At 62.6% G+C, this 56206-nt stretch carries 54 protein-coding genes, 2 tRNA genes, 1 pseudogene and 1 riboswitch (2 of these 58 cut by a window edge); of the genes and pseudogenes, 19 read left to right on the forward strand and 38 right to left on the reverse strand.

The annotated features are described in order from the left end of the window. Positions 1–367, reverse strand: the 5' portion of a protein-coding gene (locus EKH55_RS14840) for a L,D-transpeptidase family protein (protein ID WP_069458958.1). It extends 182 nt beyond the left edge of the window; only the first 367 of its 549 coding nucleotides appear in the window; its start codon is at positions 365–367; the stop codon falls past the left edge of the window. A gap of 448 nt (positions 368–815) precedes the next feature. Between EKH55_RS14840 and EKH55_RS14850 the strand changes: the two genes are divergently transcribed. Continuing rightward, positions 816–1499: a response regulator transcription factor gene (locus EKH55_RS14850; RefSeq protein ID WP_069458729.1), complete on the forward strand. Its 684-nt coding sequence runs from the start codon at positions 816–818 to the stop codon at positions 1497–1499. 149 nt (positions 1500–1648) lie between these two features. Further along, the gene (locus EKH55_RS14855) at positions 1649–2104 is read left to right on the forward strand and encodes a cyclic nucleotide-binding domain-containing protein (RefSeq protein WP_069458730.1); all 456 of its coding nucleotides are present in this window, start codon (positions 1649–1651) and stop codon (positions 2102–2104) included. Positions 2105–2192: 88 nt separating this feature from the next. On the opposite strand, the gene EKH55_RS14860 is transcribed toward EKH55_RS14855, so the two are convergent. From EKH55_RS14860 to tesB, 6 genes are all read right to left on the reverse strand, one after another. Continuing rightward, complete coding sequence (locus EKH55_RS14860; RefSeq protein ID WP_069458731.1) at positions 2193–2999, reverse strand: exodeoxyribonuclease III; 807 nt, start codon at positions 2997–2999, stop codon at positions 2193–2195. A gap of 231 nt (positions 3000–3230) precedes the next feature. Further along, complete coding sequence (locus tag EKH55_RS14865; protein WP_151611700.1) at positions 3231–3893, reverse strand: outer membrane lipoprotein carrier protein LolA; 663 nt, start codon at positions 3891–3893, stop codon at positions 3231–3233. Between the two features lie 116 nt (positions 3894–4009). Beyond that, positions 4010–6661, reverse strand: a complete 2652-nt coding sequence (locus EKH55_RS14870) for an FtsK/SpoIIIE family DNA translocase (RefSeq protein WP_151611701.1) — start codon at positions 6659–6661, stop codon at positions 4010–4012. 329 nt (positions 6662–6990) lie between these two features. Beyond that, a complete protein-coding gene (locus EKH55_RS14875) occupies positions 6991–8358 on the reverse strand; it encodes an ammonium transporter (RefSeq protein ID WP_151611702.1) in 1368 nt (455 codons plus the stop codon). Between the two features lie 27 nt (positions 8359–8385). After that, positions 8386–8724, reverse strand: a complete 339-nt coding sequence (locus EKH55_RS14880) for a P-II family nitrogen regulator (protein WP_034852964.1) — start codon at positions 8722–8724, stop codon at positions 8386–8388. A gap of 239 nt (positions 8725–8963) precedes the next feature. Further along, complete coding sequence (gene tesB / locus EKH55_RS14885; protein WP_069458735.1) at positions 8964–9878, reverse strand: acyl-CoA thioesterase II; 915 nt, start codon at positions 9876–9878, stop codon at positions 8964–8966. Between the two features lie 85 nt (positions 9879–9963). On the opposite strand from tesB, the gene EKH55_RS14890 reads away from it, so the two are divergent. Beyond that, complete coding sequence (locus tag EKH55_RS14890; protein WP_151611703.1) at positions 9964–11178, forward strand: ubiquinone biosynthesis hydroxylase; 1215 nt, start codon at positions 9964–9966, stop codon at positions 11176–11178. Between the two features lie 198 nt (positions 11179–11376). Here the strand turns inward: EKH55_RS14890 and EKH55_RS14895 are convergent, their stop codons facing one another. The 4 genes from EKH55_RS14895 to EKH55_RS14910 all read right to left on the reverse strand — a co-directional run bounded on the left by EKH55_RS14895 (position 11377) and on the right by EKH55_RS14910 (position 13946). Further along, a complete protein-coding gene (locus tag EKH55_RS14895) occupies positions 11377–11565 on the reverse strand; it encodes a Trm112 family protein (protein WP_034852960.1) in 189 nt (62 codons plus the stop codon). 9 nt (positions 11566–11574) lie between these two features. Beyond that, on the reverse strand, positions 11575–12255 hold the full coding sequence (locus EKH55_RS14900; protein ID WP_151611704.1) for an LON peptidase substrate-binding domain-containing protein: 681 nt from the start codon (positions 12253–12255) through the stop codon (positions 11575–11577). A gap of 152 nt (positions 12256–12407) precedes the next feature. After that, positions 12408–13379, reverse strand: coding sequence for a thioredoxin (trxA, locus tag EKH55_RS14905; RefSeq protein WP_069458738.1), 972 nt, complete (start codon positions 13377–13379; stop codon positions 12408–12410). 57 nt (positions 13380–13436) lie between these two features. Beyond that, positions 13437–13946: a prolyl-tRNA synthetase associated domain-containing protein gene (locus EKH55_RS14910; protein WP_151611705.1), complete on the reverse strand. Its 510-nt coding sequence runs from the start codon at positions 13944–13946 to the stop codon at positions 13437–13439. 325 nt (positions 13947–14271) lie between these two features. Between EKH55_RS14910 and EKH55_RS14915 the strand changes: the two genes are divergently transcribed. Continuing rightward, positions 14272–14346, forward strand: a tRNA-Gly gene (locus EKH55_RS14915). 43 nt (positions 14347–14389) lie between these two features. Here EKH55_RS14915 and EKH55_RS14920 read toward each other — a convergent pair. The 3 genes and pseudogenes from EKH55_RS14920 to EKH55_RS14940 all read right to left on the reverse strand — a co-directional run. Further along, positions 14390–15115: pseudogene (locus EKH55_RS14920) on the reverse strand (integrase core domain-containing protein); the annotation flags it as partial. Positions 15116–15502: 387 nt separating this feature from the next. Further along, positions 15503–16621: a GSCFA domain-containing protein gene (locus EKH55_RS14930; RefSeq protein ID WP_151611707.1), complete on the reverse strand. Its 1119-nt coding sequence runs from the start codon at positions 16619–16621 to the stop codon at positions 15503–15505. A 319-nt stretch (positions 16622–16940) separates the two neighbouring features. Further along, positions 16941–17759, reverse strand: a complete 819-nt coding sequence (locus EKH55_RS14940) for a helix-turn-helix domain-containing protein (RefSeq protein ID WP_151611709.1) — start codon at positions 17757–17759, stop codon at positions 16941–16943. Positions 17760–17957: 198 nt separating this feature from the next. Here EKH55_RS14940 and EKH55_RS14945 point away from each other — a divergent pair, with 198 nt between their 5' ends. The 3 genes from EKH55_RS14945 (at position 17958) to EKH55_RS14955 (ending at position 21976) form a co-directional block, all read left to right on the forward strand. Further along, positions 17958–19418: an alanine/glycine:cation symporter family protein gene (locus EKH55_RS14945; RefSeq protein ID WP_151611710.1), complete on the forward strand. Its 1461-nt coding sequence runs from the start codon at positions 17958–17960 to the stop codon at positions 19416–19418. A gap of 132 nt (positions 19419–19550) precedes the next feature. Further along, positions 19551–20957: an aspartate ammonia-lyase gene (aspA, locus tag EKH55_RS14950; protein WP_151611711.1), complete on the forward strand. Its 1407-nt coding sequence runs from the start codon at positions 19551–19553 to the stop codon at positions 20955–20957. After that, entirely contained in the window at positions 20954–21976 is a 1023-nt protein-coding gene (locus EKH55_RS14955; protein ID WP_069458743.1) for a type I asparaginase, read from the forward strand. Before aspA ends, EKH55_RS14955 begins: the two co-directional genes overlap by 4 nt. A gap of 3 nt (positions 21977–21979) precedes the next feature. Here EKH55_RS14955 and EKH55_RS14960 read toward each other — a convergent pair whose 3' ends face one another. The 5 genes from EKH55_RS14960 to EKH55_RS14980 all read right to left on the reverse strand — a co-directional run bounded on the left by EKH55_RS14960 (position 21980) and on the right by EKH55_RS14980 (position 25769). Then, positions 21980–22996: an aldose epimerase family protein gene (locus tag EKH55_RS14960; RefSeq protein ID WP_151611712.1), complete on the reverse strand. Its 1017-nt coding sequence runs from the start codon at positions 22994–22996 to the stop codon at positions 21980–21982. Positions 22997–23162: 166 nt separating this feature from the next. Then, on the reverse strand, positions 23163–24086 hold the full coding sequence (gene metA, locus EKH55_RS14965; protein ID WP_069458745.1) for a homoserine O-acetyltransferase MetA: 924 nt from the start codon (positions 24084–24086) through the stop codon (positions 23163–23165). Positions 24087–24145: 59 nt separating this feature from the next. Then, positions 24146–24223: riboswitch (SAM riboswitch) on the reverse strand. Between the two features lie 181 nt (positions 24224–24404). Beyond that, complete coding sequence (locus EKH55_RS14970) at positions 24405–24785, reverse strand: RidA family protein (RefSeq protein WP_069458746.1); 381 nt, start codon at positions 24783–24785, stop codon at positions 24405–24407. A gap of 7 nt (positions 24786–24792) precedes the next feature. Continuing rightward, entirely contained in the window at positions 24793–25398 is a 606-nt protein-coding gene (gene leuD, locus EKH55_RS14975; protein ID WP_069458747.1) for a 3-isopropylmalate dehydratase small subunit, read from the reverse strand. Positions 25399–25523: 125 nt separating this feature from the next. After that, complete coding sequence (locus EKH55_RS14980) at positions 25524–25769, reverse strand: hypothetical protein (RefSeq protein ID WP_069458748.1); 246 nt, start codon at positions 25767–25769, stop codon at positions 25524–25526. A 115-nt stretch (positions 25770–25884) separates the two neighbouring features. On the opposite strand from EKH55_RS14980, the gene EKH55_RS14985 reads away from it, so the two are divergent. Together EKH55_RS14985 and EKH55_RS14990 are read left to right on the forward strand one after the other, a co-directional pair. Beyond that, complete coding sequence (locus tag EKH55_RS14985) at positions 25885–26790, forward strand: HpcH/HpaI aldolase/citrate lyase family protein (RefSeq protein ID WP_151611713.1); 906 nt, start codon at positions 25885–25887, stop codon at positions 26788–26790. After that, the gene (locus EKH55_RS14990) at positions 26787–26993 is read left to right on the forward strand and encodes a DUF1737 domain-containing protein (protein WP_069458750.1); all 207 of its coding nucleotides are present in this window, start codon (positions 26787–26789) and stop codon (positions 26991–26993) included. The genes EKH55_RS14985 and EKH55_RS14990 overlap by 4 nt, the downstream gene beginning before the upstream one ends. A 78-nt stretch (positions 26994–27071) precedes the next feature. Here the strand turns inward: EKH55_RS14990 and EKH55_RS14995 are convergent, their stop codons facing one another. Both EKH55_RS14995 and EKH55_RS15000 read right to left on the reverse strand, forming a co-directional pair. After that, a complete protein-coding gene (locus tag EKH55_RS14995; RefSeq protein ID WP_069458751.1) occupies positions 27072–27749 on the reverse strand; it encodes a redoxin family protein in 678 nt (225 codons plus the stop codon). A gap of 214 nt (positions 27750–27963) precedes the next feature. Then, positions 27964–28398 carry a metallopeptidase family protein gene (locus EKH55_RS15000; RefSeq protein ID WP_069458752.1) on the reverse strand — a complete coding sequence of 145 codons (435 nt, stop codon included), beginning with the start codon at positions 28396–28398 and terminating at the stop codon, positions 27964–27966. A gap of 168 nt (positions 28399–28566) precedes the next feature. Between EKH55_RS15000 and EKH55_RS29760 the strand changes: the two genes are divergently transcribed. From EKH55_RS29760 to bfr, 5 genes are all read left to right on the forward strand, one after another. After that, positions 28567–29520 carry an ImuA family protein gene (locus tag EKH55_RS29760; RefSeq protein WP_246231731.1) on the forward strand — a complete coding sequence of 318 codons (954 nt, stop codon included), beginning with the start codon at positions 28567–28569 and terminating at the stop codon, positions 29518–29520. A 40-nt stretch (positions 29521–29560) separates the two neighbouring features. Further along, entirely contained in the window at positions 29561–30976 is a 1416-nt protein-coding gene (locus EKH55_RS15005) for a Y-family DNA polymerase (RefSeq protein WP_345790222.1), read from the forward strand. Beyond that, on the forward strand, positions 30973–34341 hold the full coding sequence (locus EKH55_RS15010) for an error-prone DNA polymerase (RefSeq protein ID WP_151611714.1): 3369 nt from the start codon (positions 30973–30975) through the stop codon (positions 34339–34341). Before EKH55_RS15005 ends, EKH55_RS15010 begins: the two co-directional genes overlap by 4 nt. Positions 34342–34616: 275 nt before the next feature. Then, positions 34617–34928, forward strand: coding sequence for a (2Fe-2S)-binding protein (locus EKH55_RS15015; protein ID WP_151611715.1), 312 nt, complete (start codon positions 34617–34619; stop codon positions 34926–34928). Next, entirely contained in the window at positions 34894–35379 is a 486-nt protein-coding gene (bfr, locus tag EKH55_RS15020; RefSeq protein ID WP_151611716.1) for a bacterioferritin, read from the forward strand. The genes EKH55_RS15015 and bfr overlap by 35 nt, the downstream gene beginning before the upstream one ends. A gap of 60 nt (positions 35380–35439) precedes the next feature. On the opposite strand, the gene EKH55_RS15025 is transcribed toward bfr, so the two are convergent. The 14 genes from EKH55_RS15025 to rplU form a co-directional block, all read right to left on the reverse strand. Further along, the gene (locus EKH55_RS15025) at positions 35440–35967 is read right to left on the reverse strand and encodes an RNA pyrophosphohydrolase (RefSeq protein ID WP_069458757.1); all 528 of its coding nucleotides are present in this window, start codon (positions 35965–35967) and stop codon (positions 35440–35442) included. A 34-nt stretch (positions 35968–36001) separates the two neighbouring features. Continuing rightward, positions 36002–37207, reverse strand: a complete 1206-nt coding sequence (locus tag EKH55_RS15030; RefSeq protein WP_151611717.1) for a divergent polysaccharide deacetylase family protein — start codon at positions 37205–37207, stop codon at positions 36002–36004. Positions 37208–37508: 301 nt separating this feature from the next. Further along, positions 37509–38831 carry a S41 family peptidase gene (locus tag EKH55_RS15035; RefSeq protein WP_151611718.1) on the reverse strand — a complete coding sequence of 441 codons (1323 nt, stop codon included), beginning with the start codon at positions 38829–38831 and terminating at the stop codon, positions 37509–37511. Further along, positions 38821–40245, reverse strand: coding sequence for a murein hydrolase activator EnvC family protein (locus EKH55_RS15040; protein ID WP_151611719.1), 1425 nt, complete (start codon positions 40243–40245; stop codon positions 38821–38823). The genes EKH55_RS15035 and EKH55_RS15040 overlap by 11 nt, the downstream gene beginning before the upstream one ends. Before the next feature lie 279 nt (positions 40246–40524). After that, positions 40525–41007, reverse strand: coding sequence for a 23S rRNA (pseudouridine(1915)-N(3))-methyltransferase RlmH (gene rlmH / locus EKH55_RS15045; protein ID WP_069458963.1), 483 nt, complete (start codon positions 41005–41007; stop codon positions 40525–40527). Between the two features lie 151 nt (positions 41008–41158). Beyond that, positions 41159–41605 carry a ribosome silencing factor gene (rsfS, locus tag EKH55_RS15050; RefSeq protein WP_069458760.1) on the reverse strand — a complete coding sequence of 149 codons (447 nt, stop codon included), beginning with the start codon at positions 41603–41605 and terminating at the stop codon, positions 41159–41161. A 101-nt stretch (positions 41606–41706) separates the two neighbouring features. Continuing rightward, positions 41707–42273: a nicotinate-nucleotide adenylyltransferase gene (locus tag EKH55_RS15055; RefSeq protein ID WP_245314635.1), complete on the reverse strand. Its 567-nt coding sequence runs from the start codon at positions 42271–42273 to the stop codon at positions 41707–41709. A gap of 56 nt (positions 42274–42329) precedes the next feature. Beyond that, positions 42330–43613: a glutamate-5-semialdehyde dehydrogenase gene (locus EKH55_RS15060; protein ID WP_151611720.1), complete on the reverse strand. Its 1284-nt coding sequence runs from the start codon at positions 43611–43613 to the stop codon at positions 42330–42332. Next, positions 43606–44802: a glutamate 5-kinase gene (gene proB, locus EKH55_RS15065; RefSeq protein WP_151611721.1), complete on the reverse strand. Its 1197-nt coding sequence runs from the start codon at positions 44800–44802 to the stop codon at positions 43606–43608. The genes EKH55_RS15060 and proB overlap by 8 nt, the downstream gene beginning before the upstream one ends. Position 44803: 1 nt before the next feature. Further along, positions 44804–45814, reverse strand: a complete 1011-nt coding sequence (obgE, locus tag EKH55_RS15070; RefSeq protein ID WP_151611722.1) for a GTPase ObgE — start codon at positions 45812–45814, stop codon at positions 44804–44806. Positions 45815–45935: 121 nt separating this feature from the next. After that, positions 45936–46514, reverse strand: a complete 579-nt coding sequence (locus tag EKH55_RS15075) for a GNAT family N-acetyltransferase (protein ID WP_151611723.1) — start codon at positions 46512–46514, stop codon at positions 45936–45938. Further along, entirely contained in the window at positions 46511–47155 is a 645-nt protein-coding gene (locus EKH55_RS15080; protein WP_151611724.1) for a GNAT family N-acetyltransferase, read from the reverse strand. The genes EKH55_RS15075 and EKH55_RS15080 overlap by 4 nt, the downstream gene beginning before the upstream one ends. Before the next feature lie 132 nt (positions 47156–47287). Next, positions 47288–47557 carry a 50S ribosomal protein L27 gene (gene rpmA / locus EKH55_RS15085; RefSeq protein ID WP_034852900.1) on the reverse strand — a complete coding sequence of 90 codons (270 nt, stop codon included), beginning with the start codon at positions 47555–47557 and terminating at the stop codon, positions 47288–47290. Positions 47558–47589: 32 nt separating this feature from the next. Beyond that, the gene (rplU, locus tag EKH55_RS15090) at positions 47590–47967 is read right to left on the reverse strand and encodes a 50S ribosomal protein L21 (protein WP_151611725.1); all 378 of its coding nucleotides are present in this window, start codon (positions 47965–47967) and stop codon (positions 47590–47592) included. 322 nt (positions 47968–48289) lie between these two features. On the opposite strand from rplU, the gene EKH55_RS15095 reads away from it, so the two are divergent. The 3 genes from EKH55_RS15095 to EKH55_RS15105 all read left to right on the forward strand — a co-directional run bounded on the left by EKH55_RS15095 (position 48290) and on the right by EKH55_RS15105 (position 50903). Then, a tRNA-Ser gene (locus EKH55_RS15095) sits at positions 48290–48379 on the forward strand. 152 nt (positions 48380–48531) lie between these two features. After that, on the forward strand, positions 48532–50142 hold the full coding sequence (locus EKH55_RS15100; RefSeq protein ID WP_345790223.1) for a tyrosine-type recombinase/integrase: 1611 nt from the start codon (positions 48532–48534) through the stop codon (positions 50140–50142). A gap of 65 nt (positions 50143–50207) precedes the next feature. Next, complete coding sequence (locus EKH55_RS15105; protein ID WP_427915832.1) at positions 50208–50903, forward strand: DUF6946 family protein; 696 nt, start codon at positions 50208–50210, stop codon at positions 50901–50903. Between the two features lie 25 nt (positions 50904–50928). On the opposite strand, the gene EKH55_RS15110 is transcribed toward EKH55_RS15105, so the two are convergent. The 3 genes from EKH55_RS15110 to EKH55_RS15120 form a co-directional block, all read right to left on the reverse strand. Then, entirely contained in the window at positions 50929–52395 is a 1467-nt protein-coding gene (locus EKH55_RS15110) for an RNA-dependent RNA polymerase family protein (RefSeq protein ID WP_151611728.1), read from the reverse strand. 60 nt (positions 52396–52455) lie between these two features. After that, entirely contained in the window at positions 52456–52665 is a 210-nt protein-coding gene (locus EKH55_RS15115) for a helix-turn-helix transcriptional regulator (protein ID WP_151611729.1), read from the reverse strand. A 570-nt stretch (positions 52666–53235) separates the two neighbouring features. Continuing rightward, a complete protein-coding gene (locus EKH55_RS15120) occupies positions 53236–54303 on the reverse strand; it encodes a competence protein CoiA (protein ID WP_151611730.1) in 1068 nt (355 codons plus the stop codon). 144 nt (positions 54304–54447) lie between these two features. On the opposite strand from EKH55_RS15120, the gene EKH55_RS15125 reads away from it, so the two are divergent. Further along, entirely contained in the window at positions 54448–55527 is a 1080-nt protein-coding gene (locus EKH55_RS15125) for a hypothetical protein (RefSeq protein ID WP_151611731.1), read from the forward strand. Positions 55528–55660: 133 nt separating this feature from the next. Beyond that, on the forward strand, positions 55661–56206 hold the 5' portion of the coding sequence (locus EKH55_RS15130) for a site-specific integrase (protein ID WP_246231735.1). 333 nt of this gene lie beyond the right edge of the window; the window shows 546 of its 879 coding nt (coding positions 1–546); its start codon is at positions 55661–55663; its stop codon lies off the right edge, out of view.

The following is a 56206-nucleotide window of genomic DNA, read 5'->3' on the forward strand; positions in this document are numbered from 1 at the left end:
CATAGAGCCCATCGTCCCGCATCATCGCCTCGTGACTCGAGGAAAACGGAGCCCTGACCGGCCGGTTGTAGCAGGCATGCTTCGCAGCGTCGCACCAAAGCATGTCGCCTCGGGTCGACAACAGCGGCAGGCGCGTCGGCGGCAGGCGAACGCGATCCCGCCGTACATAGCCGCCGATCAGCCTCATCGACCCGCGCGGCGTCGCGCCATCGCCTTCGCGCTTGAGGGAGCTCACGCCGCTTCGTCCGATCGCCGCCTCGACGGTGCTGCCGCCGAATTGCACGAGCGCCCGCCTGCGGTCGCGCGGCGCCGCTCTCACGAGGATCACCGATTTTTCCGACCGCGCTTCCGACTTTTTCTTGCGCATCATCCTCACGGTTTATTGCCTACAGCGCCGCGCGTCTTATTAGACGCGCAAAGGTCGCTGTAGCACTTTGAACTGCTCCATGTCTTTGTCCTTTAATCGAGATCGCTTAAAGGAGACATGCAGTAGCGCCGCGCGTCTTATTAGACGCGCAAAGGTCGCTGTAGCACTTTGAACTGCTCCATGTCTTTGTCCTTTAATCGAGATCGCTTAAAGGAGACATGCAGTAGCGCCGCGCGTCTTATTGGACGCGCAAAGGTCGCTGTAGCACTTTGAACTGCTGCATGTCTTTGTCCTTAAATCGAGGTCGGTTAGAGGAGACATGCAGCAGCCGTGATACCGTCGCGACCAAAGGCATGATTGCATATATAAGGGCAGTGAGCGGCGTCGCGCTTTGCCAAGAGCGGTATTTGAGCTAGTTTCGAATCAGGAAGCAAACAGGAATTGCCCCATGGCGACCCGTACCATACTCCTTGTCGACGATGACAATGACCTGCGTGAGACGTTGATCGAGCAACTCTCCCTCTACGAGGAGTTCGAGCTTCTGCAGGAGGCAACCGCCGGCAAGGGCATACAGACGGCACGCTCCCGCCAGGTCGATCTGCTGATCATGGATGTCGGACTACCGGACATGGACGGACGCGAGGCCGTGAAGCTTTTGCGCAAGGGCGGCTTCAAGGCGCCGATCATCATGCTCACCGGCCACGACACCGATTCGGACACGATTCTCGGCCTCGAGGCCGGCGCCAACGACTATGTCACCAAGCCCTTCCGCTTCGCGGTGCTCTTGGCACGAATCCGCGCTCAGCTTCGTCAGCACGAGCAGAGCGAAGACGCCACTTTCAGCGTCGGCCCGTACACATTCAAGCCGAGTCAGAAGCTCTTGACCATGGAAAACGGCCAGAAAATCCGCCTGACCGAGAAGGAGGCGGCGATCATCCGCTATCTCTACCGCGCCGACCAGAAGGTGGTGACCCGCGACGTCCTGCTCGAGGAGGTCTGGGGCTACAATTCCGGCGTGACGACGCACACGCTGGAAACGCATGTCTACCGGCTGCGCCAGAAAATCGAGCGCGACCCTTCCAATGCGGAGATCTTGGTCACAGAGAACGGCGGTTACAAGATCGTTCCCTGAAGCGTCGCGTTTAATGGTATTCGTGCAACGCGCTTTGGTTCTTTGCTTTCATGCGCGTCGTTGTCCCAAAACCGCGGCACAGTTTTTGGCGACATGCATTGGGATCAGGACCGCAGTCCGCTTTTCCACCGAACTGGGAGTATCGTCGCTTGGGGCTGAATGACGACATCGCGCTTCTGTCCAACGTCTCGCTCTTTGCGGATATCGGCGAAGACAAGCTGCGGCTGATCGCCTTCGGCGCCGAGCGCCGCCGCGTCGCCAGGGGGCACGAACTGTTCCGCGAGGGGGCGCCGGCCGATTGCGCCTATGCGGTTGCATCCGGACGTTTTTCGCTGACTAAGGACGGCCCCGAAGGCAAGCCGCAGCCCATCGGCACCGCCGCTCGCGGCACGCTGCTTTCGGAGCTGGCACTGATATCCATGGTCGAGCGCAAGTTCACGGCGACAGCCGATGAGGATAGCGAGGTGATCCGCATCAACCGGCCGCTCTTCCGCCGCATGCTGGAGGAATATCCGGAAGTTACCGCCATGGTCGAGGCCCGCATCCGAGAGAATATCCAGGCGATGATCCGCCGCGTCGAGGCGCTCGCCGGACGTTTCGCCTGATGGCCCCTCGCCCGCATGCGGGCGAAGCAGAATGCAGCGTGCGCCTCCCCCGATGCGCGTCTGGAGTCAGGAGCGGGAGGCAAACCCCTCAAAAATCGAAATGTGCGATCACCGGAACGTGGTCCGACGGGCGGTCCCAGCCGCGCGCTTCCCGCAGGATGTCGACGCGAGCGAGCTGGCGCGCGAGGTCGGCGGACGACCAGATGTGATCGAGCCGGCGGCCGCGGTCGGCGGCGGACCAGTCTTTCGCCCGATAGCTCCACCAGGTGTAAAGCTTCTCCGGCGGCGGCGTGTGCTGGCGCATCAGGTCGATCCAGGCGCCGCCGGTCATCACCGCGGTCAGACCCTCTGTTTCGATGGGCGTATGGCTGACGATCTTCAGGAGCTGCTTGTGCGACCAGACGTCGTGCTCGAGCGGCGCTATGTTGAGGTCACCGACGAGGATCGACGAAATCCCCGCCTCGGCCTCGGCATGCAGGAGCCTCATCTCGTCCACGAAATCGAGCTTGTGGCCGAACTTGGGATTGATCGCCCGGTCCGGTTCGTCGCCGCCGGCCGGCACATAGAAATTGTGCAGCCGGATCTTCTTGCCGCCGACCTCGAAGACGACCGAGAGATGACGCGCATCGCCGACGCCGCAATAGTCGCGGCGGTCAGTCAACTCATGGAGCGGCAGGCGGGAAATGGTCGCAACGCCGTGATAGCCCTTCTGCCCGTGCATCTCGATATAGTCGTAGCCGAGGCGCTTCAGCGGGCCGGAGGGGAACTGCTCGTTCGGGCACTTGGTTTCCTGCAGGCAGAGGATGTCCGGCTGCCATTTCTCCAGAAAATGCGCCACCAGCGGCATTCGCAGGCGGACGGAGTTGATGTTCCACGTGGCGATGGAAAGGGCCATTCCTCGTTCCTTTGGAAATGTCGCCGGTGGGGGGTCGGTGTCCGGCAGCACGGGAGCGTTTTAAACAGCTTCGGCGCCTTCCGACAAGTCATGAAAAAAGGCCGCCCAAAGGCGGCCCGAAGAGTGAACTCGGCGCAGCAGACGGTGACAGTGCCGCGCGTCCTTCAGACGCGCAAAGGCCGCTGCGACTATTCGGACCCGCGAATCGAGTCCAATTTTCGCACCGATTCGTTAGCCGCCACCCTTGTTGCGCACCTCGTCATAGGGAATGCGGAAGACCTTGTCGTCCAGTTGCAGCCCGGTCCTGACATTGAATATCATCACGGACGTGTCCTTCCTCTGCGCGTCGGTGATCGTCCATTGCCTGAGATCATAGGTCCTCGGGTCGAACATCATCGTGATCGTCGAATCGCCGAAGACCGAACGGTCGCCTAGTACGATGGTGATGAGGTCGGACTCTTCGCGAACGGCGCGCACCATCCGGCTGCTGAGATCTATCCTCTCGCTGAGCAGGAGGTTCAGCGGCGTCTTCGACAGCGGATAGATGTCCCAGGTCTTGAGCTTCATGTTGCCGATGACGACCGATTTGCCATCAGCGATCACGCGCATCGGCGATGGCGCTTCATAATTGAAGCGGATACGTCCCGGACGGTGGATGTAGAACTTGCCGCCCGTCTGTTCGCCGCGCGGCCCGAACTGCACGAACTCGCCCGCCATCGTCTTCACCGACGAGAAATGATCGGCGATCTTCTGCGCGACGCTCGACGCCTGCGCCGAGGCGTGCGACGCGTCGAGCAATGTGCCGGCCGTTCCGGCGAATGCCGCAAGGCCGCAAACGAAGACGCGCCGCGAGATCGCCAGATTTCCGCCGTCGACGGTTTTTCTCTCTGTCATCGCAGTCTCCTTCATATCAGCGTCATGTGGAGCGCAAGTGGGGCCTCTTCAAGGCGTTGGCGGACCTGGGCACGCTACATGTTCAAATGATCGTGACCGGCGGGAGGAAGTCCGGGTCAGCGGCCGGAAATCTCCGCTTCCGTCGGCACCAGGATCTCCCGCTTGCCGGCGTGGTTCGCCGGACCGATGATCCCCTCCTGCTCCATCCTTTCGATCAGCGAGGCGGCCCGATTATAGCCTATGCCGAGCCGCCGCTGCACGTAGGACGTCGAGGCCTTGCCGTCGCGCAGCACGATCGCCACCGCTTGGTCGTAGGGGTCCTCGGAATCGGCGAGATTGGATGTTCCCGCCGGGCCGCCCTCGCCGTCCTCCTCGTCGTCCTCGGTGATCGCGTCGAGATATTGCGGCGTCCCTTGAGTCTTCAGATAGGCGACGACTTCCTCGACCTCCATGTCGGAAACGAAGGGCCCGTGCACGCGCTGGATGCGCCCGCCGCCGGCCATGTAGAGCATGTCGCCCTGCCCGAGCAGCTGCTCCGCCCCCTGCTCGCCGAGGATCGTACGGCTGTCGATCTTCGACGTCACCTGGAAGGAGATCCGGGTCGGGAAGTTCGCCTTGATCGTGCCCGTGATAACGTCGACCGAAGGGCGCTGCGTCGCCATGACAACATGAATGCCGGCCGCGCGCGCCATCTGGGCAAGCCGTTGCACGGCGCCCTCGATGTCCTTGCCGGCAACCATCATCAGATCGGCCATCTCGTCGATGATGACGACGATGTAGGGCATTGGCGAAAGGTCGAACTCTTCCGTTTCGTAGATCGCCTCGCCGGTCTGGCGGTCGAAGCCGGTCTGGACCGTGCGGGTGATTGCCTCGCCCCTGGCAAGCGCCTGCTCCACGCGACTATTGAAGCCGTCGACGTTGCGCACGCCGATCTTGGACATCTTCTTGTAGCGTTCCTCCATCTCGCGAACGGTCCATTTCAGCGCCACGACCGCCTTCTTCGGGTCGGTCACGACCGGCGAGAGCAGGTGCGGAATGCCGTCATAGACGGAGAGTTCCAGCATCTTCGGATCGATCATGATCAGCCGGCATTGCTCCGGGGTGAGCCGGTAGAGCAGCGACAGGATCATGGTATTGATCGCCACCGACTTGCCGGAACCGGTGGTGCCGGCGACGAGCAGATGCGGCATCTTGGCAAGGTCGGCGATGACCGGCTCGCCGCCGATGGTCTTGCCGAGCGCCATGGCGAGCTTGGTCTTGGTCGTTTCGAAGTCGCGCGAGCCGATCAGTTCGCGCAGATACACCATCTCGCGTCGCTGGTTCGGCAGTTCGATGCCGATCGCGTTGCGGCCCGGCACGACGGCGACGCGGGCGGCGATCGCGCTCATCGATCGGGCGATGTCATCGGCGAGGCCGATGACGCGCGATGACTTGATGCCGGGCGCGGGCTCGAGCTCGTAGAGCGTCACGACGGGGCCGGGGCGGACGTGGATGATCTCGCCCTTGACGCCGAAATCCTCGAGCACACCTTCGAGCATACGGGCATTCTGCTCGAGCGCGTCCGCCGAAAGCGAGACATCGCGCGCGACATTTTTCGGCTCCGCGAGAAAATGGATCGGCGGAAGCGCGAAATCGCCGTCGTCGTCGACGAAGGAGCGCTGCGCCTCGCGCTCGATGCGCTGGCCGCTCTTCGGCCGCGGTACCGGTGCGGCGACGCGTGATCCCGCCGGCGCGATCAAGGCCTTCGGCGGGGCGGCCTGCGGTGCCCAGTCGGCGGCGACATCTTCCTCGTCGTCCGGAAGAATACCGGCGGGGCGCCGTTCGTCGATGTCGAAGGGCGGATCGTCGTCGTCGATGACGATTGACGGCGGCCTTACGATGCGGCGCTCGGTGCGATCGAGCGACGGTTCGACGCGGTCGGCGGCCGCGACCGCCTTCGGCCGCACGGGCTCGTTCAGCGTGCCAAATTCATCGTCGTTGAAATCATAAGGGTCGTCCGGCCGTTTGGCGGAGCGGGAGCCACTCATGCCGAAGGCCCGGCGCAGACGCGCCTGTGCGGTGAAACGCATATGGGCGAGCGAGCCCATCAACAGGGTCAGCGGACCTTCGTCATCCTCGTCCTCGAGTTCGTCCCGTATCGTGCGCGCCTTGCTCGCCGCCGGCTCCGCCACGGGCTCCTCCTCGTCCTCTTCGCTGACTCCGATGAGGCCGGCGCTGTAGACGAGCGCACCGGCGGCCGGCGCGGAAAGGAGGCAGGCGAGCACGGTCGCGAAGGTGCCGGTCGGGAAGGCACCGGTGAAAAGTGCCGGAAAGCGCAGGATCATATCGCCGAACACGCCGCCGAGGCCGTTCGGCAAAGGCCAGGTGACCGGTGCCGGCACGCAGCTCAGCGCCGCGCTTGCCAGCACCGATCCGAGGAACCAGAAACCGAGCCGCTTCAGGGCTTTGTCGAAGGGCTTGTTGCCGATCAGGACGAGAGCCCAGGCCACGACCGGCAAAAGCGCCACGACGCTGGCCAGGCCGAAGAACTGCATGAAGATGTCCGCGAAAGCCGCGCCGCCATAGCCGAGCAGGTTGGTCGGCTCCGACGACGTGGCATAGGAAAAGCTCGGATCCGAAACATTCCAGGTCGAGAGTGCAGCAACCGCGAGCGCCAGCGCAAGGAAAAGCGCAAATCCCGCCAGCGACGCCAGCTGGCGCCAGAGGAAGGTGCTCAGCACAAACCGGTTTGAACGGCTGTCAAGCGTTGCGGTATTGCTTCTGCTCATGTTGCCTGCTGCCCGTTTCGATCTGCCGGAGCGCCACCCCGGGTCGGGGAACACCGTTCCGGTCGATGTTGATTCCGGAACATGCCGCCCGTCCTGCCGACATCGGCGCCGAATCGGAACGCTCCGGACACATTGCGTGCCATGGGAGCAACCTAAGCGGAGGTCGGTTAATGCGACATTAACCATGCGCGTGTGCGAACGAGATTGCGGTGGAGGACGTGCTGACCAGAAAAAAGCCCGGATCGCGAGGATCCGGGCCAAGGGCGATCCGCAGGAATGCGGACCGCGACGGGACTGTCGGCGGTGCCGTTGCCGGCGCCGCGATCCGCTTAGCTGACGTGGTAGGCGGCCTCGCCGTGAGAGGAGAGGTCGAGACCTTCGCGTTCCGCCTCGACCGTCACACGCAGACCGACGATCGCGTCGACCACCTTGTAGAGGATGGCGGAAACGATGCCGCACCAGACGATCGTGATGACGACGGCGGTAAGCTGGGTCATGAACTGGCCGCCCATGGAAACGCCCTCGGCATAGCCAATGCCGCCGAGCGACGAGGAGGCGAAGATACCGGTTGCCAGTGCGCCGAAGAAGCCGCCGACGCCGTGCACGCCGAAGACGTCCGCCGTATCGTCATAGCCGAACTTGTTCTTGATGACCGAGACGAAGAAATAGCAGAGCGGCGAGACGGCGAGGCCCATGATGATTGCGCCCATCGGCCCGGCAATGCCGGCGGCCGGGGTGATGGCGACGAGACCGGCGATCATGCCGGAAGCGGCGCCGAGCATGGAAGCCTTGCCGCGGGTCAGGGTTTCGACGACGCACCAGGACAGGACTGCCGCGGCGGTCGCGAGGAAGGTATTGACCGTCGCAAGCACTGCGCCGCCGGATGCCTCGAGGTTGGAGCCGGCATTGAAGCCGAACCAGCCGAACCACAGCATGGCCGCGCCGACGAGGGTCAGCGTCATCGAATGCGGTGCCATCATGTCACGGCCGTAGCCCGTGCGCTTGCCGACCATGATCGCACCGACGAGCCCGGCGATCCCGGCATTGATGTGCACGACGGTGCCGCCGGCAAAGTCGAGCGCGCCCATGTTGAACAGGAGACCATTGCCGTCCCAGACCATATGGGCGATCGGGAAATAGACGAAGGTCGCCCAAAGGACGGAGAAGAGGACCGCCGCCGAGAACTTGATGCGCTCGGCAAAGGCGCCGACGATGAGCGCTGGAGTGATCGCGGCGAAGGTCATCTGGAACAGCATGAAGATGTATTCCGGGATGACGACGCCGTCGGTGAACGTCGCAGCGGTGCTGTCGACCGTCACGCCTGCGAGGAAGAGCTTGGCAAAGCCGCCGAAATAGGCGCTCTCAGAACCTCCGAAGGCGAACGAGTAGCCGTAGATCACCCAGACGATCATCATCGCGGCGCCGACGACGGTGCACTGCATCAGCACGGAGAGCATGTTCTTTGCGCGCACGAGGCCGCCGTAGAAGAGCGCAAGGCCCGGGATCAGCATGAAGAGAACGAGCAGCGTCGAGATGAACATGAACGTGGTGTCGCCCTTGTCCGGAACCGGTGCGGCAGCGGCGGCCTCGGCGGCGGCGGGAGCCGCTTCCTGGGCGAAGGCAACGACCGGCGCGAGCAAGGCGGCAGCGGTTGCGCCCACGCGTCGAAGAGAGGTGGAAAGGTAATGTGAGGACATCGAATAATGCTCCCTGAACGGCGTGGCTTACAGCGCTTCTGAGTCGGTTTCGCCGGTGCGGATGCGCACGGCGTGGTCAATCGAATAGACGAAGATCTTGCCGTCGCCGATCTGACCCGTCTTGGCTGCCGAGGCGATCGCATCCACGGCCTTGTCGACGATCTCCGACGGAACCGCGATCTCGACCTTCAGCTTCGGCAGGAAGCTCACGGCATATTCGGTACCACGGTAAATTTCGGTATGCCCCTTCTGGCGGCCGTAACCCTTCACTTCGGTTACGGTCAAACCCTGGATGCCAACGGCAGTGAGGGCTTCGCGAACCTCATCGAGCTTGAACGGCTTGATAATGGCCATCACAATTTTCATCGGTTTCCCATCCTTGTCTGCCTCCGGTCGGAGGCCGTCTCTCCTTGCTGCTTAAGCGCTGAAGCGCCGGGCAACCGAAAGGCTACATTCAAGGGGCGTGCCAGATTCGAAGACGAAGGACGAATGGGCGGAAAAGACACGAAAAAACCGCATTTCGCGCGGCTTCGGCCGCTAAATGCTAAAAAAGACGCCAGTCATTTTGACTAATAAATGTGCAAAATCTCAAAATTGCATATTGTTTATTCAATTGCCTTTTTGCGAATCAATCCCTCTTGCGCCACGGAGGCGATCAACACGCCTGAGCGATCGAACAGGCTGCCGCGGGTCATGCCGCGCGCGCCATGCGCATTCGGGCTGTCCTGGGCGTAAAGCAGCCAATCGTCCATCTTGGAGGGACGGTGGAACCACATGGCGTGGTCGAGGCTTGCGACCTGCAGCGTGCGGTCGAACACGGACGTGCCGTGGGCATAGAGTGAGGTGTCGAGGAGCGTCATGTCGGAGAGATAGGCAAGGATCGCCGCCTGCAGATGGCGCTCGTCGGGCACGGCGCCCACCGCCTTCACCCAGACTCGCTGCGTCGGAAGCGCTCCGTCCTGCAGCGGTTCGTTCCTCGGCGTTTTCCGGCGCGAAAAATAGTCCTCCAGCGATACGGGCCGGATTTCGATCGGCCGCGGCCGCTCGAAGTAGCGGCGGATCGCCTCGGGCGCCTGAACGAGGTACTTCTCCTTCAGCTCCTTTTCACCCGGCAGGTCCTCCGGCATCGGCACGTCCGGCATCTTGAACTGATGCTCGAAACCGTCCTCGTCGTACTGGAAGGAGGCCGACATCGAGAAAATCGCCTTGCCGTGCTGGATCGCCACCACCCGCCGGGTCGCGAAGCTCGATCCGTCGCGGATGCGGTCGACCTCGTAGATGATCGGCACGGACGGATCGCCGGGCCGCATGAAATAGGCGTGCAGGGAATGGACATAACGCCGCTGGTCGACGGTGCGTTGGGCGGCGACCAGCGCCTGGCCGATCACCTGGCCGCCGAACACACGCTGCCAGCCAACCTGCGGGCTCAAGCCGCGAAACAGGTTTTCTTCCAGCTTCTCCAGATCGAGGATCTGAAGCAGCGCGTCCATGGGGGTGACGGTCTCGGCTGGGCGCGACATTTCGGCGGTCTCCGATGGTAGGAACAGCGATTGCATTGATCTATATAGGCGAGAGATGATGCTCAAGTGCGATGGGAGTGACGGGATGATCGACGTGTTGATTGCCGGAGGCGGCTATGTCGGCCTGTCGCTTGCCGTATCGTTGAAGAAGTCCGCGCCCCATCTCGACGTCCTGGTCGCCGATGGCGCGCCGGAAGGCGCCTGGGAAAAGGACGAGCGCGCTTCCGCGGTTGCGCTGGCCGCCGAGCGCATGCTCGACATTCTCGGCGTCTGGAGCGCAATCGCGCCCGAGGCCGAGCCGATCCTGAAGATGGTGATCACCGATTCGAAAGCGGCCGATCCGGTGCGCCCGGTCTTTCTGACCTTCGAAGGCGACGGCGGCGAAGGACGGCCCTTCGCCCATATGGTGCCGAACACGGCCCTGGTGGGGGCGCTGCGCGACGCCTGCGCGGATCTCGGCGTTGCGATCCGGCAATCGACGATGGTGGAAAGCTTCCAGTCGAGCGATCATGCGGTCGCGGTGACGCTCGGCGGTGGCGAGGAACTGGAGGCGCGGCTTCTGGTCGCCTGTGACGGCGTGCGCTCGAAGCTCCGGGAAGCGGCCGGCATCAAGGTCGTCGAGTTCGACTACGGTCAGTCGGGCATCGTCACCACCGTCGAGCACGAGCGCCCGCATAACGGCACCGCGGAGGAGCATTTCCTGCCGGCCGGTCCCTTCGCAACCCTCCCGCTCAAGAACAACCGATCGTCGCTCGTCTGGACTGAGCGCACGTTCGATGCCGAACGCCTGGTCAAGGGCGACGATTTCCTGTTCCAGGAGGAGCTGGAGCGGCGCTTCGGCCACAAGCTCGGTCACCTCAAGGTCGTCGGCGGCCGCCGGGCCTTTCCGCTCGGACTGACGCTCGCGCGCGAGTTCGTCGCGCCCCGCCTTGCGCTGGCGGGCGACGCCGCCCATGGCATTCACCCGATCTCCGGCCAGGGGCTCAATCTCGGCTTCAAGGATGTGGCGGCGCTTGCCGAAACCATCGTCGAGGCCGACCGCCTCGGGCTCGACATCGGCTCGCTCGCGGTGCTGGAGCGCTATCAGACCTGGCGGCGCTTCGACACGTTCCGCATGGGGGTCACCACGGACGTGCTGAACCGGCTGTTCTCCAACGACATCATACCGGTCAGGATCGCCCGCGATGTCGGCCTCGGCCTGGTCGATCGCCTGCCGCCGCTCAAGAATTTCTTCATCCGCCAGGCCGCCGGCACCGCCGGCCGCAGCGACCCGCGCCTGCTCGCCGGCGAGCCGATTTAGGAAAAACATGGGGGTGTGTCGCGGTCCGCCCCTCATCCGCCTGCCCGTCCTCCGCAGCAGCTGCGGAGGGTGGACCGGCACCTTCTCCCCGCAAGCGGGGAGAAGGGACAAGCGGCGCCCGCTCGGCCTCCGGTTAAACCCGGGGAGAGGGGCAAATTACAACCGACGATAGGGGAAATTCCAGCTGCAGAGCAGCCCTCAGCCCTCGATCTTGCGCGCCTCGGAAACCAGCATGATCGGCACGCCGTCGCGGATCGGATAGGCGAGGCGCGCCTTTTCCGAGACCAGTTCATTGGCTTCCGCGTCGTAGCTGAGGCGCCCTTTCGTCAGCGGACAGACAAGCAGTTCGAGCAGTTTCGGGTCGACCTTGCTGGCGTTGATGTCCATGGTTGCACGTTACTGCAGAATGTTGTCCGGATCGCCGAAATTGCGGGCAAGCACGATCTCGGTGATGGCGATCAGCGTCTCGGCGCGGGTCTTCAGGTCCGGAGCCTCGAGCAGCGCCTGCTTTTCCGCCGGCCCGTAGGGGGACATCATCGCCATGGAATTCACCAGGGTCCGGTTGCTCGCCCGCTCGACGCTTTCCCAGTCCGCTTCCAGCTTGTTGGCATCGAGATAGGCGCGGAAGGCGGCGAGAAGAGCCTCACGATCGACGAGCCCCTCGTCCTCCGGACCTTCGAGATCGGCGCCGAACGGACCTATGCGAAAGCGGCGATAGCCGCGGGCTCCAGCGACTTCGGCAAAGAGGCGAAAACGGCAGACGCCGGTGAGGGAAGTGATGTAGCGCCCGTCACCGGTCTCCGCGAAGGAGGTGATGCGGCCGATGCAGCCCACCTGGCAAAGGGCCGGAACCGGGCCCGACGCGATATCGCTGCGCCCCCCGGAAAAGGAGGGCTGGACGATGCCGATCAGCCGATCGCCGGCGAGAGCGTCGTCAAACATGGCGATATAGCGCGGTTCGAAAATATTGAGCGGAAGTTGTGCGCCTGGAAGCAGGAGCGCACCCGTCAGCGGAAATACCGGAATTATATCCGGCAAGTCCTGCGGACCGAGGTAACGCGCATTTCCGACATGCATTCTTCCGGACCCTGCAGATAACTGCCCGGCCGCGCCTCCTCGTGATTCCCGCGCGGTCCCCAGGCTCAACAAATGGTGCGCCCCTCGAAAATCTCAAGGGAAAAACGGGCATCGAAGGCGCAAAAACAGCTCAACGACGCCGCTGCTTCCATTCAGGAAAAGAGCAGCGCCGAAAGCTTGCGCCGGGCGGCGATCGTCGCCGGATCCTTCGGCCCCCATACCTCGAAGAAATTCAGGAGCTCGCGGCGAGCGGCGTCGTCCTCGAAGTCGCGATCCCGCTTCATGATCATCAGAAGGTGGTCGGCGGCCGCAGCTCTGTCGCCCTCGACGTTGCGGATCTTCGCGAGCTTCAGCCTTGCCGCGTGATCGTCCGGCTCGAGGGCAAGCCGGTGCTCCAGCGCCACGGGGTCGCCGAGCTTGCGCGCTTCCTCGATCTGGTCCAGCTTTTTCGACGCGGCGGAGACGGCAGCGGCCTTGGCGAGCTCTTCCGGCAATTGCGAAAGCGCCTGGCGCGCTTCGGCAAGCTGCCCAAGGGCAATCATGCACTCGATCATCCCGGCGATCGCCTCCGGGTTCTCCGGATCAGCCTGCAACACGGCACCATAGAGACCGGCGGCGTTCTGCGCATCGCCGGCATCGATCAGCGTCTTGGCTTCCGCAAGCAGGGCCTCGACTTCGGCCTTGGCGTCGTCCACGGCCGGGCCGGCGATCCGGTCGATGAATTGCTTGATCTGGCTCTCCGGCACGGCGCCCATGAAACCGTCGACCGGACGGCCGCCGACGAAGGCGATGACGGCCGGGATCGACTGAATGCCGAGCTGGCCGGCAATCGAGGGATGGTCGTCGATGTTCATCTTGACGAGTTTCACCCGGCCGGCGGCTTCCTTGACCACCTTCTCGATCACCGGGGTCAGTTGCTTGCACGGCCCGCACCAGGGCGCCCAGAAATCGACCAGGACCGGCTGCTGGCGCGACGCCTCGACAACGTCGCGGGCGAAGGTGGCGGTCGTCGTCTCCTTGATGAGGTCGCCCGCGCCGCTCGGCGCCGGCTGGCCACCGAACGAGGCCGAAGCCGTCATCTGGTTGCCGAAAGATCCTGCATAGGGATTGTCGCTACCGCCCATTCTTCTCTCCTTGCGGGCTTCGCCCGACGTCATGCGTTCCGCGCCAAAGATCGTATGTCAGGCCGACACTTTCAAGACAAGCGCTTCGTGGCCGGTCGCCTCCATGAAGCGCAACATGTCCTTCGACGCGATCGAGGTCGTCTGGTCGTTGGCGAGCGGATGGCAGTTGATCACATCGAACTCCATCAGCGCCTCGTCGAAAACGAACTTCACCCTGCCTTCCGTGTCGTTGATCGCACCAAACGCGGTTACCGCTCCGGGAATGACGCCCAGAAATTCCATCAGCTTCTCCGGCTTGCCGAAAGAGACCTTGCTTGCTGCGCCGATGGTCTGATGAATGGTCTTCAGGTCCACCGTCGCATTCTCCTCGACGGTCAGGAGGAAATAATTGTCCTTTTTGTCCTTGAGGAACAGGTTTTTTGTATGTCCCCCCGCAATTTCGTCGCGCAGCTCCACCGATTCGGCGACCGTGAAGACCGGCGCGTGCCGTTTGGTCGTATGCTTGATCCCAAGTTCGTCGAGAAAGCGGAACAGATCCTCCGCATTCTTCGGCTGTGCCTCGCTCATGGTTTCGCTCCCTTTCGACATTGCGTTTTCCCTTTCCTTACGGAGAAGGCCCGCCTTCCGCAATCTTGAGCGCGGCAGGTCCCATGCGCCGGAGCGTCATGCAGGCGGTTGCCGAGCGGTTCTTTCGCGAGTTGTGGGGAGCGCGGCCCTCAGGCGGGAAGGGAAAAGCGGCGCTCCCGGCGCTTCGCCGCGCGCCGAAAAAATCTTCGCATCGGCGTCATTTCCCTGTTGCATTTGAAAATGGCTTGGTCCATATACCGCCCGTCGCCGCGAGACGGGGCGGCAACCCACGGTCCACCGACTACCCCGGACCTGGGTCTGATGAGCGGGTGTAGCTCAGGGGTAGAGCACAACCTTGCCAAGGTTGGGGTCGAGGGTTCGAATCCCTTCGCCCGCTCCAGTTTTCTTCTGTCCAGCCCGAAGACATAGGTAACAGTCTGTCCCTAAGACAGGGGTGACAACCTCGTGCCGAACGGGTTGTCGATGGTTTGCAAGGTTCTCTGCTCCAGGTCGATATATCCCAGATTGTATTGCATGAAGCTGACGAGCCAAATTCCGTCCTCGACTTCCTTGATGCCAAGCCTCTGACCGGCCATGACGGTCGAGATGTTGATCTTCTTGCGATGCATGCAGATGCGGCCGCAGGCGGTGACGAGGACGTCGCGATCGTGGAAGGGATAGTCGAGCTCCGGCAGACCGTCATAGGCTCTTGAAGAAGGCGTGTAGAGCTCGGCCGGCATCCGCATGGCGAGCGCCTCGTGGGGGCGCTCTTCATTGAATTCGCTAAGGAAAGCATCGAATCGCGCCTGCTGCTGCAGGGCATTTATACCCGGCGGCCGCGTCGTCTCCCGCTTCAGGGTCAGATGCATGCGCTCGTGGCGCCCGTTCTGTTGCGGATGGCCGGGTTTGATCCGTTCGATGGCGATGCCAAGCCGCAGCCACCAGACCGACAGCTTCGACAAATTGTAGAGGCCGTTGGGCGAGGCGAAGGGCAGCCCGTTGTCGCTGCGGATGGCGAGCGGCAAGCCGCGTTCCTTGAAGAGGCGGACAAAGGCCTCGATGACCGGTTCCTCCCGGGTCGATTCAAGCGCTTCGCACAAGAGCAGGTAGCGCGATGCCTGGTCGCTGATCGTCAGGGGGTAGCAGTAGCGGCCATTGTCCAGCCCGAAGACATAGGTAACAGTCTGTCCCTAAGACAGGGGTGACAACCTCGTGCCGAACGGGTTGTCGATGGTTTGCAAGGTCCTCTGCTCCAGGTCGATATATCCCAGCTTGTATTGCATGAAGCTGACGAGCCAAATGCCCCCCGGATTCACGCCCCGCGTCGAGGGTGCCGGCACCCCTTCGGTAGATCGTACGCTTACAGCGCCGCGCGTCTTTTCAGACGCGCAAAGGTCGCTGTAGCTCTTTGATCTGCGCATCGAGCTTTCCGAAAATCGGGTACAAGTTTCGGGCCGATGCGCTAGAAAACGCTTGGCCCAACAGCGCGCTTCCGCTTCGCCTTTGTGGCGACGGTTGAGCAAACTCTGTTCCCCCTGAGCGCGGCATGCCCGTCTCTAGCGAGACTTGGCCACCCTCTTGCGCCCGAGGAGACGCCTGACGGCCGCGCCGAACCTCGAGGCAAATCTTGCCTGTGAAAATAACGCATGGTCGTCCAGAGTATTGGCCGACTGCAGTCGGGCGTGCTTCAGCATCTTCTCGGCTTGCTCGATCGTGAGGTCGGTGTCGCAAAAGGTCGCCTGGAACAAATGCATCACCGCAGGTACGATCATGCTCTGCAGGTGCCTGCCATCTTCGACGAAACGGTTCGGAAACGCCTCGTTCACGATCTCGTAGGCGGGGAAATAATAAAGGCGGTCCGCCCATTCATCGCCGCGCTCGCGGATCGTCTCGTCGACGGCGGCCCGAATAATCGCCTTGGATGCCGAGTTGGCCGTCAGGCAGGCGATCGGCCGGAATGTAGCAATTAGCGGAATTGGCGATACGGTGACGACGATCTTCGCCTGAGGCACGTGTTCGCCGATGAGCGTGACGATCTCCTGGATGCAGGCCTTGGTCTCGTCGAAGGTGCAAACACGGAACTTATGCCGGCTCGAATCGTAGTGCTTCATCGGAACGGCCCGCCAGAAAACGCCGCCGGTCAACTCGTCGTACCAGATTTCCGACAGGCCGAATGTCAGAATGAAGACGTCCGTCTTCAGGAACACGTCGCGGGTGCGCGTCCGGATTTCTTCCGTCAGATCAAATTCTTCGGCCTTGTAGCCGTGCCATAGATTGGTCGGCGGCGCTATGCCTTCGAGCGCCCAGCGAAACTGCTGGGTGATCGAGTGGACGTTGACCAGGCCCTCACCCATCGACGAAATGTAGATGTCGCGATCGCGGTTCTTGGATACGTCGAATCCCAGCTTCGCAAGATGCTTGCTGATGTTCTCGGCAAAGCACGACCCGAAGGCGGTAACATTCGTGGTGGGAGAGATGAACGGCTTGTCCGGCGTCCAGCCCTTCAAGAGGAATCGCGACGCGAAGCCGTCCTTCACGTGATCGGAGCCGTATGGATTGAAGTTGCTGGCACTGCCCCGGAAAAAGGACGAGCCCATCTTCTTGGGAACCTCTCCGGCCGGGACGACGGAGATCGTCTCCTGGATTCCGGAATGTTCTATCGCCTTGATCGACATGATTGCCCCCTTGCCGCCTACAGCGCCGCGCGTCTTTTCAGACGCGCAAAGGTCGCTGCAACTTTGATCCGCGCATCGAGCTTTCCGAAAATCGGGTACGATTCTCGCGCCGATACGCTAGCCCCGCGTGGAACTTATTGAACTGGGCATTGCGAGGCAACAGCGATTGCGCAAGAGTGGCAACGATGTCTGCGGCACAACCGATCATTGTGATAGCTGCCGCTGGCCAGCGCATTCCCCTGCATTCAGCATTGTTGGCCCTGGCTGTCTCCTGCCAAGAAGGCAACCCTTGGAAATCCGCGGCTTCCCGGGATGTATTTCAAACGAACCTTGCCCGAAACAGCGCTTCGCCGGGGGCGATGTCGTTGGTGATGGCGGTGCGCAGCGCGCCGTCGAGGCGGGGGTCGTCCGGCGCGTAGAGGCCGCAGAGAGAGAGCGCCTGGCGCAGGTCGACGGAGTGGCCGAGATAGTCGTAGACCACCCGGGCGCAACAGGGCATGCGCTCGCCGCTGCCGGAAACGCCGAGTTTCAGGCCGGTGAGCCGCGTGATCCGGTTCTTGAAGGAAGGGAACAGGATCGTCTGGCTGATTTCCAATCCCGTCAGCGTTTCATAATCGACGAGGAAAATGCGGTCGGTCAGGAAATGCGCCATGCCGCGATAGACGGCGCGATAGGCCCTCTCGCCCGGCCGCTCGATGAGCCGTTCGCTGCGGCGGTAGAAGACACCGCCCTCGCGCTGCTCGAAGCGGACGAGATTGCGCAGGACCCTGCCCGGATAGGCCATCGAGCAATAGGTCTCGAAATAATAGCCGAGATACTTCTCCAGCCCGGCGCTGCCGATCGCTTTCAGCCGGCCGAAATGCGCGGCCTCGGGAGAACTGGCGGCGGCGTCGATGCGCGGTGCGCGCGGGCGCAGCCGCACCAGTTCCGCGAAGCGGGCGGCCGGAAGCAGGATTTCATATTCCTCGACACCGAAGAAGTCGCAGAGCCGCCGCAGGATATGCGCGGAAGGCAGGTGCCGGCCGCCGAGATAGCGGTTGAATTGCGGCCGGTTGATCTTCAATAACCGGCAGACTTCGGCGATGGAGCCACGATAGCTGCACAGAAGCCGGAGATTGGCGGCGAAATCCTGATGCATTCCCTCCCCCAGCGCCAAAAAGCGAAAGCGCATTCTAGCGCGGAACCTGCACCAGAATGCGCCAATTGGCAACAGGCCGGCAAATTGCAACGCCGGGTTTCAACCGGCATAGCGATTGCGGGAGACTATCAGGCTTTCGGCGCCGGCCGGGAAGCCATCCAGCGCGCCGCCCGCGCCGGCGGCAATGGGAGGACATGTATGCTCGATTTTCTCAATGATCTCTTGTGGAGCAAGGTGCTGATCGTGGTTCTGATCGGCCTCGGCCTGTGGTTCACCTTTGCCTCGCGTTTCGTGCAGCTTCGCTATTTCGGACGCATGTTCCGCATTCTCGGGTCCGGGCAGGCCTTCGCCAGCGGATCCGATGGCCATCTCTCCTCCTTCCAGGCGCTGATGCTCTCGGTCGCCGGCCGCGTCGGCGGCGGCAATATCGCCGGCGTTGCCGTGGCGATCACCCTTGGCGGCCCGGGCGCGGTCTTCTGGATGTGGGTCGTCGGCCTCATCGGCATGGCGACGAGCTTCTTCGAATGCACCCTGGCGCAGGCCTACAAGCGCGCCGAGCCGGATGGAACCTATCGCGGCGGACCGGCCTATTACATCGCGCACGGCCTCGGCGAGCGCTGGAAGTGGCTTGCGGGCCTCTATTCGGTGCTGCTGCTGGTCACTTTCGGTTTCGGCTTCAACGGCGTGCAGTCCTATGCGGTCGCCACCTCGCTCAACGACGCCTTCGGCGTGCCGGTGATGGCGATCGGCCTCGGCATCGCCGTGCTGGTCGGCATCATCATCGCCGGCGGCGTCCGGCGCATTGCCCGCATTGCCGACGTGCTGGTACCGGTGATGGCGCTCGGCTACATCGCCATGGCCCTGGTCGTGCTCGTGCTCAACATCGACGCGCTCCCCGCCACGCTCATGCTGATCGTCAAGAGCGCCTTCGGCCTGGAGCCGGCGGTCGGCGGCGGCATCGGCGCGGCAATCGTCATGGGCGTCAGGCGCGGGCTCTTCTCCAACGAAGCCGGGCTCGGCAGCGCCCCGAATGTCGCGGCCGTCGCCGAAGTCCCGCATCCCGCCTCGCAGGGCGTCGTCCAGGCCTTCTCCGTCTTCATCGACACGCTGATCGTGTGCTCCTGCACCGCTTTCATCATCCTGCTCGGCGACGTCTATCGCCCGGGTGCCGAGGAGGTTGGCGGCATCGCACTCGCACAAGCCTCGCTGGCCGGCCATATCGGCGAAGGGGGCCGGGTCTTCGTCAGCATTGCGATGATGCTCTTCGGTTTCACCACGATGATCTACAACTACTATCTGGGCGAGAACAGCCTTGCCTGGCTCGGCGGGCAGAACAGGCCGCTGATCATCGTCTATCGCATTGCGGTGATCGGCCTCTGCGGCTGGGGCGCCACCTCCGACCTCGGCACGATCTTCGCCTTTGCCGACGTCACGATGGGCCTGCTGGCGCTCGTCAATCTCTTCGCGCTCGTCATGCTCTTCAAGCCCGCTCTGAAGTTGATGCAGGACTACGACAGCCAGCTTGCGAAGAACGCCGGCGAGCCGGTCTTCGATCCGGAAAGGTTCGGCTATGCCGGCATCGACCGCAAAGCCTGGAGCGGCACGGCATGGCGCGAGGAACCCGAAGCCGTAGCAGCGGGCGGAAGCGCGCGCGCCTAAGCGTCAACCGAAACGAGCAGGTAGAGCGGGAAAGCGCCGGAAAACCGCAGACGATTTTCCGTTTCCCGCTCTAAAACTGGTGCAGGGCCGGGACCGCCGGCCCGTCGTTTCAATCCATCGCGAGCGAATCCCATGAACATGACGCGTATCGAACATGATCTGCTCGGCGACCGGGAGGTGCCGGCGGACGCCTGGTACGGCGTCCAGACGCTGAGGGCCGTCGAGAACTTTCCGATCACCGGCGTGCCGATCAGCCATTTTCCGCATTTCGTCGCAGCACTCGCCATGGTCAAGGCGGCGGCGGCTCGCGCCAATCGCGATCTCGGCCTCATCGCGCCGCAGAAGGCCGAGGCGATCATCGCCGCCTGCAAGGAGATCGTCGCCGGCCGCCTCAACGATCAATTCGTCGTCGATCTGATCCAGGGCGGCGCCGGCACGTCCACCAACATGAACGCCAACGAGGTGATCGCCAACCTCGCGCTCGAAAAGCTCGGTCACCCCAAGGGCGCCTACGCGCATCTGCATCCCAACGACGACGTGAACAGGTCGCAATCGACCAACGACGCCTATCCGACCGCCGTCTGCCTCGGCCTGCAATTCGCCGCCGAGCCGCTCGTGGCGGCGATCGCTTCGCTGCAGCAGGCGCTTTCGGAAAAGGGGCGGGAGTTCGCCGACGTCATCAAGATGGGCCGCACCCAGCTTCAGGATGCGGTGCCGATGACGCTCGGCCAGGAATTCGACGCCTTCGCCGTCAATCTCGGCGAGGACGTCGATCGCATCGGCGAGATCCTGCGTCTTCTCTGCGAGGTCAATCTGGGCGGCACCGCCATCGGCACCGGCCTCAACACCCACCCGGACTACGCCGTTCTCGCGGTTCGCCATCTCGCCGAGATTTCGGGCAAGCCGGTGGTGCCGGCCGCCAACCTGATCGAGGCGACCTCGGACATGGGTGCCTTCGTGCTCTTTTCCGGCCTGCTCAAGCGGCTGGCCATCAAGCTTTCGAAGCTCGCCAACGATCTGCGCCTCCTGTCCAGCGGACCGCGCGCCGGGCTCGGCGAGATCGTGCTGCCGGCGATGCAGCCCGGCTCATCGATCATGCCCGGCAAGGTCAATCCGGTCATTCCCGAGGCGGTGAACCAGGTTGCCTATCAGGTCATCGGCAATGACCTTGCCGTGACGCTGGCAGCCGAAGCCGGCCAGCTCCAGCTTAATGCCATGGAACCGCTGATCGTCTATAACCTGTTCTCATCGATCAAGATGCTGGCGACCGCCTGCCGCATCCTCGAAGAGCGCTGCATCCGCGGCATCCGCGCCAATCGCGAGCAGTGCCGCCGGCACGTGGAACAGAGCATCGGGATCGTGACCGCTCTCGTGCCGCATATCGGCTACGCCAACGCCACGCGCATCGCCGCCGAGGCGCTTGCAAGTGGCGCCACCGTGCGCGAACTGGTGGCGGCCGAAGGGCTGCTGACGCCGGCGGAACTCGACCGGTTGCTGAGCCCGCAGGCAATGCTCAGTCCCGCAGCAGGTATCGCATGAGCCGGCGCGTCCTCATCCTGCATACGGGCGGCACCATCGGCATGGAAGCCGCGCCCGGCGGCCTCAAGCCGATGGCCGGCTTTGGCGCCCTGCTCAAGCGCAGGCTCGGCGAAACGGCCTCGGCGACGCCGCTCCCGGATTGCGATGTCGTCGAGCTCGACAGCCTGATCGACAGCGCCAATCTGCAGCCGGCGCAATGGCCGGTCATTGCCGGCGAGCTCGTCCGCCGCTGGGATGCCTATGACGGCTTCGTCGTGCTGCACGGCACCGACACGATGGCGTGGACGGCTTCGGCGCTCTCCTTCATGCTGCGCGGCCTCGACAAGCCCGTGATCCTGACGGGCGCGCAGATTCCGCTGACGGCGCCGCGCAGCGACGGGCTCGAAAATCTCGAGATGGCGCTGATCCTCGCCGCGCAGTATCCGCTGCGCGAAGTCGGCCTCTGTTTCGGCCGCAAGCTCTTGCGCGGCAACCGCAGCCGCAAGATCGCGACCGACCGCTTCGATGCCTTCGACTCGCCCAATTATCCGGCGATCGCCGAGGCCGGCATCAACATCGTGCTGCGCCGGGAGCTGTTGCTCGCCGCCGAGCCCAAGGCCTTCTTTCTGCCGGACCATTTCGATCCGGAGGCCGTGGCGGTCATCACCATCCACCCCGGCCTTTCGCCGCGCGTCGTCGAGGCGGTGCTCTCCGATCCGATGCTCAAAGGCGTTGTGCTGCGCAGCTACGGCGTCGGCAATGTGCCGGAAGCAAACGCGCGGCTGCTCGCCGCCCTCGGCGCGGCGCTCAAGCGCGGCGTCACGGTGGTCAACACGACGCAATGCGTGATCGGCGCGGTGGCGCAGGACACCTATGCCACAGGCGCCGCGCTTGCCCGCATCGGCGCGGTGTCGGGCGCCGACATGACGCTCGAGGCGGCCTTTGCCAAGCTGCACGTGCTAATCGCCGAGGGATTGCCGCCCGAGGACATTCGCGCCCGCATGGCGGTGCCGCTCGCGGGCGAGATGATCGCCGGTTGAAGCTCAGCTTTTCGTGAAAACGTAGTCGGTTTCCTGGCGGAGCGTTTCGCCCGGGCGCAGCACCGCCCTCGGGAAGCCGTCGTGATTGATGGCGTCCGGCCAGATCTGGGTTTCAAGGCAGAAGCCGGCGAAGGGGCCATAGGGGCGGCCTTCGAGACCCGGAGCCGAGACGTTGAGCTTGCTGCCGGTATAGAGCTGGACCCCCGGCTCGGTGGTCAGCACCTCCAGCGTCACGCCGGACCCGATGCTGCGCACCAGCGCTATCGAGCGCTTCTCCATGCGCTCGGGCGAGAGGCAGAAATTGTGGTCATAGGCAATCCCGTTGCCGTCCATCTGCCGCCGCATCGAGGTCATTTCCCGGAGATCGAAGACGGTGCCTGCAACCGGACGGATCTCGCCGGTCGGGATAAGATGCTCGTCCACCGGCAGGTAGTGGTCGGCGGCGATCATGATGTCATGCCCGAGCGCGTCGACGCTGCCGTCGAGATTGAAGTAGCTGTGCTGGCATAAATTGGCGAGCGTCGGCGCGTCGGTGGCCGATTCGTAGAGGACGTTCAACGTGCCGCCCGGCTTCAGGCGATAGGTGCAGGTGATCGTGCAGTTGCCCGGATAGCCGGCCCGGCCGTCGGGATCGGTGATCCTGAGCGTGACGCTGTCCCCGGTCCTCGCGATGATCGTCCAATTGCGCTTGCCGATATTGTCGCTTCCGCCATGCAGATGCGTGACGCCCTTCTCGTTGAGCTCGAGCTGATAGACCTTGCCGTCGAGGGTGAAGCGTCCTTCGCCGATCCGGTTGGCATTGCGGCCGGGGGTGGCGCCGAAATAGGAGGAATAGGCGGGATAGCTGTCGAAATCCTCGAATCCGAGCACGAGCGGCGGCGCATGGCCTTCGAGCCTGAGATCCTGGATGACGGCCCCCCAGCTCAGAACCTTCGCCGTCAGCCCGCCACCGCTGAGGGTCACGCGGTGGACCGGTTCGCCGGAAGGCAGGTGGCCGAAGACTTCCGTGTCGGTGCTCATTTTCTGTCCCTCGCTCCTTATCCCGATGCCGGCGCCAAACTGCGTCATTTCCAGCCATGCGGCAACGGGAAAGTTCAGCGGGGCAATTGCTTGGTCGCCGCCTGCAGACCGGCGTGCGTCACCGTGATCTTTTCCGTCTTCAGTTCGAGGAAGAAGGGAATGAACATTAAGGCTCGGCACCGATCTTCGCGAGTTCGTAGGGCGTCGTCTGGTAGATCTCGTTGATCCAGTTGCCGAAGAAGAGATGCGCATGGCTGCGCCAACGGTTCTGCGGCGGCAGCGCCGCGTCGTTGTGCGGGAAATAGTCGTGCGGCAGCTTGATCGGCACGCCGGCATCGACGTCGCGGAAATATTCCTCCGACAGCGAGGTGGAATCATATTCGACGTGATTGAACATGTAGAGCCGGTTGCCCTTCCGTTCGTGCACGAGGCAGACGCCCATCTCCTTCGATTCCATCAGGATCTCGAGCCCCGGCACCCGCTCGATATCGGCGCGGCGCACCTCCGTCCAGCGCGAGACGGGCACGGCGAAATCATCGGAAAAGCCGTTCAGATAGACCGACGAAGGCTTCAGGTTCTGGTGCCGGTAGACGCCGAAGGCCTTTTCTTTCAGCGAATATTTCGGGACGCCGTGGAAATGGTAGATCGCCGCCATGGCGCCCCAGCAGACATTCATGGTCGAATGCACATTGGTCGCCGTCCAGTCGAAGATGCGCTTAAGCTCGTCCCAATAGGTGACCTCCTCGTAGTCGAGGGTCTCGACCGGCGCGCCGGTGATGATGAAACCGTCGAACTTGCGGCCCTTCACCTCCTCCCAGGTCTCATAAAAGGCGAGCAGATGATCCTCCGGCGTGTTCTTCGGCCGATAGCCGTTGACCCGCACCAGCGACAGTTCGACCTGCAGGGGCGTGGCGCCGATCAGCCGCGCCATCTGGAGCTCGGTCTTGATCTTGTTCGGCATGAGATTGAGAAGCCCGATCTGGAGCGGGCGGATGTCCTGCCGGATCGCCGCGGTCTCTGTCATCACCCGCACACCCTCGTTGACCAGGGTCTCGAAGGCGGGCAGCGCGTCGGGAATCTTGATGGGCATGGGCTCCACTCGATCAATACAAAAAAACCGGCGGCGAGATCATCGCGACCGGTCCTCGGAAATCGTTCTCCTCGGCCCTTTAGCGACTTCTTTAACGTGGCTGCAAGCCGGCCGGCCAAATCACCACGGATCGTTTGATAGCGCGAGGACTGCCGTATGGTCAACGAAAAACGATTCCGGATGGCCAAAGAAGGACGCGCGGAAGGACGCGCGCATTAATGAGCCGGCTACCGAATTGCGCCAAGCGATCCTGCGTTCCATGGTCGAGCGATCCTCAGGTCGTGGTCGGCGACATAGTGCATCGGCTCGTCGTTCTCCTCAGCCTCTGAACGCCGTGACCTCGATCTCGATCAGCATTTCCGGGCGGATCAGGTCGCAGACGATCATCGTCGCGGCCGGACGGATGTCGCCGAACAGCTCGCCGAAGATCGGAAAGACGCGGTCGGCGAAGCTGGCGTCCGTGACGTAGCAATGGCTGCGCACGACATCCGAGAGCGAGAAGCCGCCCTCCTTGAGCGCGCCCTCGATCGTCTTCAGACAGTTGCGCGCCTGTTCCTCCACCGTCTCCGGCATGATCATGGTGGCATAATCGTAGCCGGTCGTGCCGGAGAGGAAGCACCAGTCGCCCTTGACGACGGCACGCGAATAGCCTGCCGCCTTCTCGAAGGGCGAACCGGAGGAAATAAGCCTGGCCGCCACTGGGCGCTTATGCCCAGGGCCGGGAGGTAGCGGTTGCCGTCTCGAAATTGTCGATGGCGCTCGCCTTCTCCAGCGTCAGGCCGATATCGTCGAGGCCGTTCAGCAGGCAATGGCGCTTGAAGGCGTCGATCTCGAACTTGATCGAACCGCCATCCGGGCCGGTGATCTCCTGCGCCTCGAGATCGACGGTGAGCACCGCATTGGAGCCGCGGCTGGCGTCGTCCATCAGCTTGTCGAGGTCGGCCTGGCTGACGACGATCGGCAGGATGCCGTTCTTGAAACAGTTGTTGTAGAAGATATCGGCGAACGAGGTCGAGATGACGCAGCGGATGCCGAAGTCGAGGAGTGCCCAGGGCGCGTGTTCGCGCGAGGAGCCGCAACCGAAATTGTCGCCGGCGACGAGAATCCTGGCGTCCTGGTAGGCCGGCTTGTTGAGCACGAAGTCCGGGTTCAGCGTGCCGTCTTCGTTGTAGCGGGATTCGGCGAAAAGCCCCTTGCCGAGGCCGGTGCGCTTGATCGTCTTCAGGTAGTCCTTCGGAATGATCATGTCCGTGTCGACGTTGACGACGGGCAAGGGCGCGGCAACGCCGGTAAGCTTGACGAACTTTTCCATGTCTTGGCCTTCGATTTCAGCGGGAAGTGTTGGCAGAAGCGTTTAGATCAGTTTTGCGCTGAATTGAAGGAGAATCTGCGTTTGCCGGACTCGGGTAACCGAGCGCAATGGTCGTTGAAGGCAGATCACAGATCGATGATCGTGCCGCGGCCGTCGTTCCAGATCCGTATTTCCCGCTCTCGACCGGCGGAAGCCGCGCGGGTATGCGCTGGCCGCGGCCGCGGGCCGAGTCTTGCGGCGATCGCGCTGCCGATCGCGATCGCGGCGGCGATGCCGGCAAGCGCCAGCGCGAGGGAAGCGGTGAAGACGAGAGCGGCCAGCGAGAGGACGATGGCCGCGGTCATGAAAAGAACAGAGCGGATGCTGCGCATAGGACTACCTTTCTGTCACGCATGTGGGTGTGCGCCCGCGCGCTTGCAAGGGGCGCAGGAGAGCTGCAAGAGCGCCGGCTTGCGCGAAAGCGCAAAGGGGGGCACAACGACGCCTATGACGAGACCGACCGACCACCATCCCGTGCGGCTGCGCCGCTCCGTGCTCTCCGTTCCGGCGGACAACCCCCGTGCGCTCGCCAAGGTCAAGGTTCTGACCGCCGATGCCGTCATCTTCGATCTCGAGGATGCCGTGGCGCCCGAGCGCAAGAGAGAGGCGCGCGACGCGCTGGTACGGCATCTTTCCGAGGACCGGCCTGAGATCGAAACGGTCATCCGCATCAACCGGACGGAGGCGGGGTTCGACGAACTGGATCTTGCCGCCGCACTCGCCGTCAGTGCCGATGCGGTCCTCCTGCCCAAGGTCGAAGTCCCCGCCGACATTCAGGCCGCTCTCGACTGGCTCGCGGAAAACGACGCACCGGAAAGCGTGAGGCTCTGGGCGATGATCGAGACGCCGCGCGGCGTGATCAATGCGCCGGCGATCGCCGAGACCGGGCGCACGCGCGCCGGCCGGCTCGACTGCCTCGTCGTCGGCCTGAATGATATGAGAAAGGCGACCGGCGTCGCCGACCTCCCGAGCCGCCCCTATCTCCTGTCCTGGCTGATGCAGATCCTCCTTGCCGCCCGCGGCAGCGGTCTCGATGCCGTCGATGCGGTCTTCAACGACTTCCGCGATGCGCAAGGTTTCGAAACCGAGTGCCGGCAGGGACGCGACATGGGCTACGACGGCAAGATGCTGATCCACCCGGCCCAGATTGCTTTCGCCAACGACGCCTTCGGCATCGATGACGCAGCGCTCGCGGAGGCGCGCGCGATCATCGCCGCCTTTGCCCTTCCGGAAAATTCCGGCAAAGGCGTGATCAGTCTCAACGGCCGCATGGTCGAGCGGCTGCATCTGGACGAAGCGCAGAAACTCGCCGCCAAGGCGGATATCATCGAAACACGAAAGGCAAGATCGTGAAACTCTATCGCTTTCTCACCGGCCCCGACGACGCCTCCTTCTGCCATAAGGTGACGGCGGCGCTGAACCAGGGATGGGAGCTCCACGGCAATCCGACCTATGCCTTCAACGCCGACACCCAGCATATGCAGTGCGGCCAGGCGGTGGTGAAGGAAGTGTCGGGCAAGGATTACCATCCGGACGTCAAGCTCTCGGAAGAGTGAGCGCAACGTCGCGATCGTCTCCCTGTAGCGAGAGGTCAATCGAGAACGCGCGGCGGCCGACGACGACTTGTCGCCGTGTCATGCGAGTTGGGAAGCGGCCGACATCAGTTCTTCGGGATTCAACGCCCGGCATACGTTTCGGCCATCCTCTTCGACTTCGGTGAAACTCCAGCGTACCACGCCGTCGCGGTCGAGCAGGAAATGGCCGACAAGCTGCATATGACCGGGTATCCGCACCTGCTCATCGGCTTCCGTGACTTCATACCCGTCCTTGCTGCTGAGAAGATCGCCGCCGCTCGCCGGATTCATCGGTTCGGGCAACTCCCCCGGCCAATCGACCCGCATCGCCGAGACCGCGTCCATTCCGACCCTCTGCGGCCAGTTGGTCTCATTTTCCGTAAACTCGATGAGAGGCAAGCCGAAGACGCGGTGCGAAGCGCGCTCGGTGTCGGATGCGGCGAGCAGGCCGGGTATAGGCTGGTAGCGGAAATAGAGGCGTGCGCGTTCCACCGGGGTGTTGACCACCGCCAGCGAGGCGACGCCTTTCTCGCTAAGGGCCGGGTTGAGCCGGGCCATCGCCGCCACATGGCGTCGGCAGAACGGACAAAGCAGCCCTCGAAACAACCCGATCAACACGGGGCTTCGACCGCGAAAATCATCAAGCGCGATCCTCCCCTCGCGGGATATCGCGTCCAGCACGATGTTGGGGGCCTGGTCGCCCGGCTGTAGCGGATGGTCTGGATAGTGCTCAGACATGGTCGACCTCCTCGCCCGAAGGACCAGCCAAGAAGAGGCAGTATGGCTCAGAATCGAGGCGAAAATGGTCCGGTCGCCGACGGGCAAGCGTAAACAGCTGCGATCCCTGCCGCGGTGAAATGCGCGTCTTTTCAGACGCGCAAAGGTCGCTGTAACTCTTTGAATCGGCGCATTGAGCTTTCCGAAAATCGGGTACGATTTTCGGGCCGATGCGCTAGCCGCCCAGATGTTCGACGCTCGCCTCGATCCGCTCCATGTCGTCGTCGGACAGGCCGAAATGGTGGCCGATCTCGTGGATCAGCACATGGGTGATGATGTCGCCCAGCGTTTCGTCGTTTTCCGCCCAATAATCGAGGATCGGGCGACGGTAGAGAATGATCCGGTTCGGCAGTTCGCCGGTTTCGAGCGTGAAGCGTTCGCCGATGCCGCGGCCTTCGAAGAGGCCGAGCAGGTCGAAAGGCGTCTCCAGCGCCATGTCTTCGAAGACGTCGTCGCTCGGGAAATCGGCAACTTCGATGGTGAGATCCGTCGTCAGCTTGCGGAATTCCTCCGGCAGATGGATGTAGGCTTCAAACGCAAGCTGTTCGAATGTCGTAAGCGTCGGTGCGTGGCGTTCCCGCCAATCTTCGGTCTGGTCTATGCGGGCCATGGGCACTCCTTGTCGCCCTCATATAGCGGTTTCGCCTTTGTTTTTCGAGTGTTGAATTCCACCCGGACGAGGCAAGGAATAAATTCTTACATCATGACGGTTGACTCTTTTCGCAAGCTCTGGAATCCATAAGAACATAACGTGAACATATGATCGGAGTTGACCGTCATGGCCGAGAACGCCGTGCAACGGCAAACCATTCTTTCCCTTCGTGAAAGCATAGCACGGATTGAGAACGGCTGCTCGTCCGCTGTCGTGCCGGCGATCCGGGATGCCGATCGCGGCGGCTTTCGCCGCGGCAGGGAGAGCGCGCCGGACCGCCAGGTCATGCCCCTTGGAATTGCCTCGCTCGACGATGTGCTCAAAGGCGGGTTGCCGCTCGAGGGCCTGGTGGAAATCCGCAATGCCGAAACCCGCGATGCAGGCGCGGCGGCCGGCTTCGTCATGGCGCTTGCCGTTCTCTACCAGCAGCGGAGAAGGGAAAAGGGGCATCTCGCCCCGGTCCTGTGGATCAGCCAGACGCTTGCTGCGCGCGAGGCCGGCAATCCTTATGCCCCCGGACTGAGGAGCTACGGGCTTGATGCGGAACGGCTCCTCTTCGTGTCCGCGGGCAAGGTCAAGGATGCGCTCTGGATCGCCGAGGCGGCGCTTTCGGTGCCGGTCTTCGCCACGATCGTGCTGGAAATCCGCGGCAATCCCGCCTCTCTCGCCTTGAGCGAGAGCCGGCGCCTGCACGTCAAGGCGCGGGCCGGCCAGGTTCCGCTTCTTCTCTTCCGGCAGGCGGGGCATGAGGAGGCGAGCAGCGCCTTTTTCCGCTTCCAGATCAAGCCGGCGCCGGCCGGCGAACGTCCCCTCCCCGATGGCTCGATGCTTTGCGGCAGCGTCGGCCATCCAAGCTTTCACCTCCTTGTCGAAAAAAACAGGGCGTCTGCCCCTCACGACATCTTTCTCGAATGGAACGCCCATGACCGCCGCTTCTCTCCCCTCAATGAGCGCCGAAGCGCCGCTCTTCAGGCAAACGACCCGCCAGAGAATCCTGGCGATCCACTTTCCGCATCTGCCGGCCGATCGCGTCGCGCGGAGCCGCTGGGGCGCCTCCTGGCTTTCGCGCGGGCGTCCTGATCACCCGCCCGTCGTTTTCGCCGCGAAGATCGACAATGCCATGCGCCTCGTCGCGCTCGATACGCTTGCGGAGCGGATCGGCCTGAAGCGCGGCCAGGGGGCGGCGGAGGCGCGCGCCATGTGCCCGGCGCTCGACGTGATCGCCGCCGACCCGGCGGCCGACCAGGCCTTTCTGGAAGGGCTTGCCGACTGGTGCGACCGCTATACGCCGCTTGTCGCGCTCGACGGCAAGGATGGCCTGTTCCTCGACATCACCGGCTGCGCGCATCTCTTCGGCGGCGAAAAGGCGCTGGTCAGCGATGTGCTCTCCCGGCTTTTTGCGCTCGGGGTTGAGGCGCGCGCGACCATTTCTTCTTCCGCCGGCCTCTCCTGGGCGGCGTCCCGCCATGGCCATGACGCGGTCATCGGCCCCGAGGAGGCCGATCGGATCCTGGCGCCCCTGCCGGTCGCGGCGCTCCGCCTGCCGGCGGAAACCGCCGCCGCACTCGAACGCGTCGGGCTGAGAGAGATCAGCGATCTTCTCAAGGCGCCGCGCGCGCCGCTTGCCCGCCGCTTCGGTGCCCAACTTCTCCTCAGGCTCGATCAGGCAAGGGGCCGGGTGGACGAGCCGCTCTCACCGCGCCTGCCGGTGCCGAGCTTTTCCGCCGAGCGCCGCTTTGCCGAGCCGCTGCAGGACGAGGCGTATATTCTCGAACTGACCCGGCATCTCGCCAAGGACGTCCGCGCCTCTCTCGAGCGGCAGGGCGAAGGCGGGCGGCTGTTCGAGCTCCTGCTGTTCCGTGTCGATGGTCGGGTATTCCGCGTTCAGGCCCACGCCGCCGTTGCCTTGAATGACGCCGGGCGGATCGCAGCACTCTTTCGCGAGCGGCTGCAGGCGATCCATGACGATCTCGATGCCGGATACGGCTTCGAAATCCTCCGGCTTGCCGTGCTCAGGAGCGAGAGGCTCGATCCCGCCCAGCAGGATTTTTCCGGCGTCCCCGATGAAAGCCAGCCGCTTGCCGCCTTCGTCGACAAGGTTTCCGCCCGCTTCGGGCCCGATTGCCTGATGCAGGCGCGCTTTGCCGAAAGCCATCTGCCGGAGCGGGCGGGCGGATTTGCCCCCTTGCGGGACGTCGCAGCACTCCTGGATGCCCCAGGCCTGAAAGGCGGGGTTTTTCCTGAAAACCGTCCTTTACGGATTTTCGCCCATCCCGAACCGGTGGAGGCGACGGCCGAAGTGCCGGAGGGGCCTCCGCGCAGCTTCAACTGGCGCAAGACCCGCTACCGCGTCGCCCGCGCCGAGGGGCCGGAACGCATCGCCGCCGAATGGTGGATCGATGGCGAGGACCACCCGACCCGCGACTATTTCCGGGTCGAGGATCAGGAGGGCCGGCGGTTCTGGCTGTTCCGCGAAGGCCTTTATGAACGGGAGGTCTCCTCGGCCCGCTGGTTCATGCATGGAGTTTTCGCATGAGCGAGAAACCCAGCTTCTACGAGCTCCCCATCTTCTATGAGCTAGGCGCACGCACGAACTTCTCCTTTCTCGAAGGGGCGGCGCCGGCAGAGGAGATGGTCGTCTTCGCCAAGAAGATCGGACTTTCCGGCCTCGGCATCGCCGACCGCAACAGCGTCGCCGGCGTTGTCAGGGCCCATGCCAAGGCGAAGCTGGAACGCTATCCTTTCCAGCCGGGCGCCCGTCTCGCCTTTGCCGACGACACGCCGGACATCCTTGCCTATCCCCAGAACCGGCGCGGCTGGGGGCATCTCTGCCGCCTGCTCAGCGCCGGGAACCTGCGTTCGAAGAAAGGCGACTGCACGCTTTATTTCGCCGATCTCCTCGAATGGCAGGAAGAGCTTCTCCTGATCGTCCTGCCGAAGGACGGCCGGCCGGAACCCGAAACTCTGGACGCGCTTCTGCAGACATTGCAGGAGCCTCTCGGCAACCGGCTCCATCTCGGCCTGACGCCGCGCTATGACGGCTTCGACCGGCACGATTTCGCCGCTCTGGCCGCCGTCGCCCGCAAGACCGGCGTCCCGCTTCTCGCCACCAACGACGCGCTCTACCACGACCCGCATTACCGCCCGCTCGCCGATGTGGTGACCGCGATCCGCGAGCATGTGACGGTCATGAGCGCCGGGTTCCTCCTCCAGAAGAATGCCGAAAGGCATCTGAAGGGGCCGAAGGAAATGGCGCGGCTTTTCAGCGATTATCCCGAGGCGATCGCCAATGCGCGCCGGTTTTTCGAGCGGCTCTCCTTCAGCCTCGACGAGCTCAGCCATCAATATCCGGATGAAAACGAGAAAGGCGAGAGCCCGGCGACAAGCCTGCGCAGGCTCGTCGCGGAAGGGGCGATCGAGCGCTATCCGGGCGGTGTGCCGGACAAGGTCAAGCGCCAGATCGACTACGAGCTCGAACTCATCCACGAGAAGAAGTACGAGCCCTATTTCCTGACCGTCCACAAGCTGGTGAAATTCGCCCGCAGCGTGGACATCCTCTGCCAGGGGCGGGGATCGGCGGCCAATTCCTCGGTCTGCTTCTGCCTCGGCATTACCGATGTCGATCCGCAGAAATTCACGCTGCTGTTCGACCGCTTCCTGTCGAAGGACCGCGACGAGCCGCCCGATATCGATGTCGATTTCGAGCACGAGCGGCGCGAGGAGGTCATCCAATATATCTACCGGACCTATGGCAGGGAGCATGCGGGCCTCACCGCCGCGGTGATCAGCTATCGCTCGCGCTCCGCCGGGCGCGAGGTCGCCAAGGCCTTCGGCCTTTCGGAAGATGTGCAATCGGCGCTCGTAAGCTCCATCTGGGGCTGGGGAACCTCGCCCTTCACCGAGGAGCAGGCCAGAGGCGCCGGTCTCGACATCGCCGATCCGCTGACGCGGCGCGTCCTTGCCTATGCGAGCCTGCTCATGAACTTCCCGCGCCATCTCTCCCAGCATGTCGGCGGCTTCGTCATCACCCGCGACCGGCTCGATGAGGTCGTGCCGATCATGAACACGGCCATGCCCGATCGCTACATGATCGAATGGGATAAGGACGATCTCGACCAGTTGAAGATCCTCAAGGTCGACGTGCTGGCGCTTGGCATGCTGACCTGCCTCGCCAAGGCCTTCAAGCTTCTGGAGACGCATTACGGCGAGCCGAAGATACTGGCCGAACTCTACCAGGACCAGCGGGAGGCCGTTTACGACATGATCTGCCGCGCCGATACGGTCGGGGTCTTCCAGATCGAAAGCCGGGCGCAGATGAGCATGCTGCCGCGCCTACGCCCACGCGAAATGTACGATCTGGTGATCGAAGTCGCGATCGTCCGCCCCGGGCCGATCCAGGGCAACATGGTGCATCCCTATCTGAAACGGCGCGAGGCGCAGCGCCGGGGCGAGCCGGTCGATTATCCAAGCGCGGAATTGAGGGCGGTGCTTGAAAGGACGCTGGGCGTGCCGCTGTTCCAGGAACAGGCGATGCAGATCGCAATCACCGCCGCCGGCTTTTCCCCGAGCGAGGCCGATCAGCTCCGCCGCGCCATGGCGACCTTCAAGCGGACGGGCACGATTCATACCTTCGAGCGCAAGATGATCGACGGCATGGTCGCAAACGGTTACGAGCCGGAATTCGCCGAGCGCTGCTTCAACCAGATCAAGGGTTTCGGCGAATACGGCTTTCCCGAAAGCCATGCCGCCTCCTTCGCCTCGCTCGTCTATGCCTCGTCCTGGTTCAAGGCTTACTATCCGGATATCTTCTGCGCGGCGCTTTTGAATTCGCAGCCGATGGGTTTCTACGCCCCCGCCCAGCTCGTGCGCGACGCGCGCGAGCACGGGGTCAAGATGCTGCCGGTCGACATCAACCATTCGGATTGGGACGCCCTGCTCGAAGGCGCGGACCTGTTCAACAGGGATGCGATCGATCCGCGCCACGAGGCCATGCGGGATGTCATCCGGTCGCGAAAAGCCGTCCGGCTGGGCTTCCGGCTGGTCAAGGGGCTGCGCCGGACGGATATGGAAACGCTGGTTGAGCACCGCGGCGATGATGGATACCGCTCCGTTCACGAGCTCTGGATCCGCTCCGGATTGACCCGTCCCGTGCTGGAGCGTCTCGCGGATGCCGATGCCTTCCGCTCGATCGGCCTCGACCGGCGCGCGGCACTTTGGGCGGTGAAGGCGCTCGACGAAGCGTCTGCGGTCGAGCGGCTGCCGCTGTTCGACGGCGCAGGCGCCGAGGACCTGCAGGCCGAACCCGCAGTCACGCTGCCGGTAATGCCCGAGGGCGAGCATGTCATCCACGACTATCGCACCCTGACGCTCTCGCTCAAGGCCCATCCGGTCTCCTTCATGCGGCAGGATTTTGCGCGCATGGGCATCACTTGCAATCGCGACCTCATGAAGACGCCGGCTGGAAGACGGGTGACGGTGGCAGGGGTCGTGCTCGTCCGCCAGCGCCCGGGTTCGGCAAATGGCGTCATCTTCATGACGATCGAGGACGAGACCGGCGTTTCCAACATCATCGTCTGGGATAGGACGTTCCGGAAATACCGGGCGGAGGTCATGGGATCGCGGCTCGTGAAGATCCGCGGCCGCCTGCAGAGCGAAAGCGATGTCATCCATGTGGTCGCCGAATATATCGAAGACATGACGCCGATGCTCGGCCTCTTGCGCAAGGAGGCAAGACGCTTCGGCGCCAGCGACCGTGCGGACGCGGCCTTGCGGCCGACGGCCGATGCCCGCGACAAGCGGCGGCTCCGGCAGCAGCAGCTGGGCCAATCCGCCTATGATCCGCCGGTGGACGCGGCGGGCGAGGCGGCCGAGGTGATGCCGAAAGGGCGCAATTTCCATTGAACCGCAACCGATCCGCCCATCACCCGCAGAACGGGCTCTACCGACGCAGGCTGCGTAAAAATGTCGCAGCATCCCGAACGAAGCGAAAGGATTCATGCCCGGGAACAGGAACCTTAGAATCCGCTAATGGAATGAAAATACGAAGCTTTTTATCACGTTTAGAACGACTCTAACAAATCGGCCCGCTACGCGCCCAAGAGTTTTTTCTTGACGCTAAACGTCCTCTTTTGCTTTATGAGGCAATTCAGGACGTTGCGTTTGACAGGCAAGGCGACATGCTGGTTTGCAGCTGCAATTACATCACGGAAAAAGAGATCGAGGACACGATCGTCAGCCTCCTCGACGAGGACTGCTGGCAATTGATCGTGCCGGCGAAAGTCTATCATGCGATGGAAAAGCGCGGCCGCTGCTGCGGCTGTTTCCCCAACGTCGTCGACATCATCATCCGCACCACGGAAGCCTATCACGCCCGCCGCGACTCGACGGAAGCCCAGATATTTGATTTCATGACCCGGCTCAGACAATTCCATGAAGAGAGTCGGAGGGCGGATCTTGAAAGGCGACGCAAAGGTCATCGAGCAGCTTAACGAAGCGCTCTTTCTCGAACTTGGTGCCGTAAACCAGTACTGGCTGCATTACCGCCTTCTCGAAGACTGGGGCTACACGCTCCTGTCGAAGAAGGAGCGCGAAGAATCCATCGAGGAGATGCACCACGCCGACAAGCTGATCGCGCGCATCATCTTCCTCGAGGGCCATCCGAATCTGCAGACGGTCGCGCCGTTGCGCATCGGGCAGAACGTCAAGGAAGTGCTGGAGGCCGACCTCGCCGGCGAATACGACGCCCGCAATGCCTATAAGAACTCCCGCGACATCTGTCACGCGGCTGGCGACTATATTTCGATGCGGCTGTTCGAGGAGCTGCTCTCCGACGAGGAGGGCCATATCGACTTCCTCGAATCGCAGCTGCAGCTGCTCGACTCGATCGGCGAAGAGAAATACGGCCAGCTCAACGCGGCCCCGGCCAATGAGGCCGAATAGGCGGCGCAGCTTTTGCAACCCGCTGAGATCAAATAGGCCCCTTGCACGCCCGCTCCGGCCCTATCGCACCAGATGCGCGAAAGCGGCGACGACCTCCTCATAGGCCTTGCGCTTGAAGGGCACGATCAGGCCGGGCAGCTCGTGCATAGGCTTCCATTCCCAGGCATCGAATTCCGGATCATGGCCGCCCGGCGGCGGGTTGATGGCGATCTCGCTCTCGTCGCCCTCGAAGCGGAAGGCGTACCAGCGCTGCGCCTGGCCGCGATATTTGCCCTTGAGACCGATGCCGACGAGATGCGGCGGCAGGTCGTAATGGATCCAGTCAGGCGCCTCCGCGAGCAGCGAAACCGAGCGGATCCCGGTCTCCTCATAGAGCTCGCGATAGGCCGCCTCGAGCGGGTCTTCGCCTTCGTCTATGCCGCCCTGCGGCATCTGCCAAAGCTGCGGCGAGCCGTCATATTCCGAATTGCCGACGGCGAGCCGGTGTCCGGCCCAGACCAGTCCTTCGCGGTTGAGGACCATGGCGCCGACACAGGGCCGATAGGGCAGATCCTCCGCCTTCAACACCTTGCCTTTGTCCTTGCCCATGTCGAATTCCCTTGCTTTCCGCCTGCTGTGTAGATCAGTTTTGTTGCGGATCCTTGACGACGGCCGAAACCCCGACGAATTCGATGCCCCGACCGCCGGCCTCTTCCATCCATTCCGCGATCGCCGCCACGCTTTCCTCGAAGGCCGAGGCGACGCCGACCGCGGTACCGTTGCGACGGGCGACGCGTTCGAGTTCATCCAGCCTGCGCAGGATCGCGCCGCGGCTGAGCTCGCCGTCGACGACCATGTCGGCGAAGCCGTGCGGCACGTCGAAGGCGCCGGCCAGCGTGCCGGATAGCGACTGCGCGGAGGTGCCGTCGTCGAGAAAAAGCAGACCGCGCTTGCCGAGGTCACGCATCACCGGTTCGAGCGCATCCGCGTCGGAGAGGAACCGCCCGCCGAGATAGTTCATGATCCCGGTGTAATTGGTGATCCGGCCCATGCTCCGGTGCAGTTCGGCAAGATTCTTCCGCTGAGACTGGGAAACGAGCAGCGCCTGCGGTCCGGGATCGCTGCTCGGATAGTCGAACGGCTCCATCGGAATCTGCAGGAGGATTTCGTGGCCGTCGCGCCTTGCCTCCTGCATCCAGCGCTGCAGGCTGTTGCCGGCCGCGGCGAAGGCGAGCGTCACGTCCGGCGGCAGCGCCTGGATCGCACGCAGCGTTCCGGTCTGGCTGAGGCCGAGGCCGCCCACCACCAGGGCTATCCGGGTGCCGCGGGTCCCGGACCAGGGCCGCGCATATTGATCCATGGGCCGCAAGCCCTCCGGACCGACGATCGGCAACCGGCCTTCCGGCGTGGCTTCGAGCAGATCCTCGTTCGGAAGCGCCGCCATGCGCGGATCCTGACCGCGCGTCGGCCCGGCGCTGATCAAAGCGGGGCCGTCACTCCCGCGCGGCCGCGGCGTGTATTTGGTGACGGTCGCGCCATCGCCCGTCACCATTTCCTCGACACGCGCTCCGGAAAGCGCGCCGCTCGCGCGCAACGTCCCATGCTTGGCATCGCCGCTTCGTTCCGACGGCCCCTCCGTGCCGGGGACCGCCACGGCCGTGGCGTCTTTCGTGGTGGCAGGCGTGCGGATCAGGCGGTCGGGTGCAAAAGCGCTCCAGCCGGAAAGCCCGAGGACGGCGAAGACGCAAGTAGCGAGAAGCGCATGGGCGACGATGCGGCGCGGATTTAACCGGCGCGCAGCGCGCTTCCGGCGGCCTTGGCCAAGGGGGGCATTGAGATCAGTTCCCAAACGGAGCCTCGGTCGCCTCGAATCCAATCGTTTGGAGCGCAATGCAAGCGGAGAACCGCTCGAGCCGGCCTCGTCCCGCTCCAGGATATTGCCGGTGAGGTGCGCCGCCCGGCGAAGAATCACCCGAAGTCGGCCGCTTCGCCGATCCTTAGCGCATCGGCCCGAAAATCGGAACCTATTTCGGAAAGCTCGATGCGAGCCGAAGCGACGTTTGCGGGTCTGAAAAGACGCGCGGCGCTGCAAAATAAAGGCGCCGGGTTGAACAGCCCGGCGCCCATCATCTCCTGCCCTGCGGGCAGATTTACTTCTGCAGTTCGGCCTGCTCGGGATTGGCGGGGAAGGCCGGATCGGTCTTGTTGCCGCGAAGCAGGTCGAGCGCATAGTTGAGCTGGATGTCGTCCTTGGTCTCCGGCGGCACATAGGCGATCGAGCCGGAGCCTTCCTCCGTTTCGTTCTGCCCCGGGATATGTCCGCGCAGACCGGACTCGCCCTGCGCCTCCACCTTGCCCAGGAGCTCCGGCGGCAGCGGCTGCTCGACCTTGATGTCGGGCGTGATGCCGGTGCCCTGGATCGATTTGCCGGACGGCGTGTAATAGAGCGCCGTCGTCAGGCGCAAGGCGCCGGCGTCGCCGAGCGGAATGATCGTCTGCACCGAACCCTTGCCGAAGGAGCGCGTACCGAGCACGGTCGCGCGCTTCAGATCCTGCAACGCGCCCGCGACGATTTCCGATGCCGATGCGGAGCCGCCATTGACGAGCACGATCACCGGCTTGCCGTCGACCAGATCGCCCGGCGTCGCATTGAAGCGGCGGGTCTCGTTCGGATTGCGGCCGCGGGTCGAAACGACCTCGCCACGGTCCAGGAACGCGTCCGACACATTGATCGCCTGGTCGAGCAGGCCGCCCGGATTGAGGCGCAGGTCGAGCACATAGCCCTTGAGCTTGCCCGCCGGGACCTCGGCCTTGATCTTGTCGATGCCCTTCTTCAGGTCCTCGAAGGTCTTTTCGGTAAAGGAGATCACGCGCAGGTAGCCGACATCGCCTTCGACGCGGAACTTCACCGCACGCACGGCGATCACGTCACGAACGATCGTCACTTCGATCGGCTTCTCGGCACCCTGGCGCAGGATGGTGAGCTTGATGGGCGTGCCGACGGCGCCGCGCATCTTGTCGACCGCTTCCTCGAGCTTCAGCCCGCGGACATCCTGCCCGTCGATCTTCGAGATCAGGTCGCCGGCAAGCACGCCCGCGCGGGCGGCCGGGGTGTCGTCGATGGGGCTCGTCACCTTGACGAGATCTTCCTCCATCGTCACCTCGATGCCGAGGCCGCCGAATTCGCCCCGCGTCTGCGTGCGCATATCCTCGGCGTCGGTCGAGTTCATGTAGCTCGAATGCGGATCCAGCGACTGGAGCATGCCGTTGATCGCATTTTCGATCAGCTTGTCGTCCTGCGGCGGCGTCACATACTGCGCGCGCACGCGCTCGAACACGTCGCCGAAAATCGCCAGCTCCCGGTATGTCGACGAGTTGGCCGCCACGGCCGGAATCGCCGCCGAATAGACGACGCCCATTGCCGTCGCCCCCATCAGCGCCCCGACCAGAACAAGTGAAGCTCTACGTATCATTTCGCGCCCTTCCAACCTCTGCTGCGGTCCACCACGGTCGGGAATCAACCGGTTTCCCGTCTTTTCGAAACTCAATGTAAAGTGTCGGCCGGTCCGTTTCCAGCGTCAAGGCCGCCGCACTCGCCACTCTTTTTGCCCCCATTGTCGCGACCGGCTCGCCGGCCACCACGAATTGCCCCGGGCTGACACCGACGCTCTCCATTCCGGAAAGCACGATGTGATAACCGTCACCCGCATTGAGGATGATCATCTGCCCATAGCTGCGGAACTTGCCGGCATAGACAACCCACCCATCCGCCGGTGTGGTCACCAGCGCGCCCGCATTGGTCTCCAGCATGATCCCCTGCAAGGAATGCCCCGTGCCGTCGGCATCGCCAAACTGTCGCAGCAGCGAACCCGCGACGGGATAGCTGAGCTTCTGCCGTAATTCGGAAAAAACATATGCGGGCGCAATGCGGTTTTTGTCGGGCACGGCGCTCCTGGCGAGTTCCCGTGCCGTCTCGCGTTCGGCCTCGCTCATGCGCCGGCGCTCCTCGGCCTCGGCGCGCGCGGCCTCCGCGGCATCGCGCACCGAGGAAATCTCGGTTTCGAGCGACGAGATCAGGCCCTCGAGATTGGTCGCCTGCTGGGCGAGTTCGCTGGCCTTGCGCTGCTCGGCGGTCAGGTCCGCCGCATTCTGCCGGCGCAGCTTCTCCTTCTCGGCGACGAGCATCGCCATGCGCCGCTCCTCCTCGAGATTGGCGGCCATCGCCGCCGTCAGCTCGTCGCGCTGACGGCCGATTCCGCGCCGGATTTCGGCGAGCGCCGCGAGATCGGCGACGAGGCTCTCGGTTTCCTTGCGGATGCCCGGAACGACGGCGCCAAGCAGGATGGCGCTGCGCACGGAGGCGAGCGCGTCCTCCGGCGTCACCAGGATCGCCGGCGGCGGATTTCGCCCCATGCGCTGAAGCGCCGCCAATACCTCGGCGAGCAGGCCGCGCCGGGCCCTGAGCGAGTGCTTGACCGCGTCTTCCTTGACGCGCAAGTCGCCGAGCTTCGTCTCGCCACCGGCAATCTGCCGCTCCAGGTCCTGGCGCTTCTTCGCCGACTCGACGATTGCCGAGCGCAACGCCGCATTGCTCTTGTCGATCTCGGCGATCGTCCGCTCGAGCGCCTCGGCGCGCTCCTTAGACAGCGTGATCGTCCTGGAAAGCGCCTCGAGTTCGCTGCGCGTGCTGTCGCGCCTCAGCGCAAGACCGGCCGCCGGATCCGCGGCCCCTTGGTCCTTGGTCACCGCGCCGGCGGGCGAGTCTTCGGCGAGCACCGGGGCAGCCGTCGCCAGCAGCAGCGCCGCAAGCGCGGCACCGCCGCCCAACCGCCGCACGCCAAGTGCGCTCCGGCCCCGATTCGCGGCTGCTTTCCCTCGGCGTCTCATCCAGTCCCATGCATCAAAAAAGGTAGCAGACCCTAATCCGATTTGGCCGGGCCACCAACACATAATCGCGTTATCGCTCCGGGAGGGTGCTCGCGAATTCGCCCGCAACAGGAACAAACCCCTCCCCACCCCCTCCCCACAAGGGAGGGGCTTACGATGCCGCGCCCCTCCCCGCCAATTCCCTACCTCGCAACGGACGCTAAGGCGTTGAAATCGCGGGAGATCGCCGCGAGCACCGAGCCCCTCCCCCATGTGGGGAGGGGATGGGGAGGGTTTGATCTAAGCCCGGTGGTAGGGATGGCCGGAGAGGATCGTCACGGCGCGATAGAGCTGTTCGGCGATCAGGATGCGCACGAGCTGATGCGGCCAGGTCATCTTGCCGAGGCTGAGCACCGCGTCGGCGCGCGCGTGGAGCGCCGGATCGAGCCCGTCGGCGCCGCCGATGGCGATCATCAGATCGCGTTTGCCGCCATCGCGGAAGGTGGCGAGCAAACTCGCAAAGGCCTCCGAGTCGATCGCCTTGCCGCGCTCGTCGAGCAGCACCAGCAGGCTGCCGTCGGCGAGCGCCTTTTCGAGCTGGGCCGCCTCCTCGCGCTTGCGCGTCTCGGCATTGGCCGCCCGGCTCTCGTTGACTTCGACGAGGCGCGAAAGCTCGAGGCCGACGGCCGGCCCCGTCTTGGCGAAGCGGTCGAGATAACGGGCCGCAAGTTCCTTTTCCGGCCCCGCCTTCAGGCGGCCGACTGCAAAAAGTCCGATACGCATGCCCGTTTGGTCCCCCGGGACGGCCGGTCGTTCGGCCGGCAAATACCGTTCCTGCTGTCATCGCCCTTGAGCCATGACAGCCGCAATTCAAAATTCGGCACCGGTCGGCGCTCCGTCCCAAGGCTAACGGGTCAGGTACGGGCGGCGTGTCTCAGTGCAGGGTGCTCTCCTCGACGTCCGGGGCGGCCCACATCTTTTCGATGTTGTAGAACTCCCGGATCTCGGGCCGGAAGATGTGGACAATCACATCGCCGGTGTCGATCAGCACCCAATCACCACCTTCGAGACCTTCGACACGGGGGGTGCCAAGTCCCTCGTCCTTCAGGTCTGTCGTCAGATGGTCGGCAATCGCCATCACATGCCTGTTCGATCGCCCGGAGACAACGACCATGAAGTCTCCCAGCGCCGACTTTCCGGCAATGTTGATGGTAACAATATCTTCTGCCTTCGAGTCCTCTAGGCTTTCGAGGACCAGCTTGAGCGCACGGACAGCGGCTTCGTCGCTCGGTTCCGTGCTGCGCGGGATTGCGGAGATCGCATATCCCTTGGCGTGTGCTGTTGTCAGGGTTTTTCCTTTCCGAATGAACAGAACAAGCACTTCCGGTTCGTGATTCTCTTCGAACCGTAACTAAATGTAGGCATCAAACCCTTGCGGTTTCAAGAGATGGCTAGAGACATGGGCGACGAAAACGCCGGAATTCAGCGCGGCGCTGCAGAGCGCAGCGCCGTCGAGCTCAGCGGCGAGCGCCGCCCGTGAATGAAGGTCCAGGCCGGCGCAGGCCGAAAAGCGAGCGTCGAGGCGTCATCCTCGTCGATGCGCGCATGGCTGAACGTCCGCGCCATCGGCGACGAAAGATAGGCGAGCGTCGACCCCGGCCGGTCCACGACCGCGATCGGAAAGGTGGCGACGATCTGCCGCCAGTCCTGCCAGCGATGGAAGCTTTTGAGATTGTCCGCCCCCATGATCCAGACGAAGCGCACGCCGGGATTGCGGGCGCGGACGAATTCCAGGGTGCGGGCCGTATAGCTCTGGCCGAGCGTCTTTTCGAAGGCGGTCACCTTGATGCGCGGATTTTCGGCGAGCCTCTCGCTGGCGGCGATGCGCTCGCCAAGCGGCGCCAGATTGTGGTTGTCCTTCAACGGATTGCCCGGCGTCACCATCCACCAGAGCTGGTCGAGGGCAAGCCGGCGCAGCGCCGTCTCGGCAACGAGGGCATGGCCCTGATGCGGCGGATTGAAAGAGCCGCCGAACAGCCCGACGGCCATGCCGCGCTCGACATGCGGCATGCGCAGATGGGCCGGCTTGACTTCGGCTGCCGTCGTCAGGGCCGCACCTGTCCTGTGCCGCGGACGCGATATTTGAACGAGGTCAGCTGCTCGACGCCGACGGGGCCGCGGGCGTGCATCTTGCCGGTGGCGATGCCGATCTCGCCGCCCATGCCGAACTCGCCGCCATCGGCGAACTGCGTCGAGGCATTGTGCAAGAGGATCGCCGAATCGATCTCCGAGAAGAAGCGCTCGACGACGGCCGGATCCTCGGCGATCACCGCTTCCGTGTGGGCGGAAGACCAGCGGTTGATGTGCTCGATGGCGCCGGAAATGCCGTCGACGAGCTTTGCCGAGATGATCGCGTCGAGATATTCGGTCGCCCAGTCCTCCTCGCTCGCGGACTTCAGCCCGGCAAGCATGCCGGAGAGCTCTTCCGACACGCGCACCTCGCAGCCGGCCTCGAGCAGCGCCTCAAGCAGCGGCCTTGCCAGCCGGTCGGCGGCATTCCGGTCGATCAGCAGCGTTTCGGCGGCGCCGCAAATGCCGGTGCGGCGCATCTTGGCATTGACGACGATCTTCGTCGCCATGTCGAGATCGGCCGACGCGTCGACATAGATATGGCAGAGGCCCTCGAGATGGGCAAAGACCGGCACCCGCGCCTCGCTCTGCACGCGGGCGACGAGGCTCTTTCCGCCGCGCGGCACGATCACGTCGATCGCGCCCTCGAGGCCGGTGAGCATGGCGCCGACGGCGGCGCGGTCGGCAACCGGCACCATCTGGATCGCATCTTCCGGCAGTCCCGCCGCCTTCAAGCCTTCGACGAGGCAGGCATGGATCGACCGCGAGGAATGGAAGCTGTCGGAGCCGCCGCGGAGAATCACGGCATTGCCGGCCTTGAGGCAGAGCGCGCCGGCATCCGCCGTCACATTCGGGCGGCTTTCGTAGATGACGCCGATGACCCCGAGCGGCGTGCGCACGCGCTCGATATGCAGCCCGTTCGGGCGGTCCCATTCGGCGATCACCGCGCCGACCGGATCCTTGAACTCGGCGATCGCGCGAATGGCGTCGGCCATGTCGCGGATGCGGCCCGCGTTCAGCGTCAGCCGGTCGATGAAGGCCTTGGCCACACCGGTCTTTTCGGCATTGTCGAGGTCGATCGCATTGGCGGCGAGGATTTCGCCGCTCCGGGCAAGCAGCGCATCCGCCATGGCGATCAGCGCCGCGTGCTTGCGCTCGGCGCTCGCGACCGCGAGCGGACGGGCGGCCGCCTTCGCGCGCCGGCCGATCTCCAGCATGATCGCGTTGACGTCCTCGCCATTCTTCGCCGTCTCAAGCATGAAGCTTGCCCTTTCTCTCGTCCTCATCCTGCCCGGGCGCTTCACCCTCGGGGCGCTTGCCAGGAGGCGCCGTCATCACCAGGTCGTCGCGATGCACCATGGCGGCGCGGCCGGCATAGCCGAGAATCGCGGCGATCTCGGCCGATTTCTTGCCGGCGATCTGGCGCGCCTCATGGACGTCGTAGCCGGCAAGGCCGCGGGCGATCTCGCGGCCCGTCGCTCCGAGGATGGCGATCGTATCGCCGCGGCTGAAGCTGCCCGTCACCTGCCGGACGCCAGCCGGAAGCAGGCTCTTGCCGGAGCGCAGCGCGTTTTCGGCCCCGGCATCGACCGTCACCGAGCCGGCGGGCAGAAGCTGGCCGGCAATCCAGGTCTTGCGGGCGGTGACCGGCGAGCCGGACGGCGCGAACCAGGAGGAGCGCGCCCCCGCCTCGATGGCCTTCAAAGGGTGCTCCGGCTTGCCGGAGGCGATGATCATGGCGCAGCCGGCGGTGGTGGCGATCTTGCCGGCATCGATCTTGGTGCGCATGCCGCCGCGCGAAAGCTCCGACGCCGCGCCGCCGGCCATCGCCTCGATCTCCGGAGTGATCTCGGCGATCGTCTCCAAAAAGCGGGCCTCCGGATCGAGATGCGGCGGCGCCGTATAGAGCCCGTCGATATCGGAGAGCAGCACGAGCAGGTCGGCGCCGACCATGGTCGCGACCCGCGCCGCCAGCCGGTCGTTGTCGCCATAGCGGATTTCGGTGGTGGCGACCGTGTCGTTCTCGTTGATGATCGGCACGGAGCCGAGCTTCAGCAGCTGGTTGATCGTCGCGCGCGCATTGAGATAGCGGCGGCGCTCCTCCGTATCGCCGAGCGTCAGCAGGATCTGGCCGGCAATGATCTGATCGGCCGAGAGGCTCTCCGACCAGGCCCGGGCAAGCGCGATCTGGCCGACGGCGGCGGCCGCCTGGCTATCCTCGAGCCTCAGGACGCCGGCGGGCAGGTTCAGCACCGTGCGGCCGAGCGCGATCGCACCGGAGGAGACGACCAGCACCTCGACGCCCTTCATCTTCAGCGCCGCGATATCGGCCGAGAGCGCATCGAGCCAGGCCTTCTTCAGCCCCGACTTGCGCTCGACGAGCAGCGCCGAGCCGATCTTGATGACGATGCGCCGGTATTTCTCGAGCGGTTTGCGCGTGGCGGCCATGTCAGGCTTGCTCCTCGCCGGCCTTGGCGGCGGAAATGACGTCGCGCAGCGCCCTGAGCGCCTCGGTCATGCCCCGGTTGGTGACGGCGGAGAGGAGCAGCGGCGGCGAGCCGCAGGCCTTCGCCAGCGCCTTCGCCTTCGCCTTCAGTTCCGCCTCGTCGAGCACGTCGATCTGCGACAGCGCGACGATCTGCGGCTTGTCCTCGAGCCCGCCGCCATAGGCTTCGAGCTCGTGCTTCACGGTCCGGTAGGCCTTGGCGACGTCCTCCTCCTGCGCGGAGACGAGATGGAGCAGCACGCGGGTGCGCTCGACATGGCCCAGGAATCGGTCGCCGATGCCGACGCCTTCATGGGCGCCCTCGATCAGCCCCGGAATGTCGGCGATGATGAATTCCTGGCCGTCGACGGTGGCGACGCCGAGATTGGGGTGGAGCGTGGTGAAGGGATAGTTGGCGATCTTCGGCCGGGCGCGGGTGCAGGCGGCCAGAAAGGTCGACTTGCCGGCATTCGGCAGGCCGACGAGGCCGGCATCGGCAATCAGCTTCAGCCGCAGCCAGATCGTCTTTTCCTCGCCCTCGAGGCCGGGATTGGCCCAGTTCGGCGCCTGGTTGGTGGAGGACTTGAAATGGGCATTGCCGAAGCCGCCATTGCCGCCGGCGGCGAGCCGGTAGCGCTGCCCCTCCTCGACGATGTCGACGATCAGCGTCTCGTTGTCCTCTTCGAAGATCTGCGTGCCGACCGGCACTTTCAGCGTCACGTCTGAGCCCTTCGCGCCGGTGCGGTTGCGGCCCATGCCGTGCGTGCCGGTCTTTGCCTTGAAGTGCTGCTGGTAGCGGAAATCGATCAGCGTGTTGAGGCCGTTGACTGCCTCCACCCAGACATCGCCGCCGCGGCCGCCGTCGCCGCCATCCGGGCCGCCGAACTCGATGAACTTTTCGCGGCGGAAGGAGACGGCGCCGGCGCCGCCATCCCCGGACCGGATATAGACTTTTGTTTCATCGAGGAATTTCATCGCTTCGCCAATCTAGAGATGCCGCGTTTGCCGCCTTCGATATAGGCGCTTCCGGCCAAGGTCAAAGACTATCATGCAAAAAGAACCCCGCCAGCGGACACACGGGGGTTCTTATTGTCGTTCAGTGCGGCCGGGTGAGGTCTCCGGCGGTCAGCCGCGTTTCGATATGCGCGACCATGGCATTGCGGGCGCGCGCGAACACCTGGCTGCAGCCGGTGATCTTGAAGCCGAGCTTCTCCTGCACCTTGAGCGAGGCCGGGTTGTCGGCGAAGACGCCCGAATGGAGCGTCGCCCCCGGCATGCGCCGGAAGAAGCGCTCGACCGCCGCATAAACCACCTCGGACATGAGGCCCCTGCCCCAATAGAAGCGGTTCAGCCAATAGCCGACATGCCATTGGCCCTCTCTCAGCTCGATGCCGACGCAGCCGATATGGACGTCGTCGCCGCTGGTGATCGCGAGCGCCCAATCCTGGAGGGCCGTCTGGCGGTTCAGCCAGTCGAGCGCGTCCTGCTGGTGATAGGGCGCCGGCACGCGCATGAGCATGCGCGCCACCTGGAAATCGGCAAGCGACTCGGCGATCGCCGGCGCATCGGCAAGCCGGTGCGGCCGGAGCACCAGACGCTTGGTTTCGATCACCGGGCAAGGGCCAGGGTCGGGCCGCGCGACGAGGCGCGCTCGGTCTTGAACGAGCGCGTTCATCGGTTTCCTCCCCAGCTTCTGAGCGAGACCCAGGTCTTGCGGTCGAGCCGGTACCATTCGACCGCCATCATGCCGCCGAGCGCGAGGCTGCCGACCATGCCGGAGCCCTGGAACTGAAAGCCGCACTTCTGGATGACCCGGCGCGAGGCGACGTTCATGACCCGGCAGCGCGCATCGATCTGGTCGATGTCGCGGGTGCGGAAGGCCATGTCGGTGAGCGCCTGCGCCGCTTCCGTCGCATAGCCCTGGTTCCAGTAGGGCTGGCCCAGCCAGTAGCCGAGCTCGACCGTCTTGCCGTCCTCATGCGGCTCGATCCCGCAGCAGCCGAGGAATGCGCCATTGTCCGCCTTCGTGATCGCGTAGACGCACTTGCCGATCGTGCCTGCAGTCGTGCCGGCTTTTGCGCGTCGCACGAAATCGGCCGCATCCGCCGTGGTATAGGGGTGCGGCATGCGCGAGACCATGGTGGCGATGTTGGCGTTGTTGGCAAGATGGGCAAGGGCGTCGATATCGTCTTCATGCGGCGCGCGCAGAACGAGCCGGGGCGATAACAATATCGGGCAGTCGGTCCTTGACCTCTTGGGCCTCAGCCTTTGTTCGGGAGACCGGGACTGGTCTTCCCTCAGGAGCTCGGTTTGCATGGTTCTTTCCTCCAGACATGCGAAAAGGGGAGTTGGGTATTGCCCCATCTCCCCTTTGAAGTCTGGCTTCGGAACCTTGTGGGCGCTTCAGCCGGGTCGATGAGACGCCGGCTGTTTTAGAGCGCTACCGGCTTATTCCGCTGCTTCCGCTTTCGGCATTACAGACACGTAGACTCGGCCATTGGCCTTCGTACGGAAGTCCACGTTGCCAGCCGTAAGCGCAAAAATCGTGTGATCCTTGCCGAGGCCGACATTGGCGCCCGGATGCCACTTCGTGCCGCGCTGGCGCACGATGATGTTGCCTGCGATGACGGCTTCGCCGCCGAACTTCTTCACGCCAAGGCGCTTGGACTCGGAATCGCGACCGTTGCGCGACGAACCGCCAGCTTTCTTGTGTGCCATTGGTGTTCTCCTTTAAACCTTCGATCCCGAACTCAGTTTGCAGCTTCAGCTTCAGCGGCGGCTTCGGTCTTCTTCGAAGCCTTCTTCGCCTTGCCGCCGGCCGCAGCGATGTCCAGGATGCGGACTTTCGTCTGGTGCTGGCGATGGCCGCGCGAGCGCTTGGAGTTCTGGCGGCGGCGCTTCTTGAAGGCGATGACCTTCTTGGCGCGGCCCTGCTCCACGACCTCGGCGCTGACCACGGCACCTTCGACGAACGGAGCGCCGACGGCGGCATCGGCGCCGGCGCCGACCATCAGGATCTCGGTGAATTCGATCTTGTCGCCTTGAACGCCTTCCAGCTTTTCGATGGTGATGACGTCGTTGGCCGCCACGCGGTACTGCTTACCGCCGGTCTTGATGACTGCGAACATTTTTTATCCTTTCATGTTCGATCCGGCTCTCTGCCCCAAAGGAGACAAGGCCGTCTTTTTATTCAGTCGCTTCGGTTGAGCGGAGCGCTTCGGGAAACCCCTCATTCGGGGAAACCCCTGCCTCCGCCAGTGAACGGGCAAAAGCCCATTTTTGCTGCAGTGCGGGCAGGCCACACCACCTCATGGCGCGGATTACGGGAGTCGCCCACCCTTGTCAAGGCGAAAGCCACGATCCTGACGATATTCTTCTTTTCGCCCCTTGCCAGCCGCCGAACTTGCCGCTATGTACCGCCCGCGCTTCATGAGCGCCAACCGGCCCCGCGGAGAGGTGGCAGAGTGGTTGAATGCACCGCACTCGAAATGCGGCATGGGTGCAAGCCCATCGGGGGTTCGAATCCCCCCCTCTCCGCCATGATCGATACAGGTTATTGATCTAAACCTACTTTTTCGATCAGACGGCAGTACGCCTTCCTCCTTGGTACAGAATACTGGGCCAGAATGGAGGGTCGAATGCGGCGGAGCCCACCTCGCGTCGTCAGGCGCAATCAAACCTTCTATTTTCGAATGGCGGTACCGCGCCACTTGACGGGTCGTATAGGTTTGCGTGAGATCAAATTCTCTTTGCGCACCGTCGATCCGACGACCGCGCATTTGATTGGACGTCGAGTTAGTGTTGACCTGGATGCGTTCCTGCTGAGGCTGCCTCATATGCCAGATCTGGCACCGGAAGACGTACAGAAGATCATTCAGGATTACTTTCGACAGGCGCTACGCGGGTCCAACGAGCTTGCTTATCTTTTGCCTCGTGATCCGACCTATGATCGAGAAGGCGAGATCGCATACCTCAAGTCGCGAATTGATCAACTCGGCGACTTAGCAGCCTCACATTCCTACGCGTCGGTTCAAGACGATGCGGTCGCGTTGCTAAAGGCTAACGCGTCGGGACTGTGGTCGCCGGCATCGGAGCTCTTCCAAAGGCTCTGCGAGGGCTTATTACGCGCAGACCGCGAAAATGCCCGCATCCTTGCCGCGAAATTGGCCGGCCAATTCGACGAGACTTCGCCGAAGGATCCGTTGTTTGCGGGAATTCTTGTCGAGGAAATGCCTCCGCCGCCAGGGGAGGAAAATACGCCGACAAAGGTAGACACTTTGGCCTCCGTCGCAGCGCTATTTCATAGTCAGAAATCCAAATACGACTGGGTCAAGAAGACGGCCGCAGATGCGCAGCGTGTTCTATCTTTGGCCGAGGGCATTATCGGGAAAGACAAGCCGATAGCAAAGCTTGGCATTGAAGACGTGAAGGCGGTCCGAGACGCCATTTCGCAGGTACCCCCGAATTATATGAAATCGGCCGCTGGCAAGGGCATCAGCGTGCAGGATGCAATCAAAGGAAACGGCGGCGGTGCCTGCCTAGCGCTAAAAACGCAGGACAAGTATTTTACGATGTTTCGGCAGCTCTTAATCTTCGCGAAGGATGAAGGCTATATCGAAAAAATTCCCGGTGAAGGGATAAAAATTGCGGGAGCGACAAAGGCGAATGCGATCGATGGTCGCCTTCCGTATTCGAAGGAGCAACTGAAGGCCATCTTTGCTTCGCCTCTATTCGTCGGTCACTCGGAAAAGCGTCACGAACCAGGGCCGTCGATGATCCGGGATGGCAAATACTGGGTCCCGCTGGTAGCGCTCTACTCCGGGATGCGGATGGGAGAGATTATCCAACTGCTTGTAACCGATATAAAGCAAGAAGGTGATATAGCCTATTTCGATGTGTCGAAGGGCGAGGGCAAGCAAGTCAAGACGGCGTCAAGCGTACGCCGCGTCCCGGTGCACAAGGTCCTGGTGGAATTGGGTCTTCTTGATCTCACAAAAAACAAACCCGCCGGAAACAGGATTTTCGACGAGCTTGGTGTAGGCACCGACGGCTATCATTCTCAGGTTTTCAGCAAATGGTGGGGGCGATACTCTAAAGCAATCGGCTTCCACACCGACAAAACGGCGTTCCACTCATTTCGGCACAATTTTAAAGACGCGCTTCAATCGGCTGAGGTGCAAGAATATGTCGCGAAAGCCCTGATGGGCCATGCGAACAAGGATGTACATAGCCAGTACGGTAGTGGTCCAACTCTGCAAATTCTAAAGAAAAATATCGATAAGGTGTCCTACGGCTTACATTGACGGATCCCGGTTGCATGGGGCCGTCTCAGTTACGGTATTTCGGACAAGGACGCGGCGCGCACCGCATGGAGGGGCATGTGGCAGGTATATACGTTCCTAGCAGAGGTTCAGGTGACTGGAGATGCTTGCTGGCCGATCCCGAGAAACACTGGCGCCTAGGATACTCAGCCGTGTCATTGGCCGAATCTTGGGAAGCGGCAAAAGGCCTCCCGAATGAAATTGGACAGCTCTTGTCCTCCTTTGGCTCGCCTTCTGAGCTGCTGCTCGCGCTCCCCGAGCATAAGGTCCCACTTCCAGGTTCTCACCGCGGCCACAGTCAAAACGATCTGTTCGCCTTGATACGCGTTGGAGACCAAACCTTAGCTGCGATGGTTGAAGGGAAGGTCGATGAGAGTTTCGACAAGCCACTGGGTGAGTGGCTTATCAATGCATCAACGGGGAAGCGTGAAAGGCTTAATTTCATCTGCGATTTATTGGGATTGAGGCAACCTCTCCCTCATACCATTCGCTATCAGCTCCTGCATCGCACAGTATCTGCCATAATCGAAGCCAAGCGTTTCAAGACGGACATGGCCGCGATGTTCGTTCACTCTTTTTCAGTGAAGAGAAGCTGGTTCGCCGACTTTGCGGAGTTCGTGTCCTTATTTGGCGTAGACGCCGAGCCTGATCGGCTGGTTTGCGTCCGACCAGAGCACACACCCCCACTCTACCTGGGATGGGCGACGGGTGCTCGGGCCGGGGTGGGGGCGACGGGATCTTGAGGATCGTTCCAATGCGTTTCGACGTCTACTGAAGGTCGTCAACGCATCCGGCCAGCTTCAACATTTCAAAATCGATGTCGCCGTCGTGCCAGTTGCCAATACCCTTGAAGTACTCATCGTAAATAAACCGGTTAACCGCTAGCTCTACCTCGGAAACCACGTGATCCCAGCTGGGTCCTTCGCATTTCGAGCTGCCGATGCCAATCTCTGCCTTCGTCCATGCCCGTTGGCTCCGGAACCACTGCCGAGCATACTCCAAACCGGTATCGAGCAGCTCTTGTTTTGTGAAGGCGTCGCTATTCTCGAATTTATCCCCGAGCCTGTGACGGAAGCGGTCGAAGCGTTTCATCGCAGGTCGAACACGCATGGCGCCATTCTTGTCTAAGCTGATGCGGTAGCCCAGGTAGCAAATGTCGTCGTTGATATGTCTAATTTCATGTTCATGCAGCTCAAGAGGTCCGGCAGGATGGCATTTCAAGTGTTGGATCAGGGCCTTTAGTGACGTCTTTGCCTCGGGCTGGGTGCACGCACCTAGTAGCATGTCGTCAATATGACTGCCGAATGCTGCATCCCGTTTCCCCAGCACACGCTGGAGTTCCCGTCCCAGAAACGTGCGCGCTATTTGCGGAGCGCAGACGTCGCCCTGGATTAAACCCTGCCGGACCATTTTGAGCTTCGACCTGATATCATCCATGCTATATGGATAGGTCTTCGGTAGATCATTTGCATCGCCTTTCAACACGGTCTCTTCAGTCAATTCTAGACCGTATGTCGTGTCGATGAATTTGATCGGGGTCTCTGGCGGTAAGAACACGATATTTTCCATGATCCATTGGGACAATGGAAAACCCGCCAGATGACCCGGTTTCAGGGACGGAAAGAAGTTGCGAAGGTCGAGGCTCGTCCAATAGACGAAGCCTTCAGCTATCGCGCTGTTTAGAGTTTCGAAGAGACCAATTTCTCCCCCCGCGTCAGCCACGGTGCTGTCACACGGGCTGTCACCAATCATGACCAGCAAAACATCGCATAGAATCAATTGCTGTGCCCGGCGGTACTGGCCTGGCCGACCAAGTGGCCTCCACTCGCCCGGCTTGCCGCATTTCGGATCGGGGAAGATGGTCAATGTCTCATGAAATACTTGGTGGAGGGAGAGGTTGTTCGCCCGCTTTTCAAGCTGGGCATATGACAAGTGTATCTTGTTATCCTGGGTGGCGCGGACAGTAGCGATGAGCTTTGCCGCAAAACTGTCGAATATCCTCTTTTTAGCTTCGCTGACCTGTCGCGGCTTTCCAGATTGTACGGCATTGTGAAGCGCGCGCAGCTGCTTGCGGTAGCTCCTAACTGCCGCATGCAACTGTGCGATCCCATCATCGCCGATGACCGTGTCGCTGTTCAGCTCGTCTGCTTTTTTATTCACGGCAATTCGATGCATAATCGCCCGGGAGGCCCGTTCGCAGATAGTTTCAATTGCGGGGATTGCAGCACTTGTCATGATGTGACGTCCTTAGAGTGTGAAATTAACTTCACAGGCGCAGTCGAACTTCGACGGCCTTCAGTTCGGGTCTTTCGCCGACGTTGAGCTGCGACGGCGAGTTGTCAGCCAGGCGTCGATGTCTGCCTTTGCGTAAAGCACGATGCGGCTTCCCGCCTTGATGAAGGCTGGCCCATCGCCCCGCATCCGCATCTTTGCCAGGGTCGAGGCCGAAATGCCGAGATAGCGGGCTGCCTCACGAGATCGAAACTGTAGTACATCTTGCGGCATAGCAATTTTCCAGAACGCTGGTGAACGCCACGGAACAGTACGGAATGGTATAACGTCGCTGCAAGCCTGATTTTTCCGTGTGGTACCATTCTGGGTCACCCGGTGTATCCCCGTAAGCAGTGAGTGAAGCCTGCTGATGTCTCTCTATTTGTTCATTAGTGACTGAGTATTTGGCGTGAATACTATGGCAGGACTCAGAGTCCTGTTGCGCGAACTAGCCGGGGCGGAAAAAGACCTTCGCGTTTTGGCGTCGAATGATGTTGGGCAAGCGGGAGAAACAGTGTCGATGAGCGAGCACCCAGACGAGGCTCATCACTCCGGCGGCCAAATTTGGCTACCCCAGCTACAAGTGTCGCTCCAGTCTTGCGGAGACAACAACAGCGACAGTCTGCTCTTGGAGGCGGTAGGGGTTCAACTGCAAGAATGAAAGTGCATTTTCAGTGAGTTATGGAATTCGAAGAGCGCATCACCTTTGATTCCACAGGGGAATTGGCCGGGTGTACCGCGATCATGACAAAGCTGTTTGGTGCCAACCTGTCGCCCGGCGGAGACATTCAGCCCGGTCGAGCATCAATGAATCCCCCAGCCGAAATCTCCGTATTCCGCTTCGATTGCCTCCCGCCAGGCGCCAGAGATCGTTATCGGGAAGCGTGCGAGTATTTGATTCTCTGAATACCAAGCGTCATGCTCGAAATGTGCACCTACCAGTGCGTCGCAACGATAACAGCCATTGCTCATATATTTTTCGCCCATCGTGCCGCTGTACCGTGGTTTGATCGCGCCTAACTGTCTAGTGGGCGGTATACGTTTCAACACCTGCCGCAAGAGTTCCGGATACCTTCCAAGACTTCGAAGGTCGAACTGGACTTCATGAGGGCCGACGGCGACATCGATGAATGTGACGATGCGGGTCCGAGCCCGACACTGCTGCTTCCAGCACTCAAGAACGCCAGAATGCACGGTCGCTTCAGCGGTGACGCCGTCGGGTGCTCCGTAGCGGAACCGCCTTTCAAACAAAGCCTCGAAAAACTTCCCAAGGGGAACTATCTGCGCCCATCGCGCCGGGTTGTTGAATTCGCGCGGCGGTACGCGCGTATACAACGGAATGCGAATATCGAACCCGCTCATCTTATCTCCGCCAATGCAAACCGCGGGCAGCGCTTCCGAGATAGGGAACCCGGTCCTCCGAAATAGCCAGAGGCAACGAATGCCCGACTCGCGATACCGCTCCTGCCGATACAGCGTTTCTTCAGCGGTTTGGCTTGACCACTGGATCTCGAAAGCAATCCTGTGTTTCCCCTTTTCGGCGAGCACATCTGCCGTCCACGCGTTACCGGATGGAGCAAATCCTGCGACCTCAGTCGCACAGCTCCAACCTGCCTTGCTCACTGCTTCCGCTACCAATGACTTTAGAAGAAGGTGCTCCTCTGTCTCTGGCTTAGTCGTGCAATTTCCTTTTGATCCGTGAGCAAAGAATCTTAGTCCAAGCGGAGAGGTTTTCAGGATCACTAGAGCGTCGCAGCAGGGTAACCGCAGATGGCGACGCTTCTTGTTTTCAGCACGCAAGGCGCTCCAATGTTCGTCAGCCAGCTTAAAGGCCTGGATGCTTTCATCGGAATCAAGACAACGCAGCGGCATCTGTTCCTCGTGTGAAGTATCCGTGCCAAGCTCGAAATACCCTGTAAAGGCGTAATACTTCTTCCATCTACACGTTATAGTGTTACGATAATAGTGGGACCGATTGGATTTGTCCTCCCCTTGGAAAGTTCAAGGAGGAAGACAATGAACGGCTCCGATATCTTGACCAGTCTGCGAAATGAGCTGGCATCAGCAATCCAATCTTACATTCCCCCCCAACCCGAAGTGCTCCCCGTCTCACCATGGCTGGCCATGAGTCTGCTGCAAAAGGCCATAAGGCGCGGCCGTTCCGACTTTGCGCTCCGGGCGACAGCAACGCTATTGCAGAAATATCCAGACCATTTCTGGCGGCGCTGCATTGTCATCGCCTTTGAAGACGTTGGTATCGCCGATTTCGAGACGGTGGCGCTTGTCACAGCGGCAGCCAGCAAAACATCTCGTGCGGCAATTGGCGGCGAATGGGCAATTGCCAGTTTCCTCGTGTCACGTCTGGTCGCCTCTACCAAGTGCCGCGCCGCCGATGACCTCGTCATGGTGGCGGAGCGCCACCCGTCCTATGAACGGGAGAGACTCGACCTCACTTTCCGCCCGATCAACGAACTCATGTCGGTGGCCCTTAGCAATGTTGCGATTGGAGAGCGGGCCCTAGCACTTTGGTTCGCGATCGGGACGGAGCGCTGCCGGTCCGAACATCTGCGAAGCAGACGCGGAGCCCCGACTGCAGTCTTCGATTTCCTCTGTGAGACGGATCTTCCCCACACCGTCGTCGAAGTGGCGCGGGAAGCGTTTCACAAAGTTGGCGAGCTCCACTGCCCACTACTCCCACTGCTTTGGTCGGTGAAACCATGCGACCTAAGGGCAACTGGCGACGACGACTTCCCGTCGTGGATGATGTGCGGCCCGCTACCAAGCTGGGCCATCGACATGTTTTCCCGCGAAGGCCGAACGGCGCTTAGGCGTTTCCTGGCAACTGAATGCCCCGCCGCGCGTTGGGTGCGAACGCATGTGCCACAGCAACAACAGGTCAATTTCCTCGGCTACACCCTCTTCAGTGTCGAAAGCGGTCTGCTGGCCCGGCGCCTTCGTTGGCCCCTGGCGGATGAGTTGCGCCGCCTAGCAGAAATCGAGAGTCAGGGGCCATATTGTCCCGATGCGACGGAAATAGGCGGAATGCTGCGCGATGATTTGTCCCTGCTGAACGAGGTGCGTGCTCATGTCCTCTAAGCTTCTAACCTCCGATAATCCCCTCTTATCAAGACTTACAAATGGGGCATCTGAATCGGCTTTCGAGTCTTCTCCGGGAGATGCTGGCCGGAACGCAGAGAGTGAAATTAATTTCACACATCTCCCGGACGGGGTGGCAGCCTATATTGCAAGCAGCCTTTCCGACAACACTCGTCGGGCCTATGCCGCCGATCTCTCCCATTTCGAAGCGTGGGGCGGAAGTGTACCCGCCGGCGACATTACTGTTGCGAGGTATTTGGCTGAGCATGCCGACACTTTGACGGTTGCGACACTGATGCGGCGGCTCGCAACCCTTTCAAAGGCTCATGCGGCCAAGGGGCTTCGTAGCCCTACCGATTCCGAGCTGGTGAAGGCAACGATACGGGGGATCAAACGGCGGCACGGCACGGCGCGCGCCGAGGCCAAGCCACTTCTGCGCGATGACCTCTTCCTGCTTTTGGAACGGACGCCTGACGACCTCAAAGGTGCGCGAGATCGGGCGTTACTCCTGGTCGGGTTCGCAGGTGGTTTCCGGCGGTCAGAACTGGTCGGCCTCAACGTCCAAGACGTCGACCATGTCAAGCAAGGGGTCGTGCTTGCGTTGCGTAAGTCGAAAACGGATCAGACTGCAGTTGGTCGGAAGGTCGCGATCCCGTTTGGGAGAAGCCGGTGGTGCCCC

Origin of the sequence: Sinorhizobium alkalisoli (assembly GCF_008932245.1) — a bacterium.
Classification (GTDB): Bacteria; Pseudomonadota; Alphaproteobacteria; order Rhizobiales; family Rhizobiaceae; genus Sinorhizobium; species Sinorhizobium alkalisoli.

Bases quoted from the DNA above. Each gene is read 5' to 3' on its own strand.
- EKH55_RS14945 (WP_151611710.1), top strand. From the start codon at position 17,958: ATGCTCGATTTTCTCAATGATCTCTTGTGGAGCAAGGTGCTGATCGTG.
- trxA (WP_069458738.1), bottom strand. From the start codon at position 13,379: ATGGGCGGTAGCGACAATCCCTATGCAGGATCTTTCGGCAACCAGATG.
- EKH55_RS14930 (WP_151611707.1), bottom strand. From the start codon at position 16,621: ATGTCGATCAAGGCGATAGAACATTCCGGAATCCAGGAGACGATCTCC.
- EKH55_RS14890 (WP_151611703.1), top strand. From the start codon at position 9,964: ATGATCGACGTGTTGATTGCCGGAGGCGGCTATGTCGGCCTGTCGCTT.
- EKH55_RS15105 (WP_427915832.1), top strand. From the start codon at position 50,208: ATGGAGGGGCATGTGGCAGGTATATACGTTCCTAGCAGAGGTTCAGGT.
- EKH55_RS14900 (WP_151611704.1), bottom strand. From the start codon at position 12,255: ATGCATGTCGGAAATGCGCGTTACCTCGGTCCGCAGGACTTGCCGGAT.
- EKH55_RS14995 (WP_069458751.1), bottom strand. From the start codon at position 27,749: ATGTCTGAGCACTATCCAGACCATCCGCTACAGCCGGGCGACCAGGCC.
- EKH55_RS15040 (WP_151611719.1), bottom strand. From the start codon at position 40,245: ATGAGACGCCGAGGGAAAGCAGCCGCGAATCGGGGCCGGAGCGCACTT.
- rplU (WP_151611725.1), bottom strand. From the start codon at position 47,967: ATGTTCGCAGTCATCAAGACCGGCGGTAAGCAGTACCGCGTGGCGGCC.
- EKH55_RS15025 (WP_069458757.1), bottom strand. From the start codon at position 35,967: ATGGGCAAGGACAAAGGCAAGGTGTTGAAGGCGGAGGATCTGCCCTAT.
- EKH55_RS14910 (WP_151611705.1), bottom strand. From the start codon at position 13,946: ATGAGCGAGGCACAGCCGAAGAATGCGGAGGATCTGTTCCGCTTTCTC.
- EKH55_RS15100 (WP_345790223.1), top strand. From the start codon at position 48,532: ATGGCGGTACCGCGCCACTTGACGGGTCGTATAGGTTTGCGTGAGATC.
- EKH55_RS14880 (WP_034852964.1), bottom strand. From the start codon at position 8,724: ATGAAAATTGTGATGGCCATTATCAAGCCGTTCAAGCTCGATGAGGTT.
- EKH55_RS15110 (WP_151611728.1), bottom strand. From the start codon at position 52,395: ATGACAAGTGCTGCAATCCCCGCAATTGAAACTATCTGCGAACGGGCC.
- EKH55_RS14980 (WP_069458748.1), bottom strand. From the start codon at position 25,769: ATGCGCAGCATCCGCTCTGTTCTTTTCATGACCGCGGCCATCGTCCTC.
- EKH55_RS15125 (WP_151611731.1), top strand. From the start codon at position 54,448: ATGAACGGCTCCGATATCTTGACCAGTCTGCGAAATGAGCTGGCATCA.
- EKH55_RS15005 (WP_345790222.1), top strand. From the start codon at position 29,561: ATGCGCCTCGTCGCGCTCGATACGCTTGCGGAGCGGATCGGCCTGAAG.
- EKH55_RS14940 (WP_151611709.1), bottom strand. From the start codon at position 17,759: ATGCATCAGGATTTCGCCGCCAATCTCCGGCTTCTGTGCAGCTATCGT.
- EKH55_RS15015 (WP_151611715.1), top strand. From the start codon at position 34,617: ATGCTGGTTTGCAGCTGCAATTACATCACGGAAAAAGAGATCGAGGAC.
- EKH55_RS15075 (WP_151611723.1), bottom strand. From the start codon at position 46,514: ATGAACGCGCTCGTTCAAGACCGAGCGCGCCTCGTCGCGCGGCCCGAC.
- EKH55_RS14895 (WP_034852960.1), bottom strand. From the start codon at position 11,565: ATGGACATCAACGCCAGCAAGGTCGACCCGAAACTGCTCGAACTGCTT.
- EKH55_RS15035 (WP_151611718.1), bottom strand. From the start codon at position 38,831: ATGATACGTAGAGCTTCACTTGTTCTGGTCGGGGCGCTGATGGGGGCG.
- obgE (WP_151611722.1), bottom strand. From the start codon at position 45,814: ATGAAATTCCTCGATGAAACAAAAGTCTATATCCGGTCCGGGGATGGC.
- EKH55_RS14985 (WP_151611713.1), top strand. From the start codon at position 25,885: ATGACGAGACCGACCGACCACCATCCCGTGCGGCTGCGCCGCTCCGTG.
- metA (WP_069458745.1), bottom strand. From the start codon at position 24,086: ATGCCCATCAAGATTCCCGACGCGCTGCCCGCCTTCGAGACCCTGGTC.
- aspA (WP_151611711.1), top strand. From the start codon at position 19,551: ATGAACATGACGCGTATCGAACATGATCTGCTCGGCGACCGGGAGGTG.
- EKH55_RS14850 (WP_069458729.1), top strand. From the start codon at position 816: ATGGCGACCCGTACCATACTCCTTGTCGACGATGACAATGACCTGCGT.
- EKH55_RS14860 (WP_069458731.1), bottom strand. From the start codon at position 2,999: ATGGCCCTTTCCATCGCCACGTGGAACATCAACTCCGTCCGCCTGCGA.
- EKH55_RS15060 (WP_151611720.1), bottom strand. From the start codon at position 43,613: ATGCTTGAGACGGCGAAGAATGGCGAGGACGTCAACGCGATCATGCTG.
- EKH55_RS29760 (WP_246231731.1), top strand. From the start codon at position 28,567: ATGGCCGAGAACGCCGTGCAACGGCAAACCATTCTTTCCCTTCGTGAA.
- tesB (WP_069458735.1), bottom strand. From the start codon at position 9,878: ATGTCGCGCCCAGCCGAGACCGTCACCCCCATGGACGCGCTGCTTCAG.
- EKH55_RS15055 (WP_245314635.1), bottom strand. From the start codon at position 42,273: ATGGCCGTCGGGCTGTTCGGCGGCTCTTTCAATCCGCCGCATCAGGGC.
- leuD (WP_069458747.1), bottom strand. From the start codon at position 25,398: ATGGAAAAGTTCGTCAAGCTTACCGGCGTTGCCGCGCCCTTGCCCGTC.
- EKH55_RS15000 (WP_069458752.1), bottom strand. From the start codon at position 28,398: ATGGCCCGCATAGACCAGACCGAAGATTGGCGGGAACGCCACGCACCG.
- EKH55_RS14875 (WP_151611702.1), bottom strand. From the start codon at position 8,358: ATGTCCTCACATTACCTTTCCACCTCTCTTCGACGCGTGGGCGCAACC.
- rpmA (WP_034852900.1), bottom strand. From the start codon at position 47,557: ATGGCACACAAGAAAGCTGGCGGTTCGTCGCGCAACGGTCGCGATTCC.
- EKH55_RS15115 (WP_151611729.1), bottom strand. From the start codon at position 52,665: ATGCCGCAAGATGTACTACAGTTTCGATCTCGTGAGGCAGCCCGCTAT.
- EKH55_RS15010 (WP_151611714.1), top strand. From the start codon at position 30,973: ATGAGCGAGAAACCCAGCTTCTACGAGCTCCCCATCTTCTATGAGCTA.
- EKH55_RS14870 (WP_151611701.1), bottom strand. From the start codon at position 6,661: ATGAGCAGAAGCAATACCGCAACGCTTGACAGCCGTTCAAACCGGTTT.
- proB (WP_151611721.1), bottom strand. From the start codon at position 44,802: ATGGCCGCCACGCGCAAACCGCTCGAGAAATACCGGCGCATCGTCATC.
- EKH55_RS14960 (WP_151611712.1), bottom strand. From the start codon at position 22,996: ATGAGCACCGACACGGAAGTCTTCGGCCACCTGCCTTCCGGCGAACCG.
- EKH55_RS14865 (WP_151611700.1), bottom strand. From the start codon at position 3,893: ATGACAGAGAGAAAAACCGTCGACGGCGGAAATCTGGCGATCTCGCGG.
- EKH55_RS14955 (WP_069458743.1), top strand. From the start codon at position 20,954: ATGAGCCGGCGCGTCCTCATCCTGCATACGGGCGGCACCATCGGCATG.
- rlmH (WP_069458963.1), bottom strand. From the start codon at position 41,007: ATGCGTATCGGACTTTTTGCAGTCGGCCGCCTGAAGGCGGGGCCGGAA.
- EKH55_RS15120 (WP_151611730.1), bottom strand. From the start codon at position 54,303: ATGCCGCTGCGTTGTCTTGATTCCGATGAAAGCATCCAGGCCTTTAAG.
- EKH55_RS15080 (WP_151611724.1), bottom strand. From the start codon at position 47,155: ATGCAAACCGAGCTCCTGAGGGAAGACCAGTCCCGGTCTCCCGAACAA.